Annotated in this window: 56 protein-coding genes; 23 read left to right on the top strand and 33 right to left on the bottom strand. The window is 62.4% G+C overall.

Annotated elements, in window-relative coordinates:
• Nucleotides 1-299: 299 nt before the first annotated feature.
• From NKJ18_RS04570 to NKJ18_RS04580, 3 genes are all read left to right on the top strand, one after another.
• A complete protein-coding gene (locus tag NKJ18_RS04570) occupies nt 300-2,117 on the top strand; it encodes a CHAT domain-containing protein (protein ID WP_352757885.1) in 1,818 nt (605 codons plus the stop codon).
• 444 nt (nt 2,118-2,561) lie between these two features.
• Nucleotides 2,562-3,329, top strand: coding sequence for an NAD kinase (locus NKJ18_RS04575; RefSeq protein ID WP_023681482.1), 768 nt, complete (start codon nt 2,562-2,564; stop codon nt 3,327-3,329).
• A gap of 192 nt (nt 3,330-3,521) precedes the next feature.
• A complete protein-coding gene (locus NKJ18_RS04580; RefSeq protein ID WP_031198453.1) occupies nt 3,522-5,138 on the top strand; it encodes a DEAD/DEAH box helicase in 1,617 nt (538 codons plus the stop codon).
• Nucleotides 5,139-5,180: 42 nt separating this feature from the next.
• Here NKJ18_RS04580 and NKJ18_RS04585 read toward each other — a convergent pair whose 3' ends face one another.
• The 5 genes from NKJ18_RS04585 to NKJ18_RS04605 all read right to left on the bottom strand — a co-directional run bounded on the left by NKJ18_RS04585 (nt 5,181) and on the right by NKJ18_RS04605 (nt 9,177).
• Nucleotides 5,181-5,852 carry a WbqC family protein gene (locus NKJ18_RS04585; RefSeq protein ID WP_023738921.1) on the bottom strand — a complete coding sequence of 224 codons (672 nt, stop codon included), beginning with the start codon at nt 5,850-5,852 and terminating at the stop codon, nt 5,181-5,183.
• Nucleotides 5,849-6,790 (bottom strand): hypothetical protein, encoded by a 942-nt coding sequence (locus NKJ18_RS04590; protein WP_352757886.1) that lies wholly within the window; start codon nt 6,788-6,790, stop codon nt 5,849-5,851. Before NKJ18_RS04590 ends, NKJ18_RS04585 begins: the two co-directional genes overlap by 4 nt.
• 11 nt (nt 6,791-6,801) lie before the next feature.
• Nucleotides 6,802-7,755, bottom strand: a complete 954-nt coding sequence (locus NKJ18_RS04595; RefSeq protein WP_023738923.1) for a hypothetical protein — start codon at nt 7,753-7,755, stop codon at nt 6,802-6,804.
• Nucleotides 7,755-8,423, bottom strand: a complete 669-nt coding sequence (locus tag NKJ18_RS04600; protein WP_023738924.1) for an acetyltransferase — start codon at nt 8,421-8,423, stop codon at nt 7,755-7,757. The genes NKJ18_RS04595 and NKJ18_RS04600 overlap by 1 nt, the downstream gene beginning before the upstream one ends.
• Before the next feature lie 64 nt (nt 8,424-8,487).
• Nucleotides 8,488-9,177 (bottom strand): class I SAM-dependent methyltransferase, encoded by a 690-nt coding sequence (locus NKJ18_RS04605; RefSeq protein ID WP_352757887.1) that lies wholly within the window; start codon nt 9,175-9,177, stop codon nt 8,488-8,490.
• Between the two features lie 79 nt (nt 9,178-9,256).
• Between NKJ18_RS04605 and NKJ18_RS04610 the strand changes: the two genes are divergently transcribed.
• Nucleotides 9,257-10,903: a B12-binding domain-containing radical SAM protein gene (locus tag NKJ18_RS04610; protein WP_352757888.1), complete on the top strand. Its 1,647-nt coding sequence runs from the start codon at nt 9,257-9,259 to the stop codon at nt 10,901-10,903.
• Nucleotides 10,900-12,030 carry a DegT/DnrJ/EryC1/StrS family aminotransferase gene (locus NKJ18_RS04615; protein ID WP_352757889.1) on the top strand — a complete coding sequence of 377 codons (1,131 nt, stop codon included), beginning with the start codon at nt 10,900-10,902 and terminating at the stop codon, nt 12,028-12,030. Before NKJ18_RS04610 ends, NKJ18_RS04615 begins: the two co-directional genes overlap by 4 nt.
• Nucleotides 12,031-12,257: 227 nt before the next feature.
• Here the strand turns inward: NKJ18_RS04615 and NKJ18_RS04620 are convergent, their stop codons facing one another.
• From NKJ18_RS04620 to NKJ18_RS04635, 4 genes are all read right to left on the bottom strand, one after another.
• Entirely contained in the window at nt 12,258-12,866 is a 609-nt protein-coding gene (locus NKJ18_RS04620; RefSeq protein WP_023708481.1) for a hypothetical protein, read from the bottom strand.
• Nucleotides 12,867-13,102: 236 nt separating this feature from the next.
• Nucleotides 13,103-13,753 (bottom strand): YiaD family glycine zipper/OmpA-like lipoprotein, encoded by a 651-nt coding sequence (locus NKJ18_RS04625; RefSeq protein ID WP_023667470.1) that lies wholly within the window; start codon nt 13,751-13,753, stop codon nt 13,103-13,105.
• A gap of 150 nt (nt 13,754-13,903) precedes the next feature.
• On the bottom strand, nt 13,904-14,272 hold the full coding sequence (locus tag NKJ18_RS04630) for a GFA family protein (RefSeq protein ID WP_023667471.1): 369 nt from the start codon (nt 14,270-14,272) through the stop codon (nt 13,904-13,906).
• A 147-nt stretch (nt 14,273-14,419) separates the two neighbouring features.
• Entirely contained in the window at nt 14,420-15,310 is an 891-nt protein-coding gene (locus NKJ18_RS04635; protein ID WP_352757890.1) for a LysR family transcriptional regulator, read from the bottom strand.
• 103 nt (nt 15,311-15,413) lie between these two features.
• On the opposite strand from NKJ18_RS04635, the gene NKJ18_RS04640 reads away from it, so the two are divergent.
• On the top strand, nt 15,414-16,283 hold the full coding sequence (locus NKJ18_RS04640) for an NmrA/HSCARG family protein (RefSeq protein WP_352757891.1): 870 nt from the start codon (nt 15,414-15,416) through the stop codon (nt 16,281-16,283).
• 54 nt (nt 16,284-16,337) lie between these two features.
• On the opposite strand, the gene NKJ18_RS04645 is transcribed toward NKJ18_RS04640, so the two are convergent.
• The 5 genes from NKJ18_RS04645 to NKJ18_RS04665 form a co-directional block, all read right to left on the bottom strand.
• The gene (locus NKJ18_RS04645; protein ID WP_023691228.1) at nt 16,338-16,727 is read right to left on the bottom strand and encodes a hypothetical protein; all 390 of its coding nucleotides are present in this window, start codon (nt 16,725-16,727) and stop codon (nt 16,338-16,340) included.
• Between the two features lie 287 nt (nt 16,728-17,014).
• Nucleotides 17,015-17,434, bottom strand: coding sequence for a GFA family protein (locus NKJ18_RS04650; RefSeq protein ID WP_023691227.1), 420 nt, complete (start codon nt 17,432-17,434; stop codon nt 17,015-17,017).
• A gap of 119 nt (nt 17,435-17,553) precedes the next feature.
• Nucleotides 17,554-18,685 (bottom strand): peptide chain release factor 2 gene (prfB, locus tag NKJ18_RS04655; RefSeq protein ID WP_155922402.1). Its coding sequence is split into 2 segments (ribosomal slippage): nt 17,554-18,618 and nt 18,620-18,685, totalling 1,131 coding nucleotides; the frame shifts between segments, so codons are not numbered across the junction.
• Nucleotides 18,686-18,815: 130 nt separating this feature from the next.
• On the bottom strand, nt 18,816-21,272 hold the full coding sequence (locus NKJ18_RS04660; RefSeq protein ID WP_023805260.1) for a penicillin-binding protein 1A: 2,457 nt from the start codon (nt 21,270-21,272) through the stop codon (nt 18,816-18,818).
• A gap of 213 nt (nt 21,273-21,485) precedes the next feature.
• Nucleotides 21,486-22,745 (bottom strand): N-acetylmuramoyl-L-alanine amidase, encoded by a 1,260-nt coding sequence (locus NKJ18_RS04665; protein WP_352757892.1) that lies wholly within the window; start codon nt 22,743-22,745, stop codon nt 21,486-21,488.
• 647 nt (nt 22,746-23,392) lie between these two features.
• On the opposite strand from NKJ18_RS04665, the gene NKJ18_RS04670 reads away from it, so the two are divergent.
• Complete coding sequence (locus NKJ18_RS04670; RefSeq protein ID WP_023691224.1) at nt 23,393-26,311, top strand: ribonuclease E/G; 2,919 nt, start codon at nt 23,393-23,395, stop codon at nt 26,309-26,311.
• 93 nt (nt 26,312-26,404) lie between these two features.
• On the opposite strand, the gene NKJ18_RS04675 is transcribed toward NKJ18_RS04670, so the two are convergent.
• A complete protein-coding gene (locus tag NKJ18_RS04675; protein ID WP_023691223.1) occupies nt 26,405-27,334 on the bottom strand; it encodes a glutaminase in 930 nt (309 codons plus the stop codon).
• The gene (locus NKJ18_RS04680) at nt 27,321-28,493 is read right to left on the bottom strand and encodes a pyridoxal phosphate-dependent aminotransferase (protein WP_352757893.1); all 1,173 of its coding nucleotides are present in this window, start codon (nt 28,491-28,493) and stop codon (nt 27,321-27,323) included. The genes NKJ18_RS04675 and NKJ18_RS04680 overlap by 14 nt, the downstream gene beginning before the upstream one ends.
• A gap of 176 nt (nt 28,494-28,669) precedes the next feature.
• Between NKJ18_RS04680 and NKJ18_RS04685 the strand changes: the two genes are divergently transcribed.
• The 6 genes from NKJ18_RS04685 (at nt 28,670) to aat (ending at nt 33,995) form a co-directional block, all read left to right on the top strand.
• On the top strand, nt 28,670-30,058 hold the full coding sequence (locus NKJ18_RS04685) for a M48 family metalloprotease (RefSeq protein ID WP_031249067.1): 1,389 nt from the start codon (nt 28,670-28,672) through the stop codon (nt 30,056-30,058).
• 58 nt (nt 30,059-30,116) lie between these two features.
• The gene (locus tag NKJ18_RS04690) at nt 30,117-30,920 is read left to right on the top strand and encodes a DsbA family protein (RefSeq protein ID WP_023667484.1); all 804 of its coding nucleotides are present in this window, start codon (nt 30,117-30,119) and stop codon (nt 30,918-30,920) included.
• Nucleotides 30,921-31,070: 150 nt separating this feature from the next.
• Complete coding sequence (gene aroQ, locus NKJ18_RS04695; protein ID WP_023667485.1) at nt 31,071-31,505, top strand: type II 3-dehydroquinate dehydratase; 435 nt, start codon at nt 31,071-31,073, stop codon at nt 31,503-31,505.
• A gap of 26 nt (nt 31,506-31,531) precedes the next feature.
• Entirely contained in the window at nt 31,532-31,996 is a 465-nt protein-coding gene (accB, locus tag NKJ18_RS04700; protein ID WP_023681496.1) for an acetyl-CoA carboxylase biotin carboxyl carrier protein, read from the top strand.
• A gap of 10 nt (nt 31,997-32,006) precedes the next feature.
• Nucleotides 32,007-33,350 (top strand): acetyl-CoA carboxylase biotin carboxylase subunit, encoded by a 1,344-nt coding sequence (gene accC, locus NKJ18_RS04705; protein WP_352757895.1) that lies wholly within the window; start codon nt 32,007-32,009, stop codon nt 33,348-33,350.
• Nucleotides 33,351-33,377: 27 nt separating this feature from the next.
• Entirely contained in the window at nt 33,378-33,995 is a 618-nt protein-coding gene (gene aat / locus NKJ18_RS04710) for a leucyl/phenylalanyl-tRNA--protein transferase (RefSeq protein ID WP_023681498.1), read from the top strand.
• 42 nt (nt 33,996-34,037) lie between these two features.
• Here the strand turns inward: aat and NKJ18_RS04715 are convergent, their stop codons facing one another.
• The 3 genes from NKJ18_RS04715 to NKJ18_RS04725 form a co-directional block, all read right to left on the bottom strand.
• A complete protein-coding gene (locus NKJ18_RS04715) occupies nt 34,038-34,421 on the bottom strand; it encodes a hypothetical protein (protein WP_023667489.1) in 384 nt (127 codons plus the stop codon).
• Between the two features lie 75 nt (nt 34,422-34,496).
• A complete protein-coding gene (locus NKJ18_RS04720; RefSeq protein WP_023828633.1) occupies nt 34,497-35,048 on the bottom strand; it encodes a DUF2155 domain-containing protein in 552 nt (183 codons plus the stop codon).
• A 115-nt stretch (nt 35,049-35,163) separates the two neighbouring features.
• Entirely contained in the window at nt 35,164-35,562 is a 399-nt protein-coding gene (locus NKJ18_RS04725; RefSeq protein ID WP_023667491.1) for an NADH:ubiquinone oxidoreductase subunit NDUFA12, read from the bottom strand.
• A 326-nt stretch (nt 35,563-35,888) separates the two neighbouring features.
• Here NKJ18_RS04725 and panB point away from each other — a divergent pair, with 326 nt between their 5' ends.
• From panB to NKJ18_RS04745, 4 genes are all read left to right on the top strand, one after another.
• On the top strand, nt 35,889-36,719 hold the full coding sequence (panB, locus tag NKJ18_RS04730; protein WP_023828634.1) for a 3-methyl-2-oxobutanoate hydroxymethyltransferase: 831 nt from the start codon (nt 35,889-35,891) through the stop codon (nt 36,717-36,719).
• A gap of 11 nt (nt 36,720-36,730) precedes the next feature.
• A complete protein-coding gene (gene panC / locus NKJ18_RS04735) occupies nt 36,731-37,588 on the top strand; it encodes a pantoate--beta-alanine ligase (protein WP_023828635.1) in 858 nt (285 codons plus the stop codon).
• A 224-nt stretch (nt 37,589-37,812) separates the two neighbouring features.
• Nucleotides 37,813-38,973 (top strand): helix-turn-helix transcriptional regulator, encoded by a 1,161-nt coding sequence (locus tag NKJ18_RS04740; RefSeq protein ID WP_352757896.1) that lies wholly within the window; start codon nt 37,813-37,815, stop codon nt 38,971-38,973.
• 183 nt (nt 38,974-39,156) lie between these two features.
• Nucleotides 39,157-40,557 (top strand): ArnT family glycosyltransferase, encoded by a 1,401-nt coding sequence (locus tag NKJ18_RS04745; RefSeq protein WP_050588894.1) that lies wholly within the window; start codon nt 39,157-39,159, stop codon nt 40,555-40,557.
• 16 nt (nt 40,558-40,573) lie between these two features.
• On the opposite strand, the gene NKJ18_RS04750 is transcribed toward NKJ18_RS04745, so the two are convergent.
• The 4 genes from NKJ18_RS04750 to NKJ18_RS04765 all read right to left on the bottom strand — a co-directional run bounded on the left by NKJ18_RS04750 (nt 40,574) and on the right by NKJ18_RS04765 (nt 44,106).
• Nucleotides 40,574-41,062, bottom strand: a complete 489-nt coding sequence (locus tag NKJ18_RS04750; RefSeq protein WP_023738941.1) for a GNAT family N-acetyltransferase — start codon at nt 41,060-41,062, stop codon at nt 40,574-40,576.
• 4 nt (nt 41,063-41,066) lie between these two features.
• A complete protein-coding gene (gene gatB / locus NKJ18_RS04755) occupies nt 41,067-42,566 on the bottom strand; it encodes an Asp-tRNA(Asn)/Glu-tRNA(Gln) amidotransferase subunit GatB (protein WP_023688375.1) in 1,500 nt (499 codons plus the stop codon).
• A 202-nt stretch (nt 42,567-42,768) separates the two neighbouring features.
• Complete coding sequence (locus tag NKJ18_RS04760) at nt 42,769-43,200, bottom strand: CBS domain-containing protein (protein WP_023667498.1); 432 nt, start codon at nt 43,198-43,200, stop codon at nt 42,769-42,771.
• Nucleotides 43,201-43,338: 138 nt separating this feature from the next.
• Nucleotides 43,339-44,106 (bottom strand): rhomboid family intramembrane serine protease, encoded by a 768-nt coding sequence (locus NKJ18_RS04765; RefSeq protein ID WP_352757897.1) that lies wholly within the window; start codon nt 44,104-44,106, stop codon nt 43,339-43,341.
• 42 nt (nt 44,107-44,148) lie between these two features.
• Between NKJ18_RS04765 and NKJ18_RS04770 the strand changes: the two genes are divergently transcribed.
• From NKJ18_RS04770 to NKJ18_RS04785, 4 genes are all read left to right on the top strand, one after another.
• The gene (locus NKJ18_RS04770) at nt 44,149-44,388 is read left to right on the top strand and encodes a hypothetical protein (RefSeq protein WP_155927147.1); all 240 of its coding nucleotides are present in this window, start codon (nt 44,149-44,151) and stop codon (nt 44,386-44,388) included.
• Nucleotides 44,389-44,506: 118 nt separating this feature from the next.
• Nucleotides 44,507-45,145, top strand: a complete 639-nt coding sequence (locus NKJ18_RS04775) for a PAS domain-containing protein (protein ID WP_023681508.1) — start codon at nt 44,507-44,509, stop codon at nt 45,143-45,145.
• Nucleotides 45,146-45,269: 124 nt separating this feature from the next.
• A complete protein-coding gene (locus tag NKJ18_RS04780; RefSeq protein ID WP_023667501.1) occupies nt 45,270-45,887 on the top strand; it encodes a PilZ domain-containing protein in 618 nt (205 codons plus the stop codon).
• Nucleotides 45,888-46,175: 288 nt separating this feature from the next.
• Complete coding sequence (locus NKJ18_RS04785; RefSeq protein WP_023681509.1) at nt 46,176-46,784, top strand: transglutaminase-like cysteine peptidase; 609 nt, start codon at nt 46,176-46,178, stop codon at nt 46,782-46,784.
• A gap of 243 nt (nt 46,785-47,027) precedes the next feature.
• Here NKJ18_RS04785 and NKJ18_RS04790 read toward each other — a convergent pair whose 3' ends face one another.
• Nucleotides 47,028-47,555, bottom strand: coding sequence for a gamma carbonic anhydrase family protein (locus NKJ18_RS04790; RefSeq protein WP_023681510.1), 528 nt, complete (start codon nt 47,553-47,555; stop codon nt 47,028-47,030).
• 85 nt (nt 47,556-47,640) lie between these two features.
• Nucleotides 47,641-48,009, bottom strand: a complete 369-nt coding sequence (locus NKJ18_RS04795; protein WP_023681511.1) for a DUF6949 family protein — start codon at nt 48,007-48,009, stop codon at nt 47,641-47,643.
• A gap of 110 nt (nt 48,010-48,119) precedes the next feature.
• Between NKJ18_RS04795 and NKJ18_RS04800 the strand changes: the two genes are divergently transcribed.
• A complete protein-coding gene (locus NKJ18_RS04800; RefSeq protein WP_023805266.1) occupies nt 48,120-48,845 on the top strand; it encodes a hypothetical protein in 726 nt (241 codons plus the stop codon).
• A gap of 288 nt (nt 48,846-49,133) precedes the next feature.
• Here NKJ18_RS04800 and NKJ18_RS04805 read toward each other — a convergent pair whose 3' ends face one another.
• Together NKJ18_RS04805 and cysE are read right to left on the bottom strand one after the other, a co-directional pair.
• Entirely contained in the window at nt 49,134-49,337 is a 204-nt protein-coding gene (locus NKJ18_RS04805; RefSeq protein WP_006200852.1) for a DUF3126 family protein, read from the bottom strand.
• Between the two features lie 256 nt (nt 49,338-49,593).
• On the bottom strand, nt 49,594-50,442 hold the full coding sequence (gene cysE, locus NKJ18_RS04810) for a serine O-acetyltransferase (protein WP_023667506.1): 849 nt from the start codon (nt 50,440-50,442) through the stop codon (nt 49,594-49,596).
• 133 nt (nt 50,443-50,575) lie between these two features.
• Here cysE and NKJ18_RS04815 point away from each other — a divergent pair, with 133 nt between their 5' ends.
• Nucleotides 50,576-51,190 (top strand): HD domain-containing protein, encoded by a 615-nt coding sequence (locus NKJ18_RS04815; protein WP_023681513.1) that lies wholly within the window; start codon nt 50,576-50,578, stop codon nt 51,188-51,190.
• Here NKJ18_RS04815 and NKJ18_RS04820 read toward each other — a convergent pair.
• The 6 genes from NKJ18_RS04820 to NKJ18_RS04845 form a co-directional block, all read right to left on the bottom strand.
• Complete coding sequence (locus NKJ18_RS04820) at nt 51,187-51,687, bottom strand: GNAT family N-acetyltransferase (RefSeq protein WP_352757898.1); 501 nt, start codon at nt 51,685-51,687, stop codon at nt 51,187-51,189. The genes NKJ18_RS04815 and NKJ18_RS04820 overlap by 4 nt on opposite strands.
• A 39-nt stretch (nt 51,688-51,726) precedes the next feature.
• Nucleotides 51,727-52,041: a hypothetical protein gene (locus tag NKJ18_RS04825; RefSeq protein ID WP_023667509.1), complete on the bottom strand. Its 315-nt coding sequence runs from the start codon at nt 52,039-52,041 to the stop codon at nt 51,727-51,729.
• 70 nt (nt 52,042-52,111) lie between these two features.
• Entirely contained in the window at nt 52,112-52,483 is a 372-nt protein-coding gene (locus NKJ18_RS04830) for a hypothetical protein (protein WP_023695388.1), read from the bottom strand.
• A 57-nt stretch (nt 52,484-52,540) separates the two neighbouring features.
• Nucleotides 52,541-53,308, bottom strand: coding sequence for an alpha/beta fold hydrolase (locus NKJ18_RS04835; RefSeq protein WP_352757899.1), 768 nt, complete (start codon nt 53,306-53,308; stop codon nt 52,541-52,543).
• A gap of 10 nt (nt 53,309-53,318) precedes the next feature.
• A complete protein-coding gene (locus NKJ18_RS04840; RefSeq protein ID WP_352757900.1) occupies nt 53,319-53,891 on the bottom strand; it encodes a DUF192 domain-containing protein in 573 nt (190 codons plus the stop codon).
• A gap of 113 nt (nt 53,892-54,004) precedes the next feature.
• Complete coding sequence (locus NKJ18_RS04845) at nt 54,005-54,601, bottom strand: cold-shock protein (protein WP_352757901.1); 597 nt, start codon at nt 54,599-54,601, stop codon at nt 54,005-54,007.
• Nucleotides 54,602-54,900 lie beyond the last annotated feature (299 nt).

Genomic DNA, 54,900 nt, shown 5'->3' on the forward strand with positions numbered 1-54,900 from the left:
CAAAGCCTTGGATCCTTGCACACTTCCTCATCGCGCTTGTGACCGAACCCCTCTCGCAGGAGTTGGGTGTCTCTCCCCCTTGAGCGACGGGCGCCCGCTGCTGTGGCGCGCAACCCGCCAGATCGTCGCCTCTCTGATCGCGACCATCTTTACTCAACCTTCCTTGGCGGCCCTGCGCCAAAATCTCCATGCCTTGCGATATCGCTGGCGCGAACCACCACGAAAGCGCAAATTTCAGTCCATGCCAAAGCTATCTTAGCGCCTATGCCGATAAGGCAGGGATCCCCCCTGAGGACGGCATGACATCGGCCCCGCCACCCGCGACCGGCGCCGAAAGTCCGCCGGAGGCGCAGGCGCCACCGACACCAGCGCCGCCGCCCATCGACCAGGCGCAAAGCCCTCCTTCCGGCGGCGCCCTTCCACAACCCGAGACGGGCGCTGTCGAGGTGGTGCGCCATCCAACCATCGATGCGCCGGATGAGATTGTCGCCGGCGAGACGGTGACCGTTTCGATCGCCCTTACCGAAGAGCAATTCACGCCCGAAGTGAAGGTGAAGGCAGCGCCGGGCTCGTCGGTGACGGAAGATGGCGCCCTGGCCATGGCGATGCCGGCGGGAACCGAGCAATGGCCGATCGATATCGATCTGTTCGCCTCCGGCTTCGATCTCGCTGACGGCGGCAAATGGAGCCGACGGACGACGCTCTACCGCCAGGGCGACAGCGACTTCGTCCGCTTCGACGTCAAGGCGCGGCCGATCGCCAAGGACAGCAAGCCGGCCCAGTTCATCGCGCGCATCTACAGCGCCGGGAGGTTCCTGGGATCGGCATCGCGGTCGGTTATCATTCGCCGCACCGCGCCTGTCGAGGCAGCCGCTCTGAGCGCCACAGCCGAACGCTCCGCAGCACCTGCCATGCTGATGCTGGCCGCAGCGGCGCCGCAGCCGGCGGTAACTGGCAATGTGACGCTCGGCGGCGCAGCCGGCGATGACGTCCCCGATCTCGACGTGACCATCCTCTATGACGATCCGAGCGGGCTGGGTTCGGGGCAGATCATCATCCATTCGCCGCATCTGGCCGGTCCGGTGACCGATACGTTCTCGACGCCACCTGAGATGGCGGCATGGCTGGACTCCGAATACCGCCGCCTGCTGCAGCTCGGATTGAGCCTGCGCGGCGCCGTTTCGCTGCAGCAGCCTGCCGCAAGCAGCGATACGGGGGCGCAAAAGCGCTTTGTCACGCTCGCCGCCGAAGGTTTTGGCGATGCGCTCTACCGCGACTATGTGCCGAAACCGTTCAAGGACGTGTTCTGGTCGCTGCGCGGCAAAGGCGAACTCCATTCGATCCAGATCACCTCGAACAGCCCGACGCTGCCCTGGGAATTGATCCGCCCGCGCAGCGCCGACGGCGCCGTCGCCGACGGTTTTCTCGGCATGGGCTACCGGCTGGCGCGCTGGGCTCCGCGCAGCAGTGCCTCACAGGTCGACAACCCGCTCGACCGCATGACCTTCACCGGCGTCGCGGCCGTCGCGCCCTCCTATCTCGACAAGCGCTCGCTGCGCTTTCAGCAGGACGAGATCGCGGCGCTGAGCAAGCTTTACGGCTACCGCCGCTTCGATGGCGATTTCACCTCTTTCGAGAAACTGGTCGGTGAAGTCTCGACCGGTTTCATTCATTTCTCCGGTCATGGCGAGGTCAACCAGCCGAGCAGTGGCCGGCCGGTCTTTGCCATCGATCTCGTCGACCAGTCGCTCGACCCCGATACATGGGCCGCGCTGGTCGCGGCCGCGCATGGCAAGGGCAATCCGTTCTACTTTTTCAACGCCTGCGACACCGGCCGTTCGCAGATGCTCGGCGGCTTCGTGCAGGGCTGGGGTCCGGCGGTGCTGGCGGGCGGCGCTTCCGGCTTCATCGGCGGCATGTGGCCACTGACCGACCGCGCGGCAGCGGCCTTCTCGACCGATTTCTATGGCGGCATCAGCACGCGGATCAAGGACGGGCCGGTCTATCTGGCCGAGATCCTGCAGGATGTCCGCAGAGAATTCTACCGGACCGGCGATCCGACCTATCTCGCCTACACATTCTACGGCAACGCCAATCTGAGGATTGTCGGGCAGTAGGCGACGGATCGTCGTTGGCGGATTGGCTTCGCCTACAATGCGTTTTGCGGGCATGGCACGCCGGCGCCGCCGCAGCGTGAGGCCATCGGCCTGGAGCTCATGTCTTCGGACTGCCGCACAAGCTCCGCAAAGAGAAGGGCGAAACTTCCCATCACAAGGAAGACGATAATCAGGCGTGTCACCGGCAATAGACAGGTCTCGACTGGCTAGCCCCCCAGCCACCCATCCTCTGTCGGCTAACATGATCGATCAGGCTTTACGAGTGCTTAAGCTCGCACTTAACCATCAAATTCGCCGTTCCGGCGACATGAAGCGCGAGCCGCCGATTTCGTTTCGCCGCGGCCGCAACTGGCCCGGACGATGCCTCCCTTTGCAGATGCGCTTGCCCATGCTACCCCACGCAACCGCCGCCGACCGCCATCGGCCGACCGCCATCGGAATGTCATGAGCAAAGCCAATCTCGCCTTCGTCTCCTCCGACACTGCCGATGCCAAGGCGGCGATGGAGAGCCTGTCGGCCCGCTATGGCCAGGCATCCTTCGACGACGCCCAGGTGGTGGTGGCACTGGGTGGCGACGGCTTCCTGCTGCAGACCTTGCGCGACACGATGAGCACGGGAAAGAAGGTCTACGGCATGAACCGTGGCACCATCGGCTTCCTGATGAACGAGTACCGCGTCGGGGGCCTCACCGAGCGCATCGCGGCCGCCGTCGCCGAAACGATCCGCCCGCTGGAAATGCTGGCGTTGACGCATGAGGGCGAGACGGTTTCGGCACTCGCCATCAACGAGGTGGCGCTGTGGCGTCAGTCCTACCAGACGGCAAAGATCCGCATCACCGTCGACGAGCAGGTCCGCATCGAGGAACTGAACTGCGACGGCGTGATGATCGCGACGCCGGCCGGCTCCACCGCGTACAATCTTTCGGCGCACGGGCCGATCCTGCCGCTGGATGCGCCGTTGCTCGCGCTGACCCCGGTCAGCCCGTTCCGGCCGCGCCGTTGGCGGGGTGCCTTGTTGTCAAACAAGGCGACCGTACGCTTCGATATTCTGGAGTCGGAAAAGCGCCCGGTGAACACCGCCGCCGACCACACCGAGGTCAAGGCGGTGGCTTCCGTAACGGTCCGCGAATCGCCGACTGCGACGGCAACGCTGCTGTTTGATCCCAACCATTCGTGGAACGAACGCATTCTCGCCGAGCAGTTTCGCTATTGAGCCGGCGCAAAGAGTGACTACCTAATTAAGCATCGCGATTAAGCTTACGTTTTCACAATCGTGCCAATCCCGCCCGTTTCTGTTGACAAATCGCGGGCTTGCGCCTAATCGCAATACCAATCTTGCAGGCACGCTGTGCTTGCCGCGACGGATGCCGTTGCGCTTCCCCGAACCAGCCAAAGACAGCAACTCTTGTCCTCAGACACCACGACCGCTCTAGAAGCGTTGACCTTTTCAGACCTCGGCCTGTCGCCCAAGGTCCTTTCCGCAGTCACCGATGCGGGCTACACCGTGCCGACGCCGATCCAGGCTGGCGCCATCCCGCATGCCTTGCTCGGCAAGGATATTCTGGGCATAGCACAGACCGGCACCGGCAAGACGGCTTCCTTCGTGCTGCCGATGCTGACCCGCCTCGAAAAAGGCAGGGCCCGTGCCCGCATGCCGCGCACGCTGATCCTCGAGCCGACGCGCGAGCTCGCCGCGCAGGTCGAAGAGAATTTCATCAGATACGGCAAGAACCACAAGCTCAACATCGCGCTGCTGATCGGCGGCGTCTCCTTCGACGAGCAGGACAAGAAGCTGGAGCGCGGCGCCGACGTGCTGATCGCCACGCCCGGCCGTCTGCTCGATCACCGCGAGCGCGGCAAGCTGTTGCTCAACGGCGTCGAGATCCTCGTCATCGACGAGGCCGACCGCATGCTGGACATGGGCTTCATCCCCGACATCGAGCGCATCTGCGAGATGATCCCGTTCACCAGGCAGACGCTGTTCTTCTCAGCGACCATGCCGCCGGAGATCACCAAGCTCACCGAGAAGTTCCTGCATGCGCCGGTGCGCGTCGAGGTTTCCAAGGCGGCATCCGCTGCCACCAACATCATCCAGCGCCTGGTCAAGTCCGGCTCCAAGCCGTGGGACAAGCGCGAGACGCTTCGCAATCTGATAAAGGCCGAAGACGCCGAGCTGAAGAACGCTATCATTTTCTGCAACCGCAAGGTCGAGGTCGCGGAGCTGTTCCGCTCGCTGCTGAAGTATGATTTCGACGCCGGCGCCCTGCATGGCGACATGGACCAGCGCGCCCGCATGCAGATGCTGGCCAATTTCCGCGATGGCAAATTGCGCTATCTCGTGGCGTCCGACGTCGCCGCGCGCGGCCTCGACATTCCCGACGTCAGCCACGTCTTCAACTACGACGTGCCGATCCACGCCGAAGACTATGTCCACCGCATCGGCCGCACCGGCCGCGCCGGACGCTCGGGCAAATCCTTCACCATCGCCACCAAGTCCGACACCAAATACATCGACGCCATCGAGCGGCTGATCGGCAACAAGATCGAGTGGCATGACGGCGACCTGTCGACCGTGGTCGCCAGCGAAGGCGGCGAGGACGAAGCGCCCCGCCGTGGCCGTGGCGCTCCGCGCCGCGCCGGCCGCAAGGACGAGGACCGCAAGGCCCATGATCGCAAGGAGGGTGGCGAGCGCAAGCCGCGCGAACGCCATGCCAAGCGCAGCGACGACGCGCCAGCGGCAGATGCCGCGCGCGAGGAACAGCCGGTGGTAGCCGAGGCCGCGGTCGCCGACATCGGCGAACGGCATCAGCGCAAGGAAGCGATTCGCTCCGAAAACAGCGACCGCAAGGTCTCCGATCGCAACAACGAGAACCGTGCCCCGGAACGCGGCGACACAAGGCCGCAGCGCGCCAGCGGCAACAGCCGCCCTGCCCGCGGCAACAACCGCGGTGAAGACAATGACGGCACCGTCGGCTTCGGCGACGACATGCCGGCCTTCATGAAGATCGTCGCCAAGGTCTGATCGTCGCAGTCCTAAAATAGCTGCCAAGTGATCGGCAATTGCTCACGGCCCCCATTGGCACGTGTTTCGAACATCGTCGCGAAGGTCGGCGAGGTTATTGCCAAAAAAGGCAGGCAGGATGTGGGGGAACCTCCCTGCGTAGGGCACGAGAAACTGCAGATCGATGCCCGCCTGCTGGAAGTTCTCGGTGGCATAAAGGTGGCGCCCACCGGCAGCGTTGATGTAGCGCTGTCCGCCGAGCGCTCGAACGATGCCGATAATGCGCGCTTGCCCTCGCAAGGCGGGATCAACGCCGAGGCTGGAACTGCGCAAGATGTTTGCTTTGAGTTCGAGCGCGTCGGCGACGAGCCGAAGACCGTTCTCGAGAAAGCTTGTCACGTCGCCAAGCGACCCGGTCAGATGGCGGCTGATCCGCTCCGCGGCCGGCGTTGTCGCCTGGCCCGGCAGGCCGAAAGCGGCCAGGCGCTTGTCCAGAGCGGTTCGGGCGCCGTCCGCCCAGCGCAGATGCTTTATCTGTGTATTGAACGGCATAGGCGCGAGCGGCAATGTCAGCCAGCGGCCCGGTGTCATTTCGCAACGATGCACCCGTCCCCGGCGCGGGAACTGGACATCGTCGAAAACAACGAAGACGTCGCTCGCAGCCATCAGGCGAAAATAGCCCGCATGCGGGAAGAAATATGGCTGCATGACAGCAATGGTGAGCTTGCCCGTCACTGCGTCTTGCCTTCGCCATAGAAGCAATGAGGCAAGCTTCGAACGTGCTGCTGGAACGCTTGAAGGACCGGCGATGCGAACGACTTGCCACAGAAGGCGTCGAATTCGTCGCGGTTGCACAGGAAGCTGTGGCGATCGAACTGCTCGCGGCGAAGATAATGCAGCACCCGGATATCCGCCGGGTCGCGCAGCCCGTGCGCCAGCATCTCGTCGGAGTTTGGACAATTGTATTCCGGCCCGAGAGGCAACGCATCGGCCCCGACCGTCAGGATGGCCAGCGACAGCGCGATCTGGCCGGAAAAGAAGATCGAGGGCTGATCCTTCAAATAATCCAGTACGCGCGCGGTAAGCGGGCGGATCAGTGGCTGAATGGCGCTGAAAGCGCTTTTGTTGAAGACGACGAAGCCATAGTTGATGTAGACGGGGCACCCGCCGAAGGCGCCATCCGACGACTCGGAATATCGCCAGTTGAGAGGCGTATCTGCAAAGCCGAGCGTCTCAAGAAGCCGACGCCATGCAGCGTTGTTTTCCGAGCCATCTCTCGAAAATGGCGAGAAATGCGCCGGTAGGCCGGCAACACTCGGCCGATCAGCGTCGCGCATGCGTTGCAAAAGCTCGTCGATCGGCCGCATCAGGCAGGCGTCGGCATCGGCGAGGATGATGACATCGCCGCGCGGCGCCTCGGCATAGCGGTCAAAGCCCGAGGAGAAACCCCGGTCGCTGATAGCACGCGGCACGGGGCGCCACGTTACCGGGAAGGCCGAGGACCAGGTGTTGGCGGCATGGAGTTCGTCGATGTCGGCATGCCCGCCAACAGAGACCACAATGGGGGCGGCCGCATAGACGCCGCCGAGCTTGGCCAACGACAAAGCTGCCAGCTTGACGTTTGAGAAAAATTCCGGCTCCGGCAGGATCGGGATGCGAAATTCGAAAGTCATGCCGGTCCCCGTCATGTCAAATCGCGAGTCGCCCAGCCGATGCCGGCCTCGCCGAACCCGTTGCCGTTGTAGAACATCACTTCACCGGAAGCGCGTCGCATGACGCAACAATAGGCCTGCATCCAACTGTCGAAGTCGCCGGCCGCCGGCGGATTGCTGAAGATCACAGGCTCCGCCTCGCCAGCCATGCCATCCCGGACATCTATCAGGCGGGAAAAAAGGCGGTAGGCTTCATTGCCACCATCGCGAAAGTCCCGCCCGCGGCGGCTGTACCACAGCCGTATACCGCCAGCCTCATGCGTGACCCAGGGACGCGTCTGGCTGTTCCCGTCCCCAAGGTCGTCACCTAGGACCGGGACCGAGCCTGTTTCCCACAGAATTCCGTCTGGCGAAACACAGCTGCGGAGCACATAGTCAGGCTCCCGGACACCTCTGGTCTCCACCCAACCGGTGCCGCTCGCATACCACATGCGATAGCCGCCCTTGATCGCACCAACGAAGGGCGTTGACACGAAATAGGGATCTGCCGGACCGATACTGCGGACCGGCCCCGCAAATGCTCTCTCGAAATTCAGCCCATCATCGCTGGTGGCGAGCCCGATGGCGATCTGAAAGCTGACATCGCTACGTGGGTAGATGCCCGAATAATACAGATGCACGCGCCCACCGATCATCACCGCGCAGGAGGGCCCCAGCCCCGAGCAATCGAAAGTGCCTGGCAGGCCCGGCTCCATGATCGGGTCGAAATACTCACCCAACACACGCATGCCGTCTTGCGGGTCGACATCAACGGCCAGGATGGATGACCGGTTGGCGCTATTGCGCCCGGCGAAATAGATGCGCCAAAGCCGAGGCGAAAGGGCGAGGACCGTCGGAACCTGCGCGTAGCTGCCCCACCACCCGTGCCCCGCCTTTATGGGCACCAGCAACCCCTGCCGGGTCCATTTCCTCTGACGGCCAGGCATCAGCGGAACTTCATCGACTTGATACGGGCGCTGGAATAGGGCTTCGGAAAGTCCGAGGGATGACGCACTACACTGTTGGCGGGCACATCGCGCCGGATCATGCAACGGGACTCGATATAGCTTCCGGCACCGATCGTGATGCCGTTGTCGATGCCGACCTGGCCGCCGATCAGGCTGCACGTGCCGATATGGACACCGCTCGCCAGCCCCACCTGCGACGAGACGAAGCAGAAATCCTCGACGATGGAGTGATGACCGACATGGCTACCGCTCCACATCATGATGCCTTCGCCGAGGCGGACAAACGGCTGCAGCGTGCAATTCTCGAGAATGAAGCAGTTTTCACCAACCGTGTCCGCCATATTGTGCGTAGAGGGGTGGATGAAGCGCGTGAAGCTGTACCCGCGCGCCCGGCCCTGCTTATGCCGATCACGGCGGAACTCGTTGAGGTTCTGGTAGCTGAGCGGACCAAGCAGCTTGACGGTTTCAGGCGGGAATCGGTCCTCAAGCTTTTCCCAGGCGACCACGGGAAGACCTTTGAACTCGGTTTGTGTGAGGAAGTCTTCGTCGACAGTAAAACCGACGACGCGATCCTCTCCGAACCTGTCGAGGTAGGCCCACGCGACCTCGGCGATCTGGCCCATCCCAAAAATAACCACGTCCGCCATGCCGCCCCCGCGCCTATGCCCATTATATTCTTGACCCGCAAGCCGGAAATCCGCGGATCGTCGGCTACGCGGCAGCCTTGTAGACGTAAACCGTGTACTCGTAGAGCCCGTAGTCGGCGCGAATGAGGTGATGACGCGACAATTGACCGACGACGAAGTGGCTTATCCGATCATAAGGCACGTGAAAAAGGTCCTCGCGTTCCCAGTCGACGTGCTTCGACATCAGGTTGAAGGCCATTCCCTTGCGGGCATGCGGGAACACCCTTGCGATCAACCGGGTCATGGTGTCGAACATCGTCTCGTAGGCGACGCCACAACGCTCCGTGAAGACCCCGTTCATGATGATGTAGTCGGCCTCGGGCACAACCACCTCATTCTGCATCACGTCCATACAGTCAAAGGTCACGCCGGGATATTTGCGCCGGCACAGGTCAATGAACCGTGCGGACAGATCGAGCCCCCGATATCGCAGTTTGCGATCGTCGGATTGGCGCAAATAGTCGAGGAAATGGCCGGCGCCGCAGCCGAAGTCCAGCACATCGACCCGGTCGCGCTCAAGCATCGCCTCGGCCATTATGCGGTAACGTGTCGCTGCCCCCCCGGCATCCGGCCAGTCGACTCCCTGGGGCGTATCGCCATGACGTGCAAGACACGCCTCGTAGTGGGCGACCAGCGCGTCGTATGGACCACTGTCGGGCAATTGGAATACCTCGTCTAATTGGCAATAGAAGGCGTCGGCTGGATTGTATATCACTCTATAATCTGCGCGAAACATCATGTCACTGAATCGCTCACTCACAGGCTTATACTCGATGCACACTTCGAATATGCCTTTGCCGCGCAAGCTTCGGGTTTGCCTCATCAATCCGCGGTTCCGCCCTTCCGTCTGGAGCCGGGACGAGGTGCTTCCCGTTCTGCCTGGCCAAAAAGGCAGCTGGATCGTGACAGGTTCCCTGCCCGCCCTTGCGGCGCTTGCTCCGGATCATTGTGATGTCGTCCTGCTCGATGAGAATGTCGAGGACCTGGATTTCGAGCGGCTCGGTGCCTTCGACATCGTCGGCGTGACCGGCATGATCGTGCAGCGCGACCGCATGTTTGAAATCCTCGAGAGACTGCGCGATCTACCGATTACCGTCGCCGCGGGCGGTCCCTATGTCTCGGTGTCGGAGGCGGAGTTTGTCGACCGCTGCGACGTGCGCTTCATCGGCGAAGCCGAGGAAACGTGGCCTCGCTTCCTGACGGCTTTCGCTCGCGGAGAGCCTGTCCAGAAGCGCTACGAGCAGGACTTGAAAACCGATATGGAGACCGTCCCCACGCCTCGATATGACCTGCTGAAATCTGGAAGCTACGTGGTAGCGTCTCTACAGTTCTCGCGAGGATGCCCGTTCCTTTGTGAATTCTGCGACATCATTACCATCTTCGGTCGCCGGCCACGCCTGAAGTCGCCGGCGCAAATGATTCGCGAGTTCGATGCGATCGTGAAGGCGGGCTTCCGTACCTGTTTTCTGGTCGACGACAATTTCATCGGTAACAAGGTCAAGGCCAAGGAACTCCTGAGAGGCCTGATCGATTGGCAAAAGGTAAACGGCTATCCATTGGCCTTTTCGACAGAAGCCAGCATCAATCTGGGTGACGACGCGGAAATGCTCGATCTGATGCGTCTGGCCAATTTCCGCCAAGTCTTTGTCGGCATCGAGTCGCCCCGCGCCAAGTCGCTGATGGAAACGAGGAAGATCCAGAACGTTCGTGGCGACAGCATGATCGACAAATTGCAGCGCATCCGCGACAGCGGGCTGGTGATTCAAGCGGGTTTCATCGTCGGTTTCGATAGCGACGATGAGGCGATCTTCGATGAGCAGTTCGAGTTCATTCAGCAAATCGGTATCGCGCAAGCATCTGTGGCAATCTTGTGCCCGATCCCCACGACGCCGCTCTATGGGCGGCTGAAGATGGAGGGTCGGCTGGACCTCAGCGACCCCTATGTCAGCTTCCGCCCGAAGAAGATGACGCGCGAAGCGCTGAGGGCCGGCTATGACAGGTTGGTGCAGCGCCTTTACGAGCCGGACGCCTACTTCAGCCGCCTTGTGGATGGCTATTTCGGATCGCCAGGCTTTCGCAAGAGCCGGGCGACGCTTGCAACCCTGATCGGCCGGAAGCGTTCCGGCGTGACCCGGATTGCGGAATTGGCCGGTGCCATCCTGATGGCTGCCCGACTCTTCAGAGCTTTGCTTGCCAAGCGCAGCGCGATGTCGCTGGGCGGCGCCTATGTCAGGCATTGGCGCCGCAACCGGCGTCTCTGCGGCCGCGAGGCGATACCATTCGCCAGTTTCGTGCTGCTTTGCGCCGATCACTGGCATTTTTACACCATCTCGCGGACCAGCAGTAAGATCGAGATCGGGACCAGCCGGCCCGAAACCTTGCGGCCCATACCCGCAAATGAAGGCCTCTATCTGGACAAGACCGCAGGCGGTAGAGCTTGAACGCCGACGGATTGTGGGATGCCGATCCCGGCCCAGCGCCCGATGTTCCCGTGTCGCGCCCGCGACTGCCGGCAGGCGACAGCATCCTTCCCTATCTGCACGAGATCGATGCAACTCGCTGGTACAGCAACAACGGTCCGTTGAACCGGCGTTTCCAGGAAGCTCTCAAGACTCGGACCGCTGCAGGCCATGTCGTATGTGGCGCAAACGCAACGCTGGGGTTGGCGCTCGCATTGATGGCGCAGAAACCGGCGAAGGGAAGTCTCTGCATGATGCCGTCCTGGACCTTCGCGGCCAGCGCGCACGCGGCGGTCCTCGCAGGGCTCGTTCCATGGCTGGTCGACGTAGACCTGGACAGCCAGCAACTGTTGCCCGAGAGCGCGGCAGAACTCCTCCGCCAGGCTCCCGGCGGCGTCGGAGCGGTCATGCCGGTCATGCCGTTCGGCCGCCCGATTGGTGTCGCGAACTGGGATCGGTTCAAGAGCGATACCGGTCTTGCCGTGGTAATTGACGCAGCCGCAGCCTTCGACACCTTGACGCCATCGCGGGTTCCGGCAGTCGTCAGCCTGCATGCCACCAAGGCACTCGGCATCGGCGAAGGTTGTTTTATCGCGTCAGACGACGGCTCTCTGATCGAGGAAATCGCGGAGGGTGCCAACTTTGGTTTTTCAAATTCGCGCGAGGCGGTCAGACCGGCCCTGAACGGCAAGCTCAGCGAGTATGGTGCGGCCGTCGGCCTGGCCGCACTTGAGCTGTGGCCACATACGCGTGCCGCCTACAAGCGCGTTGCCACAAGCTATAGCCGCTCGCTGGGGTCGATTTCCGAGCTGAGCTTGCCGGAGGGGTTCGGTGAAAAATGGATATCCTCCACCGTCACCATTGGCCTGCGGCCTGGTTCGATGGACCGGGCGCTCACGGCGCTGGCGAAAGGAGGGGTTGGTGTGCGCCGGTGGTGGGGTGGCGGTCTGCATCGGCACGCAGCCTTCGAACATTTTCCCAGGCTGCCGCTACAGACCACTGACATACTGGTAGCGACTCAACTGGGGCTACCCTGTTGGACCGATCTTGCGGATGAAACAATCTCCCGCATCTGCTCGATCCTCAGCGAAGTGGCTGCTGCGGGCTGAGCCGAATGTCTGGTCGACTCTTAAGGCAAAACGGCCCCTTAGCGCCCAGCGCGATGCTGGCGCGTGCGCAATTTTGCCGCCATTGTCGGCTTCCGCGACGACATCATGCGGGCAGCCTTCATGCGCGCCGGCCCTCATGCCGATCGTCGTCCGAGCCTGATCCCGAGCGCTCTCAAATGCAGCCGGCCAGCTTGCACCCTTGGCAAGCTTCTATCCTGGCCCGTCCGTCACATCGGGCCGGGCATCATCTTGGTCGGTTTTTCCAGCATCGGAAACTCTGCCTTGCTGCATTTCACGTTCGGGTTGGTCGGACTGAACATGCCGTTCGGATTGTCTCTGAACAGCCAGGCATGAAGGTCGTAGTGGACGAACTCCCTCGGAATGAGCGGATAGTGCCCTTCCATCGGTCCCATGAAGGTCTGGCCAAATAGTTTTGGAGGTTCCTTGGTGTCTGGCGTCAGGGGCACCAGCCATTCCACGCCAACCAATTTCAAGCCTTTCTTGGTCGGCTCGTAGATCAGCACATTGGGGCGCATCGGATCGAGTTTCTGACCGACACTCGGGACGTTGACGAAATGGATGCCCATAGCGCCCTTCGGATAGTCCATTGCGCCCTCGATCCTGTCCCCGCTGTAATAGACGCACCCGACAGTCGACAGATAAAGGTCGCGGACGGCGACCGTGTAGTCTTCATATTTGGCGAGCGATTCCTTCAAAGCTTCGATGTCGGCTTTGTTGGCGTCCTCGGCTCGAGCCGTGGCCGCTGCGCACCAAGCGGAGACCAGACCTGTCAAAATGAGGACGCCGCAACGCCCAAGACGAGCTGTTCTTGTCATGCATTCCTCCCAGATTTCCTATCTGGCCGTGCAGGACCGGGGCCGACTAAGTGACTGCGCGGCCGTTTGTATCGCCCCATCCCCTCTGGAACCGCACCAATGCTAATCCCTTCCAAGGCCTCCGGAAAGGAATTATTAGAAATCTCTAATGCGTTAGACCTTTTGACGGACCACAGGAGCCCAAAAAGAAAGCGGCCCCTTGCGGGGGCCGCCTTCGCATTTCGATGCCGAACAATTCAGGTCAGCGGCGAAAGCTGGATCTCGACGCGCCGGTTCTGCGCACGGCCGGCCGCCGTTCCGTTGGACGCGATCGGACGGGTCTTGCCGAATCCGGTGACGGCGAAGCGGCGCGAATCGACACCTTGGCCTGAGAGATAGTTGGCGACCGCCAATGCGCGGCGCTGCGACAGATCGAAATTGTGTTCGTCGCCGCCGGTCGAATCGGTATGGCCGAACACGTCGACCGTGGTCTGCTTGAACTTCTTCAGCACCAGCGCAACCGAGTTCAGCACCTGGTAGAAGCCGGGCTTCACCGCATCCTGGTCGACGTTGAAAGTAATGTCGGACGGCATGTTGAGGATGATCTGGTCGCCGGTGCGGGTGACGCTGACGCCGGTGCCTTCGAGCTGGCGGCGCAGTTCAGCCTCGTTCTGGTCCATGGTCGCGCCGATGGCGCCGCCGGCCAGCGCGCCGATACCGGCACCGATCAGCGCGTTCCGGCGGTCATTGCCGCCGGCAAGCAGGCCGAGGCCCGCGCCCGCCAGGGCGCCAAGGCCGGCGCCGGCTGCGGTGTTCGAAACCTTCTGCTCCCCGGTGTACGGATCGGTCGTGGTGCAGGCACTCACCAGCACAGCCGTCGCAACGGCGACGAGCACAGTCTTTTTCATAAGGATCGTCCCTCTCCAAAGCGCGGCCTTTGCGGCTCGCGCATATAAGCCCTTCTCCGGTCTTGTAACATGAAATGCGGCGAAAAACCGAGCGGCGAAAGCGGCTTTTCCCCGCTCGCGCACACTTCTGCTTCGGCGGTTGGCGCTGGCCTACCAGAGGTTCTTGCCGTCAATGACGACCACCTCGACCTTATCGAGGTCGAAATCGTCGAACAGCCGCGAATTGACTGAGATCTTGGGATTGTCGAAGTCCGGTTTTCCGGTCGACCAGTCCGGCGTTTCGGTGAAGGTGCCGCAGCCGCAAATGGCGCAAAACCCGTGTTTGACGGTCTTCGATCCCCATTGATAGAAGGAGACGTTTTCCGGCGAGCTGGTGAGCTTGAATTGCGACGGAACGTAGTAAGCCCACAGCGAACCGCGCTTGGAGCAGAACGAGCAGGTGCATTGTGTTACCGTCTCGGGCGCCTGCGAGACCTCGAACGTCGTCGCCTTGCAATGACAGCTGGCCTTGATGGTCATGAAAAGCTTTCCTCTCCGTTGCCCGCCACCCATGCGGCAAGGCACCATAAAGGAAGGCTCCTGACAACTGTCTGTCAGCAGGCTCCGGTCGATCGAGCCGAGCGGCGCTCTGGCCGAAGCGGACCCGTCGTCACCTCCCAATCGTCGTCACCTGCCGATATAGGCGGCCAGTTCGTCCGGCGTCCCGTTTGGGAAAGCCTGTTTCAGAAAATCCAGGAACGCCGACACTCGCGCGCTGAGCAGCCGTCGGGAGGGGTAGAGCGTCCATAGAGAAATTTCGGGGCCGTCGATATCCCCCCAATTCACCAGTGTGCCGTCAGCCAGGTCGTGGGCCACCAACGAAATGGGAAGCCGTCCTGCGCCGATTCCGGCTCGCACCGCATCGCGGACCATGATGAGTGTCGACAAGGCGAGGACCGGCTCGATTCTAAGTGTTGCCCGGCCACCTGGTGTCTTCACCTGCCATGTTTGCCGCTCGCCTGTCCCGCGCGCAACGCCAGGAGCGGCGAGCCCATCGGTCGGGCGAGGAAGGTCCGGGCTCGCGACGACGACCAGGCGGTCGCGGAGAAACGCCCGTCCGACCAGGCTTTCATCGGGATCCGGATTGACCCGGATTACCAGATCGTAGCCTTCCTCGATCGTGTCGACATGCCGGTCTTCGGTGGTCACTTCAAGCCTCACCTCAGGATACCTCAGGGCAAATCCCGCAGCGATCCTCCCCATTGCAGTCTGCGAAAAATGCAAAGGCGCGCTGATCCGCAATCTGCCCTTGGGTCTCTGACCGCCCGAGGCAATCGCCGATGCCGTCTCGTCCAGCTCGGCAAGCAACGCCCCCGTCCGCTCGAAGAGCGCCCGTCCTTCTTCGGTCAGCTTCAGGTTACGCGCACCCCGTTCGAACAGACGCAGATCGAGACTGCTTTCCAATTCGCCAACGCGCCGGGACAACGTTGCCTTGGGCCGGCCGGTGGACCTTGCCGCTTTGCCGAAGCCGCCATGGCGAGCCACGAGGTTAAAATCGGCAAGGGCTAAAAGATCCATGACTGTCCCACCAGTGAGACGACGTGTCTAAAATTGCCGTCTACTGGGCTCTTTGTGAGCCACACATATTGGGACTGTCAAGCAACCCAACAGGAGAAATTCCATGACCATTCTCGTTACCGGCGCCACCGGCAATATCGGCCGCCAAGTCGTCGAACAGCTCGCCAAGCGCGGCGCCGATGTGCGTGCTCTCGTGCGCGATCCGTCGAAAGCCAGTTTTCCGGCAGGCGTATCCGTCGTGCAAGGCGACTTTCTCGATGTCGATTCGCTGCGCAAAGCCATGTCTGGCGTTTCCACGCTGTTTCTCTTGAACGCCGTGGTGCCGGACGAATTCACCCAGGCTTTGATCGCCTTGAACGTCGCCCGATCGGCCGGCATCGAGCGGATCGTCTATCTCTCGGTGATCCACGCTGACGTCTATGTGAACGTGCCGCATTTCGCGGGTAAGTTCGGCGTCGAGCGAATGATCGAGCAGATGGACGTCAAAGCTACGATCTTGCGCCCGGCCTACTTCATCCAGAACGATCTGACGGTCGAAGACGTCATCACCGGCTACGGCACCTACCCAATGCCGATCGGCCCCAAGGGCCTCGCCATGATCGACGCCCGCGATATCGCCGAGATCGCCGCCCTTGAGCTGCTGCGTCGCGAACGGTCGAAGGAGCCGCTTGCGTTCGAGCGGATCAACCTCGTCGGTCCGCAGACACTGACCGGGACGGACATTGCCGCAATCTGGTCAGACGTACTCGCCCGCCCGATCAGCTACAGCGGCGACAATACCGAGGGTTTTGAGCAAAATCTCAAGCAGTTCCTGCCCGCCTGGATGGCCTACGACATGCGCCTGATGGGCGAGCGCTTCTTCACCGACGGGATGCTGCCCGAGGCCGGCGACGTCGAGCGCCTGACGGCACTTCTGGGTCGCCCACTGCGCCCGTATCGCGACTTCGCCTCAGCACTCGCTGCTTCCGTCTGACGCAAGCGCCTTCAGCACCAAGGCCGGCCTTCCGATGAGAACTGCCAACAGAACTCAGTAGGAACGCGGTGGCACGAACAGGCAGATCGTCTTGCCTGCGTCGAGGCCAGCCTGATGCGCGCACCAGTGGAAATCGCCGTCGGGTGAGTCCTTGACCCGCTTGTCGCTCATCGGAACGACCTCCCCCGTTCCGGCGATGACATAGCCCTCCGGCTTTTCCAGCACCTCGCCGGTATGGGTGGTGCGGCAGTCGTAGTTTGCACAGCAGGCGAAGGGATAACTCCAGCCTTGCGGCTTCGCCGCCGTGGGCTTGGCGTCATGGGCGAAGGCGGGTGCGGTCAGCACCGCCATCGCGATTGCAACGATCGGGGTGACGAACAAGGAAAACAGGAGTCGGCCAGCCGGTTGAACGGCTCTAGCCGATCGGAGAGTGGCAGCAGACATGGAAGCGTTCCTTTCACACGAGCATCAAGCGTTTCGCTTGCCCGTTCCCGGAACGTGTCTTCCCAGTGGCCGGATCGTCAGGTCGCAGATATGCCGCGTCCGGCCATAAATGCTTTTTCTCTTCCAGCCCTCGGATGCTGGGCTGATTCCTTGGCCGGCGCAAGAAGTTGCTGCGCGAGGCCGCACATCTACGCCGCTATCTGCAACCGCTGACGAGATCCAAGGCCAGGCTCAAATCCCGGCAGACGGGCAACGAAACAACGGGATTGGCCGTATGTGGTTCCAGCCTATACGTCGCCTGGACCGGCGATCACATGCCCTTCATATTGCGGCAAGTCGTCGGCGATGGTGAACCATGGCGCTTTGGAGCCGACGAAGATGTGCGCGGTCGGCCGGATCGTCGGATCGTCGACCAGCGTGCCCATGGCGACATGGACATAGGCGCCGTCGCGGACCAGCGAATACAGCAACGAGCCGCAGCGGCTGCAATGCGCATCGTGGCCGCTGTCATCGCCGAAATGGATGAGCCCGTGATGCCCTTCGGCAAGGGCAAGTTTCTCGCGCTCGATGCCGGCGAAGGGCTTGAAGGCGGAACCTGTGGTGCGCCGGCAGTTCGAACAATGGCAGTTGGCGGCATAGACGAACTCGTCCGCCACTTCATACTGGACCGCGCCGCAAAAGCATTTGCCGGTGAGCCTGCGAGTCATGGTTCCTCCTTCGCTCCCCCGCCCAGGGATGTTCTTATTCAAGTCAGCTGAGTCGAAAGTGGCGGAAGCGCAGGAATCAGCCATTCGCAGGCCGGCCTCACCTGAATATGGACATATCCCTAGTCGAGGTCGGCCACGGCTTCACCGGCACCGCCCTCGATGCGCTGCGACAACGAAGCTTCCATGAAGTCGTCGAGGTCGCCGTCGAGCACGCTCGACGGGCTGGTGCTCTCGACGCCGGTGCGCAGGTCCTTCACCAACTGGTAGGGCTGCAGCACATAGGAACGGATCTGGTGACCCCAGCCGATGTCGCTCTTCGACGCTTCTGTGGCATTGGCCACCGCTTCGCGCTTCTTCAGCTCTTCCTCGTAAAGGCGCGAGCGCAGCATTTCCCAGGCCTTCGCCTTGTTCTTGTGCTGCGAGCGTTCGGCCTGGCAGGCAACCGCGATGCCGGTGGCGATATGGGTGATGCGAACCGCCGAGTCCGTGGTGTTGACGTGCTGGCCGCCCGAACCGGATGAGCGGTAGGTGTCGATGCGTACATCGGATTCCGAGACGTCGATCTCGATCCTGTCATCCACGACCGGGTAGACCCAGACGCTGGAGAAGGACGTGTGGCGGCGCGCATTGCTGTCATAGGGTGAAATGCGGACCAGGCGATGAACGCCCGACTCGGTCTTCAGCCAGCCATAGGCATTGTGGCCCTTGATCAGGAGCGTGGCGGACTTGATGCCGGCCTCTTCGCCGTCATGGACTTCCAGCACTTCGACCTTGAAACGGCGACGCTCGGCCCAGCGCGTGTACATGCGCAGAAGCATCGAGGCCCAGTCCTGGCTCTCGGTGCCGCCGGCGCCGGCATGGACTTCGAGATAGGTGTCGTTGGCGTCGGCCTCGCCCGACAGCAGCGTCTCGACCTGGCGGGCCTTGGCCTCGCCCTGCATCGAGCGGAGGGCTGCTTCCGCCTCGGCGATCACGCTCTGGTCGCCCTCTTCCTCACCCAGTTCGATCAGGCCGATATTGTCTTCCAGCGCCTGAGTCAGGCTTTTGACGCCGGCGATCCCGTCTTCGAGGCCCTGGCGCTCGCGCATCAGCTTTTGCGCTTCCAGCGGATCATTCCAGAGGCTGGAATCCTCGGCGCGCACGTTCAGGTATTCAAGCCGCTTTATAGCCTGATCCCAGTCAAAGATGCCTCCTCAGCAGGGTGATCGCCTGCCTGATCTCGTCGACAATATTCTGCGTTTCCGCGCGCATGGCTGGTTGTTCTGTCCTGTTTTTGAAGTGGCGCTTGGGTCGGCGCGATACATAGGCACGGCATTGCTGCCTGTAAAGCGAAATGGGCCGGCTCAACAAGCCAGCCCACTCGACGTAAAAAATCAGGTCGTCAGTAGAGTCCGCCGCCGGGTGCCTGGATGGCTTCCGTAGCCTGCGGCGATAGCGGTCCGCCGGCGCCGTTGGACCCGTCGGCGCCCATGCCGATCACCCAATAGCTGTCGGCTGGGCCGGTGCCGGGCTTGAAGGCTTCGATGATGGTGCCGGGATCGCCCGACGCGGCACGCATGCCGGTCTTGCGGTTGATCGCGACCAGGTTCATGCCTTCCGGCACCTTGAAGTCGACATTGGGCGTGCCGTCCAGCGCAACGCGCATGAAGTCCTTGAAGATAGGCGCCGCCAGACCACCGCCGGTGGCGCCATGGCCGAGACCGCGTGGCGTGTCGTAACCCATGTAGAGGCCGACGACGAGGTTCGGCGTATAGCCGATGAACCAGGCGTCTTTCTCGTCATTGGTCGTTCCGGTCTTGCCGGCGATGTGGCGGCCAAGCTCGGCGATGGTGGCGCCGGTGCCGCGCTGGACGACGCCTTCCATCATCGAGGTGATCTGGTAGGCGGTCATCGGATCGAGCACCTGCTCGGAATTGTCGACCAGTTCCGGTTCGGGCTGGTTGTTCCATTCGGGCGCATTGCAACCTTCGCAGCCGCGCTCGTCCTGCTTGAACACGGTCTTGCCGTAGCGGTCCTGGATGCGGTCGATGAGCGAGGGTTTGATCGACTTGCCGCCATTGGCCATGATCGAATAGGCCGACACCATGCGCATCACCGTCGTCTCGCCGGAACCCAGCGCCATCGGCAGATACGGCGCCAGATGGTCGTAGACGCCGAACCTCTCGGCATATTCCACCACCAGCTTCATGCCCATGTCGTTGGCGAGCCGCACCGTCATCAAATTCCGCGACTTTTCGATGCCGGAACGCAAGGTCGCGGGACCGGCCACCGTGCCGTCATAGTTCTTCGGCGTCCAGGTCGTAGTGCCGCTCTGGATGGTGATCGGTCCGTCCATGATCACCGAGGCCGGCGTATAGCCATTGTCGAGCGCGGCCGAATAGACGATCGGCTTGAAGGACGATCCCGGCTGGCGCATCGCCTGCGTGGCACGGTTGAACTCCGACTGCGCATAGGAGAAGCCGCCGACCATGGCCAGCACGCGGCCGGTATGTGGATCCATGGCGATCAGGCCGCCCTCCACTTCCGGCACCTGGCGCAGCGTGTAGGCGCCTTCCGACCCTTCGTTCTTCTGCACGAAGATGACGTCGCCGGGCTGCAGTACATCGGCCGGAGACTTGGCCTTGACCGTCTTGCCATCGACCACATGGCGCATGGCAAAGCTCATGTCTTCCTTGCTGACGGCGCCTTCGATGCGTTCCTTGACGATATCGCCCGAAATCTGCCGCGTCGGCTGCAGGCCGATGGAAAGGCCGGTCGCCGAGCTGTCGAGCACGACGGCAAGCGACCATTCCGGCACGTCTTCCAGCCCCTTGACGTTGCCCAGCGCTACGCCCCAGTCGCCGGAGGCATCGATATGCGTCACCGGTCCGCGATAGCCGCGCAGCGTGTCGTATTTGAGCAAGCCGTTCTGCATCGACTTGCGGGCGATGAGCTGGATCTTCGGATCGAGCGTCGTGCGCACCGAAAGGCCGCCCTCATAGAGCGCGTTCTCGCCATAGCGCGAGATGATCTGGCGGCGCACTTCCTCGGTGAAATATTCACCCGCAAACAGATAGGAGCCGTTACGACGCGGCGTCACGCCGAGCGGCTCGGCCTTGGCCTTGTCGCCTTCCTCGCGCGTCACGTAGCCGTTCTCGACCATCTGGTCGATGACCCAGTTGCGGCGCTCGATGGCGCGGTCGGCATGCTTGAAGGGATGGTAGTTGTTGGGCCCCTTCGGCAGCGACGCCAGATAGGCGGCTTCCGCGACCGTGAGTTCGTTGACCGACTTGTCGAAATAGGTCAGTGCCGCGCCCGCAACGCCATAGGCGCCGAAGCCGAAGAAGATTTCGTTGAGATAGAGCTCAAGGATGCGGTCCTTCGAATAAGCCTGCTCGATGCGGAAGGCCAGGATCATCTCCTTGATCTTGCGCTCGTAGGTCTGGTCCGAGGACAAGAGGAAGTTCTTCGCCACCTGCTGGGTGATGGTCGAGGCGCCGACCTGGCGCCTGCCCGAACCCAGATTCTGCAGGTTGACGTAGATGGCGCGGCCAAGCCCGGTGATGTCGATGCCGGGATGGTTGTAGAAATTCTTGTCCTCGGCCGACAGGAACGCCGCCTTGACCCGGTCCGGAACCGCCTGGATCGGCAGATAGAGCCGCCGTTCGCGCGCATATTCGGCCATCAGCGAGCCGTCGGAAGCATGGATGCGGGTCGTCACTGGCGGCTCGTACTTGGCCAGGACCTCATAGTCGGGCAGGTCTTTCGACAGATGGCTGATGTATATCGCCACGCCCGCGGCGACCATAAGCGCCAGCGTCGTGCCGATACCAAAGAAATAGCCGATAAGACGAATCATGCCCGCTCCAGTCCGAGGTCCGGGAATTTCCTAGACGAAGCCGCCTTTCGCGCAAGCCTTCGCAACTGTCCCGATCCGTGATGGAAAACCCATGTCGCCACCATGTGGGCAAAATACGGCAGTGCCCGGTTTCGGCATCCCCCACCTGAAATAAAAGCGCCTGGTGTTGTCGTCGTGCAACGCTGCCTCCGGTCGTGGGCGGCGGCGACCATCTCAGCCTCCGGTTCCCGTTCCCATCTTGGCGGAGGCAAACAGGGCGACGGCGTTGGTGATGCTCTGCGCCGCCTTGCCGCGCCAGTCGGCGTCGAGCAGTTGCGCTTCATCCTTGGCGTTGGAGAGATAGCCGAGTTCCACCAGCACCGACGGCACATCGGGCGCTTTCAGCACTTTGAAGCCGGCCGAACGCTGCGGATTATTGATCAGGCCGACGCTGGTGGACAACTGGCCGACCAGAGTGTGGGCAAAGCTCATCGAGAAATTATGCGTCTCGCGGCGGATCAGGTCGATCAGTATGTCGGTGACTTCCTTGTTGTCGTCCTTGATCACCATGCCGGCGAACTGGTCGGAGAGGTTTTCACGGTCGGCAAGCGCCTGCGCTTGCGGATCGGACGCCTTGTCGGAGACGGTATAGACGGTGGCGCCTCTGATACCCTTGACGCTGATCGTGTCGGCATGGATCGAGATCAAAAGGTCGGCCTCGTGCTGCCGGGCGATGCGCACGCGGTCATCGAGCCGCAGGAACTCGTCGGTATCGCGCGTCATGAACACGTCGTAGTTGGCGACGGCGGCGAGCTTGTCGCGCAATTCGGTGGCGAAGGCCAGCGTCACGTTCTTCTCGATGGTGCCGTTGAGGCCTTCGGCGCCACCGTCGATGCCGCCATGGCCGGGATCGATGACGATGGTGAAGCGATGCCCGGGATTGGAGATCGGCCCTGTGCCGACCCTGGAGCCCTTGTCGGTGGAGACGGTCGAGCCGGTGGTCAGCGCCTGGTTGGCAAGGGCTTCGTCGAACTCGCGGTCGGAGGCTGCCGACATGTCGATGGCGATGCGATAGCCTGCGCCGTCCTCGTTCTTGAGCACGTCGAGCTTGTCGACCGAGAACGGCCCCTTGCCGGTCAGGATCAGCCGCGATCCCTCGCCCTGATCGCCATAACGCACCGCCTTGACCAGGCCGCGGGCCTTGGCGTCCTTCGCGCCAATGGCGAATCGGGTGCGCGGCAGGTCCACGACCAGCCGGTTGGGGCCGCGCAGCAGGAACCATTTGATGTCGGGCTCGCGGTCGAAATCGATGACGATGCGCATCTTGGTAGCGTCGCCGGCCATCTTGTAGGCGGTGGCGCCGAGTGGCGCATCGGCGGCGCGTGAAACCGGCGCAAAAGCAAGGCAAAGCGCCAGCAGCAACAGCACACCGGCAGCGCGCAGGAAACGGCCTGCACGGCCATGGCCCTTGTCTGTGGTGCCCGCCAGTCCCATTTCTTGCAGTCGCTCCTGGTTTGGCGCCTTGCGCCCGCGTGGTTGGTCGAAATGCCGGTCAGGCCGCAGACTCGATTAACGATTGGTATCCAGAGAAGGTTAACCAAGCCTTTTCATTGAGGATTAAGGCCTGTGCTTCCGTTACGGCACTGCTTTTTGCCGGCATCCGAAATCGGGGTTGCCTTCCACCCCGTCAAATCATAAAAGCGATGGTGGATCACTGCAATCCTGGAACCGCTTCTCCCGCAGCTTCCTGCTACAGGTCAGATGAAAGGCGGCTCCTTTCGCTCCAGCGAAAAGGCTTCAGGTGATCGCGACGAATTTCGCAGGTGTGCGCCCGTGGCGGGGGAATCGCCTGCGTGAGGAAAACGGCCGGGTTTGTTCCCGTGCCGGCTCTGTATGAGCAAACAAGCTGGTCCGGTTCGTCCGGGCTTTGGTTCAAAAGGTTCTGCTGGTGACGATGGCTTCAAGCGCAATCATGGAAAGGTCCGCATCAAACCGCGCCATTGTGGCTGCGGGCGGCACCGCCATGGCGCTCAAGCGGCGTCCGGCGGACATTCAGACATCCGGCACCCACATCCCAGACACGCAGCAGCGGGCTTTGCCTCGCAAGCTGCGGCTGACGGCTGCCGGGAGGAAACGAAATAATGCCCAACAAAATGCTGATAGACGCCTCCCACCCGGAGGAAACACGCGTTGTTGTTATCCGCGGTAACCGTATTGAAGAATTCGACTTTGAATCTCAGGACAAGAAGCAGCTCAAAGGAAACATCTATCTCGCCCGCGTAACGCGTGTCGAACCTTCCCTCCAGGCAGCCTTTGTCGAATATGGCGGCAACCGTCACGGTTTCCTCGCCTTCAGTGAAATTCACCCCGACTATTACCAGATCCCGGTCGCCGATCGTCAGGCTTTGCTGCGCGCCGAAGCGCAGGAAGCCGAGGACGAGGAGAACGAGGACAATGACGGCGACGACCGCCAGAGTCGCGATCGCGGCCGGCGCGGCCGCCGGCGCGGCGGCAAGGGTCGTGAGCGCGGCGAACACAAGCGCGACGCCGGCGCCGATGATGAAAACGGCGAACATGGCGATGCCGGCAGCGATGCCGTCTCCGAAGCGCCTGCTTCCGAGCATGCCGCGGCCAATACCGCCGGGCATGACGATCATGCCGGGCATGGCGACAGCGAAGCCTCCGACGCCGAGACATCCGGGACCGAACCGTCGGAAGGCGGCCCGACATCGATCGCGGCAAGCGTCGAAGCGGATGTGATCTCCGAAGCTGTCCCTGCGGCGGAGCCGGGTGACGAAAGGTCGTCCAGCGAGGCAAGTGGCGAAGCCACCTCCGAGGACAATGATCGCGGCATGCTGGAAGAGGTGCAGTCCTCGCATCCGGACGACCACGAGATCGAATCCGTAGGCGCCGAGGATGCGCTGGAAGAGGTGCGCAGCCGCCGCAAGCCGGTGCGCCGCCAGTACAAGATTCAGGAAGTCATCAAGCGCCGGCAGATCCTGCTGGTGCAGGTGGTCAAGGAAGAGCGCGGCAACAAGGGCGCTGCACTCACCACCTATCTGTCGCTTGCCGGCCGCTATTCCGTGCTGATGCCCAACACCGCACGCGGCGGCGGCATTTCGCGCAAGATCACCAGTGCGGTCGACCGCAAGCGCCTCAAGGAGGTCGTTGCCGATCTCGAAGTGCCGCAGGGCATGGGCGTCATCCTGCGCACCGCCGGCGAAAGCCGCACCAAGGCGGAAATCAAGCGCGACTACGAATATCTGATGCGGCTTTGGGAAAACGTCCGCAACCTGACGCTGCAATCCACCGCCCCTGCCCTCGTCTATGAGGAAGGCAGCCTGATCAAGCGCTCGGTGCGCGACCTCTACAACAAGGATATCGACGAGATTCTTGTCTCCGGCGAGGAAGGCTATCGCGAGGCCAAGGATTTCATGCGCATGCTGATGCCGAGCCACGCCAAGGTGGTTCAGCCGTTCCGCGACACGACGCCGATCTTCGTGCGCAACGGCATCGAGGCGCAGCTCGACCGCATGCTGCAGCCGCAGGTGACGCTGAAGAGCGGCGGCTACATCATCATCAACCAGACCGAGGCGCTGGTCGCCATCGACGTCAATTCGGGCCGCTCCACCAAGGAGCACTCGATCGAGGACACCGCTCTCCACACCAACCTTGAAGCGGCGGAAGAAGTCGCCAGGCAATTGAGGCTGCGCGATCTCGCCGGCCTGATCGTCATCGACTTCATCGACATGGAGGAGAACCGCAACAACCGCTCCGTCGAGAAGCGGCTGAAGGATCACCTCAAGAACGACCGAGCCCGCATCCAGGTCGGCCGCATCTCGCATTTCGGCCTGATGGAGATGTCTCGCCAGCGCATCCGCGCCAGCGTGCTGGAATCGACCATGAAGCCCTGCCCGCATTGCGGCGGCACCGGCCATGTGCGCTCCGATTCGTCGGTGGCGCTGATGGTGGTGCGGGCGATCGAGGAATTCCTGCTCAAGGATTCGCGCAGCCACATCACGGTGCGGACCCCGGCGGCGACCGCTCTCTATGTGCTCAACCACAAGCGCGGCACGCTGGTGGAACTCGAAAGCCGCTTTGGCCTGACCATCACCGTCGAGGCCGATGATACGGTCGGTGTGCAGCACTACGCGATCTTCCGCGGCGCCATTGCCGAAAAGCCGGAAGGCTTTGTCGAAGCGCGAACCTTCCCGGCCTATGTCGAGCCGGAAGAGCCCGAGGACGAGATCGTCATCGAGGAGGAAGACGACGAGGTTGTGGTACAGGCAGAGCAGCCGCGTCAGGCGCAGCCGCAGTCGCAGCAGCAGCAGCCGAGATCGGCTGAGGACGGCGAAGGCCGCGATCGCAAGCGTCGCAAGCGCCGCAGGCGGCGCGGCGGCAAGGATCGCGAACGCGAACATGGCGATCGCGAGCATGGCGCCGAAGGTGCTTCGGTTTCGGCGGCAAGCGACGACTTTGCCGCTGAACCAGGCGATGACGATGCAACACAGCAAGACGAAGCCCAGGTTGGCGCCGTCGAAACGGTGGAAGCATCAGATGACGCCCAGGGCAAGAAGCGCCGTCGCGGCAAGCGCGGCGGCAAGCGCAATCGTCGCGAAGACGGCACGGAGACCGAAGCCGGCGAAACCGCCTCGGTGGCCGAGGCCGCTGAAGTCGGAACGGCCGCAAGCGAGCCCGTGGCAGCCGTAGCGGTTGAAGAAGCAGCGGCTCCCGCCGCGGCGAACGACGACGCTCCAGCCGAAAAGCCGAAGAAGAAGCGCGCTTCAAGGGCAAAGAAGGCTGTGGTGGAAGTCGCCGATGAGACGGCGGCCGAGGCTGCACCGGAAGCTGCCGTCGAAGCTGCCGCCCCCGCTGCGGCCGATGCCGCCACGGAAACGACCGTCGACGACGAGCCCGCCAAGGCTCGCCCGTCACGGCGCAAAGCCGTGGCCGCGGATACCTCCGCGGTGCCGGTGGTTTCCTCCAGCGTTGCCGACGAGGCAAAGGCCGAGGAAAAGCCGAAGCGCGCCGGCTGGTGGCAGCGGAAGGGCTTTTTCTAAGCTATTCAGCCGATTAAAATAGGTTCCTGACAAAAATCCCGCGCCGTTCAAACCACGGCGCGGGATTTTTGCATGCGCGAATGACGGAAGGCGTCAGGGGGCGAAAATCGACCAGTTCATCATCCTGGCCAGTTTTTCCAAGGCGATCGACCCCAGCTTGGAATTGCCGTTGGCGTTCAAGCCCGGCGACCATACGGCGAGCGAAGCAACACCCGGCACGATCCCCAATATGCCACCGCCGACGCCGCTTTTGCCGGGAATGCCGACACGGAAGGCGAAATCGCCGGAACCGTCATAGTGGCCGCAGGTCAGCATCATGGCGCCGATGCGCCGCGCCCGCTCGGCAGACACCACGGAGTGCCCGGTTGCCGGGTTTCTGCCGCCATTGGCGAGGAAGCGGCCGGCCAGCGCCAATTGCCGGCAGCTCATGGCGATGGCGCAATGGTGGAAGTACACGCCCAGCGCCAGCTCCGGTGCATGGTTGAGATTGCCGAAGGATTTCATGTAGTTGGCAAGCGCGAAGTTGCGATAGCCGGTGGCGCGTTCGGAAGCCGCGACCTCGCGGTCGATGATGATGGTTTCGTCATCGGCAAGGAACTGGATGAAGCGCAGGATTTCGCCGATCGCCTCGCGCGGCTGGTGGCCGGCAAGCAGTATGTCGGACACGACGATGGCGCCGGCATTGATGAACGGATTGCGCGGAATGCCGTTCTCATGCTCGAGTTGCACGATCGAGTTGAACGGATTGCCCGACGGCTCGCGTCCGACACGCTGCCACAGCGCGTCGCCGACATTGCCGAGCGCCAACGTAAGCGTAAACACCTTGGAGATGGACTGGATCGAAAACGCCTGGTCGGCGTCGCCGGCGACCAGCACGCGGCCGTCATTGGTCACGGCGGCAATGCCGAATTTCTTCGGATCGACCTTGCCGAGCTGCGGAATGTAGGTGGCGACGTCACCGCAATCGGTGCGCTCGGCCATCTCGGCGGCGACATCGGCCAGCGCTTGTTCAAGATCCGGCATGCTCGTCCCCGCTTTTCAGCCAGCGCTCGATGCGCGCCATCGCCTCGACCATGTCGTCATGGCTGCCGGCATAGGAAAAGCGCATCGTGCGGTGGCCCTGAAGTGGATCGAAATCGCGGCCGGGCGTCGCCGCCACATGCGCCCCGGCCAGCATCTTGCGCGCAAAGGCCATGCTGTCATTGGTATGCCGGGTAACATCGCAGAAAGCGTAGAAGGCGCCGTCCATCGGCGCCGCCAAGGGAAATCCGAGTTCCGGCAGGCGCCGCATCAACAGCTCGCGGTTCCAGGCGTAGCGCGCCTTTACCGCTTCCAGCTCTTGCGTCGCCCTGAAGGCTTCGATCGCCGCGATCTGCGACAGTTCCGGCGGCGAGATGTAGAGGCTCTGGGCGATGCGCTCGATCGGCCTCACCAGAGCTTCCGGCAGCACCATCCAGCCGATGCGCCATCCGGTCATGCAATAATATTTCGAGAAGGAATTGATCACCGTCACGCCTGAGCCATGGGCCAGCGCCGTGGTGTCGGGCGCGGCATAGGCCAGCCGGTGATAAATTTCGTCCGATATCACCGCGATGCCGAGTTCTTCGGCTGTCCTCACCAGTGCCGACAACTCGTCGACGGGAATGACCGCACCTGTCGGATTGGCCGGGCTGGCGAACAACACGCCCTTCAGCGGTTTTTCCCGGTGCGCCGATTTCAAATGTTCGGCATGAAGATAGGCGTCGCTGCCGAGCTCGATCTCGACGATCTGGATACCGAGCGCGGCCATGATGTTGCGGTAGGCCGGATAGCCGGGTGCTGCGATGGCGACGCGGTCGCCGGGATCGAACATCGCCAGGAATGCCAGATTGAAGGCGGCCGACGATCCCGTGGTCACGGCGATCCGGTTCGGCGCGACATCGATCCCGTAATGGTCGCCACAATGCGTCGCGATCGCCTTACGCAGATCCGCCAGACCGAGCGTGTCGGTATAGCCGATGCGTCCGATCTTCAGCGCATTTGCGGCTGCTTCCCTCACGCCCACGGGCGCCGGATCGGATGGCTGGCCGACGGCCATGGACATGACAGGCACGCCCGTCGCCTTCAGCCGGTTGGCTTCGGCCAGAATGTCCATGGCGTGAAACGGCTCGACTTCACCGCGGCGCGACAGCGAAACCACCATTTGACCTCAATCTTTCCGTCCGGCCCGCCGCTCGAAGCCATCAACCGGCGGCAGCGCCGCACAAATGCCCGATTGATGTGAGGATCACAAGTTCGCCTAGTTTCGGTGCCGTGACTTTTCATCGTTCGCGCGCTCGTTTACCAGTGGACCTCATGCAGAGCCGACCCAAATTAACGATGTCCAAATCTTCCATCAGGAAGACAGCGCGCGGCTTTGCGACGCTTTTGCTTGCCGCCGCCGTCGCTGTAACCGGCTCGGTGACGGCCTTCGCGCAGGCGGTGCCGGTCGTGCGCGATGCCGAGATCGAGGCGCTGGTGCGCGACTATGCGCGGCCGATCTTCAAGGCGGCCGGTCTTGCCAATGACGGTGTCGATATCGTTCTGGTCAACGATCAGAGCTTCAACGCCTTCGTCACCGGGCGCCGGCTGTTCATCAACACCGGCGCGCTGATGCAGGCAGAAACGCCCAACGAGATCATCGGCGTCATCGCCCATGAGGCCGGCCACATCGCAGGCGGCCATCAGCAGAAATTACGCGACCAGCTCGAGCGCGCCAAGACCATGGCCATCATCGCCACGCTGCTTGGCGCCGGCGCCATCGTTGCCGGCGCCACCACCAACAGCCGCGGCCTTGCCGGCGCCGGCATGGGCGTGGCCGCGGGCGGCGGCGAGATGGCGCAGCGCAGCATTCTTGCCTACCAGCGCACCGAAGAGTCGACCGCCGACCGCTCTGCCATCACCTATCTCAATGCCACCGGCCAGTCCGGCATGGGCATGCTGAAGACCTTCGCCCGCTTCCAGACCGCGCTGTCGCTGTCCGGCACGCAGGTCGATCCCTACCGCATCAGCCACCCGATGCCGCAGGAGCGCATCGCCAATCTCGAAGTGCTGGTCAAGCAGAGCCCCAATGTCGACAAGGTCGATCCGCCGGCACTGCAGCAGCGGCACGACATGATGCGCATCAAGATCGCCGCCTATATGGGCGGCCAGGCCGCGGCCACGCGGCTGATCCGCAAGGCCCCGGGCAGCCTCGCCTCGCGCTATGGCGAAGCGCAGATGGCCTATCTCTACGGCAATCTGGGCGCGGCGCTGACCAAGGCCAATGCACTGATCAAGGAACAGCCGAAGAACCCCTACTTCCAGGAAATGCGCGGCGACATACTGATGAAGGCCAACAAGCCCAAGGACGCCGCGGACGCCTATGCCAAGGCGGTCAGCCTCGATCCGGTGAGGTCGGGCCTGTTGCCCGTTTCTCTCGGCCAGGCGCTGATGGCCATCGGCACGCCCGATTCGCTGAAGAAGGCGGTGGTGCAGATCAACAACGGCCTCGGGCGCGACAAGGAAAACACGGTCGGATACCGCTATCTCGCCCAGGCCTATGGCGAGCTTGGCAACATTCCGGCGGCGGAACTCGCCACCGCCGAGGGCCATTTCTATTCCGGCGATTACACGAATGCGAAAATTTTCGCCATGCGCGCGCAAAAGGACTTGAAGCGTGGCGAACCCGGCTGGATTCGCGCGCAGGACATCATAAACTACAACCCTTCAGGCAAACTCAAGAAATGAACCTTCCGGTCGCCCGCGGCGACTAGGATAGACCGGAACCGGTAAAGAGGATGAGACGATGAACAAGGCAATATTGCTCGGCACGACGGGAGTGGCGGCTGCTCTTGCCATGCTCGCTTTCGGGTTCGTCGCCGGCAGTCCGCAGGTCGCCAAGGCCGGCACGGCGCAGACCGTGCAAACCGCCTCTGCCGACACCAAGATCGATCGCACTGAGGTCGAGGGCATTATCCGCGACTATCTCCTGAAGAACCCCGAAGTGCTGCTCGAAGTGCAGGAGGCGCTCGAGGCCAAGCAGAAGGAAGAGCAGCGCATAGCCAGCCTCGGCGTCATCGAGAAGGCCAAGTCCGAGATTTTCAACTCGACCTTCGACGGCGTCGTCGGCAATCCGAAGGGCAAGGTCACCATCGTCGAATTCTACGACTACAATTGCGGCTTCTGCAAACGCGCCATCGACGACATGCAGGCTCTGACAAAGGCCGATCCGGAACTGCGCTTCGTGCTCAAGGAATTCCCGATCCTCGGGCCGGATTCGCAAAAGGCCAGCGTCGTCTCGATGGCTTTCCACCTGATGCATCCGGAGAAATACGGCGAGTTCCACAACGCCCTGCTCGGCGGCCAGGGCCGCGCCACCGAGGCGGCGGCCATCAAGGTTGCGCTGTCGCTAGGCGCCGATGAGGCGAAATTGCGCGAGAAGATGAAGGATCCGACCATCACCGAGGCTTTCTCCAAGACCTTCGACCTCGCCAACAAGCTGGCCATCACCGGAACGCCTTCCTACGTGGTCGGCAATGAGGTGGTGTTCGGGGCGCTCGGCCAGGAAGTGCTGGCTGAAAAGATCGAGGCGGCGAAAGCCGCGCTCTGATCTTGCACGCGAGCCTATTTCTCACGGGCACATTTCCGCCTGTTGTGGACAGTGAAAGATCGCACTTGTGCTCTTTCCGCGGGCGGCTATGCCCATTATAGAAGGCCCTGCGCGCCGGCTTGAGGCCGGCGTCGGAAAAGGTCGGCATTTTTGAAAACGATTTTCGTCCTGAACGGCCCCAACCTGAACGCGCTCGGCAAGCGCGAGCCGGGCATCTATGGCGGCAAGACGCTTGCCGCGATCGCCGACGACTGCAAGCAGGCGGGCGCCGCGCTTGGCCTCGAGATTGATTTTCGCCAGTCGAACCATGAGGGCGACCTCGTCGACTGGATCCAGGAAGCCGGCGACAAGGCAGCCGGCATCGTCATCAATCCGGGTGCCTACAGCCACACCTCGATTGCCATTCACGACGCCATCCGCGCTGTCGCGCCGCTGCCCGTCGCCGAAGTTCACCTCTCCAACATCCACGCGCGGGAACCATTCCGCCACGTCTCCATGGTCGCGCCGGTCGCTGTCGGCATGATCTGCGGGTTCGGGCCGCTTGGCTACTCGCTGGCGCTGCAGGCGCTGGCGGCACGCCTATGACCGGCCCACAAACAGAAGGCTCGAAAATGTCGATAAAGAAGACCGGTGTTGACCAGCAACTGATCCGCGATCTGGCGGGCATACTGAACGACACCAATCTCACCGAGATCGAAGTCGAGCTCGGCGACCTGAAGGTGCGCGTATCGCGCCAGGCGCCGGCCGTCCACGCCATCGCCGCACCGCAGGCCGGTTATGCTCCGGCAGCGCAGCAGCCCGCGGCCGGCGCGGCTGCCGCACCAGCAGTGGCCGATCCGTCCAAGAACGCGGTCCCCTCGCCGATGGTCGGCACCGCCTATCTCGCGCCCTCGCCCGACGCCAAGGCCTTCATCGAAGTCGGCCAGAAGGTCAAGGAAGGCCAGACGCTGCTGATCATCGAAGCGATGAAGACGATGAACCAGATCCCTTCGCCGCGCGCCGGCACGGTGACGGCGATCCTGTTCGAGGACGGCCAGCCGGTCGAGTACGGCATGCCGCTCGTCGTGATCGAGTAGAGCGGGCCGGATGTTCCAGAAGATCCTCATCGCCAACCGCGGCGAAATCGCGCTTCGGGTGCTGCGCGCCTGCAAGGAACTCGGCATCCAGACCGTGGTCGTGCATTCGACCGCCGACGCTGACGCCATGCATGTCAGGCTCGCCGACGAAAGCGTGTGCATCGGTCCGCCGCCGTCGCGCGACAGCTATCTCAACATCCACCAGATCGTCGCAGCCTGCGAGATCACAGGCGCCGATGCCGTGCATCCGGGCTATGGCTTCCTGTCGGAAAACGCCAAGTTCGCCGACATTCTCGCCGCCCACAACATCACCTTCATCGGCCCGTCGGGCGACCACATCCGCATCATGGGCGACAAGATCGAGGCCAAGCGCACCGCAAAGCGGCTCGGCATTCCGGTTGTGCCGGGCTCCGACGGCGCCGTCACCGATCAAAAGGAAGCTAGGCGCGTTGCCGCCGAGATCGGCTATCCCGTGATCATCAAGGCATCGGCAGGCGGTGGCGGGCGCGGTATGAAGGTCGCCCTTACCGAGGCTGACCTTGAGATCGCCTTGCAGACAGCGAGCACGGAAGCGGGAGCCGCCTTCGGCGACGATGCCGTCTACATCGAGAAATACCTGGAAAAGCCGCGCCACATCGAGGTGCAGGTATTCGGCGACGGCGCCGGCCGCGGCGTGCATTTCGGCGAGCGCGACTGTTCGCTGCAACGCCGCCACCAGAAAGTCTGGGAAGAGGCGCCCTCGCCGGCCCTCAACGCCGAGGAGCGCGCCCGCATCGGCAATATCTGTGCCAAGGCCATCGCCGACCTCGGCTACTCCGGCGCAGGCACCATCGAATTCCTGTACGAGAATGGCGAGTTCTACTTCATCGAGATGAACACGCGGCTGCAGGTCGAGCATCCGGTAACGGAGGCGATCACCGGCATCGATCTCGTCCACGAACAGATCCGCGTCGCCTCCGGCGGCGGGCTTTCGGTGCGCCAGGAGGACATCAAGTTCAACGGCCACGCCATAGAATGCCGCATTAATGCCGAGGACCCGCGCACCTTCACGCCTTCGCCCGGCACGATTACGCATTTCCATACGCCTGGCGGTCTCGGCATCCGCGTCGATTCCGGTGTCTATTCCGGCTACAAGATCCCGCCCTATTATGACAGCCTGATCGGCAAGCTGATCGTGCACGGCCGCAACCGCGTCGAATGCATGATGCGGCTGCGCCGGGCGCTCGACGAGTTCGTCGTCGACGGCATCAAGACGACGCTGCCGCTGTTTCGCGACCTGGTCGGCAATGCCGATATCGCCAATGGCGACTACGACATCCACTGGCTGGAAAAGTATCTGGCCAAAGAGGAATAGCGCCCGACTTGCCGCTATGATGCCGCGATGACCCGTCCTTACGCTCCCGGCTATCGCATTCCGACCGACCTGTTGCTCAAGGCCTATGCCTCGGGCGTCTTCCCGATGGCCGAGAGCGCTTCCGACCCGGAAGTGTTCTGGGTGCGGCCGGAGACGCGCGGCATCATACCGCTCGATGGCTTCCACACGCCGAAGAGCTTGCGGAAGACAATTCGCAAGCACCCGTTCGACATCCGCTTCGATTTCGATTTCGAGGCGACGATCGACGGCTGCGCCGAAAAGCGCGAGGAGCGCCGCTCGACCTGGATCAACGCGCCGATCCGCGAAGCCTATATCGAACTGCACCGTCTGGGGCACTGCCATTCGGTCGAGGCATGGCGCGAGGAACGGCTGGTCGGCGGCCTCTATGGCGTCTCGCTCGGTCGCGTGTTCTTCGGCGAAAGCATGTTCGCCCGGGAAACCGACGCGTCCAAGACCTGCCTGTATCATCTGGTCGAGCGGCTGAAGGCGCGCGGCTTTGCCCTGCTCGACACGCAATTCACCACTGAGCATCTCAAACGCTTCGGCGCGGTCGACGTGCCGCGCGTCAAATACGAGAAGATGTTGGCCGACGCGCTGAAGGGCGAAGCCGTTTTTTATCCCTGATCGGAGACCGAGCGGCCGAGCCGGCTCGACCGGTGAAAGGGGTCAGCCCTTCGCGGTTTCCATCGGCGTCTGCGAATGGAACATCATCTTCCAGCCGTTGACACGGTGGACATAGCCAGTGCTGACCAGCGCCGCGTAGGGCTCGCCGTTTTCCCGTGTCGCATGAGCCTCATAGGTCAGCATGATAATGTCGCTGCCGGGCTCGATGATACCCTTGAGGTCGATCTGAAGGTCGCGCCAGCGGTTGGGCTTGGTCGCTGTCTTGGCCAGATCGGCATTGTCCATTGCCTGTGCCATCTCAGGAAATGCCACCAGGCATTCTGTGTCGACATTGGCGGCGTAGTAAGCTTCGTCGCCCGTCCAGAACCCCTTTTCGAGTTCGAGCAGGTCGTCTTTGCTGGCCGTGATCCGTTTGCTGTCCGACATCAGAATATCCTCCAAGCGCATAAATGCGTCATCGTCCATGGCCCAACGCATAGTTGCCACCACGGTTCCGGAGGATCAGTTGGTGTTGGTCGCGTCAGGTTCCGTGGGGTCTGGCTGTTCGGCGGCCGGAGCAGCGGCGGGCTTTGGCTTGGACGCGTCGACCTTGGGCGTCTCGGCACTGGCCGCGTCGGGCGGCGGCACATCCGACTTCTGCTTGCAGCCCTTTAGCCAGACGTCATAGACGGCGTGCTCGACGGCGTTTAGGCCGGGGCTCTCGGCGAACATCCAGCCGGTGAAGATGCGGCGGATCTTGCGGTCGAGCGTGATCTCGTCGACTTCGACGAAGGAATCGGTCTTCGGCTCTTCATTCTCCGGCCGCGAATAGCAGATGCGCGGCGTCACCTGCAAAGCGCCGAACTGCACGGTTTCGTCGATGTAGACATCGAAGGTGATGATACGGCCGGTGATCTTGTCGATGCCGGCAAATTCGGCGACCGGATTGGTGATGCGATCGGAGATTGCCGGTGCTGCCGCAGGCGCCTGCGCCGCGGCAAACGCTGTCGGGAACATGGCGACAGCGCCAATTGCCGCCAGTCCGGCCATCGATGTCAGGCTGAAAATGTTCATGCGGAGATACCGGTGGTTTGGGCCCGGGTGATTCTGTCACGCCCAAGGCTATTCGCCGTTGTCATATCAGCAAGCAGCTAAACGCCAATTGTGGCGACAAAGGACCGGCCGGCGGTCAAGAACCAGGCGTCCACGCATCGTAGTCGCCCGTCACCTGCGGACGGTGCTGATTGGTGAGCACGGAACCCTTCGGGCGATAAGCCGCCGGTGTTCCCGTCAGGTTCGGCTCGTGCGCCTTTTCCCATTCGCGCGGGCGATAGTCGTCGCTTGGCGGCGCCACATCGACGCGGTGATGCATCCAGCCGTGCCAGCCCGGAGGGATCGCCGACGCCTCCGAATAATTGGCGTAGATGACCCAGCGGCGGGTGCGGCCTTCCGAATCGACGCCGCCTTCGTAGTAGACGTTGCCGGCCCCATCCTGGCCGACCTTGTTGCCGTGGCGCCATGTGTGAAAACGGGTTCCCAGCGTCTGGCGGTTCCACCAGGTGAAAAACTGCAGAAGGAAAGTTTTCATTCAGATCCTCGCGGGGCGCACGGCGGTGCCTGCTTCCTGCTTATGGCGTCAGGACTCCGCGAAGGCAAGGGTTTTGCGGCGCCTGCGGCACTGACGGCATGCCGAAACGCTCGGTCATTGGCCGATCCATTTCGCACCTGCGAACCGACGCTTGCCAAGCCGGCTGCGTCTTCCTAAAGCTCTCATCGCCCGGCGCTGCCGCATGACCCCGAAAATCGAAATCGATTTTCGGAAAGGATCATGCGCAAACCCAAGTGCTACAGCGTCCTTTGCGCGTCCACGGGACGCGCGGCGCTGTAGTCAACGCCGGCTGCGGGAGGTGAGGAATGGCCTTAGCTGTCGCCAGGATCAGTGCGGAGACAATACGCGCCCGCAAGGGCGGCGTGCCGATCGTATGCCTTACCGCTTACACCTATCCCGTCGCCCGCCTGCTCGACGATCATGTCGACCTTCTCCTGGTCGGCGACAGCGTTGCCATGGTGCTGCATGGGCACAAGACCACGCTCGGCGCCTCGCTGGAGATGATGATCGCCCATGGCCAGGCCGTAATGCGCGGCTCGGCAAAGGCCTGCGTGGTGGTCGATATGCCGGCCGGCAGCTACGAGACTTCGGCCGCGCAAGCCCTTGCCTCGGCGCGCCGCATCTCTGAGGAAACCGGGTGCCAGGCGGTGAAGCTGGAAGGCGGCGTCGACGTCGCCCTCCAGATCGCCGCAATCGTCGCGGCCGGCATTCCAGTGATGGGCCATATCGGCTTGCAGCCGCAATCGGTGGAAAAGGACGGTGGCTACAAGATCAAGGGCCGCACCCCGGAGAATGTGGCCGCGCTCATGCGCGACGCCGACGCGGTCGCAAAGGCCGGCGCGTTTTCGCTGGTCATCGAAGGCACGGTCGAGACCGTTGCCGCCGACCTCACCCGGCACATTACCATTCCTACCATCGGCATCGGCGCCAGCCGCGATTGCGACGGCCAGATCCTGGTCATCGACGACATGGTCGGCCTGACGGTCGACCGGGTGCCGAAATTCGTCAAGGAATACTCCGATTTGCGCAGCGCGGTCGCCGATGCCGCGGCGCGTTATGCGGCGGAGGTGCGCAGCCGCACCTTCCCCGGGCCGGGCCACGTCTTTTCAGCCGCGAGCGACAAGGACAAGGCATGAACCGGCCCCCCATCCGCCAGCCGCTCGTCGTCGACACCGTGCCCGGCCTTCGCGCGCAGATCCGCGAATGGCGGCGCGAAGGCCTGAGCGTCGCCATGGTGCCGACCATGGGCGCTTTGCATGACGGCCATATCTCGCTGGTCGGGGCCGCGCTCGCAACGGCCGATCGCTGCGTCGTCTCGATCTTCGTCAACCCGGCCCAGTTCGCCCCCACTGAAGATCTCGACAAGTATCCGCGTCAGCTGGCCCGCGATCTCGACCGGCTGACCGAGGCCGGCGCACAGCTTGCCTTCACGCCTACGGTTTCCGAGATGTATCCGGCAGGCTTTGCGACGAAGATTTCGGTCGGCGGCCCGTCTTCTGGCCTGGAATCGGATTTCAGGCCGACCTTCTTCGAGGGCGTCGCCACGGTCGTGGCCAAGCTCTTTCTGCAAGCCCTGCCCGACTACGCCATCTTCGGCGAAAAAGACTACCAGCAGCTTTGCGTCGTCCGAAAGCTCTGCCGCGATCTCGACTTGCCGGTGGACATCGTCGGCGCGCCAACCGTGCGCGATGCGCATGGCCTGGCAATGTCGTCGCGCAACGCCTATCTCGACGCCGCCGAGCTCGACGTCGCGCGACAGCTCAATGTCATCTTGCGCCAGACGGCGGCAGCGCTCGCGGCCGGTGCCGATGAAAACGGCGTTACCGGTAAAGCCACTGCCGCGCTTCTCGAGGCAGGCTTCGACAGCGTCGACTACGTCGCCGCACGCGAGAGCCTGACGCTCACCTCGTGGCGGCGTGACGGCGATGGCCGCCTGCTTGCCGCAGCGTGGCTTGGCAGAACCAGGTTGATCGACAATGTGGAAGTTTCCTCATTTATTCCCTGAAAAATTCCAATTCCGTTCACTTTGATTTGTATCGCAGACCGGCCCGAGCGCTCTTAGACAACGGCTCATCAGGCACGTTCTGGCCAGCCCGTAAGCGCTCACAATACACCGAACGCCGCTGTGAGACGTTTCACAGACTTAACCAAGCCGGCTATGTTGTGTGCGACCCCACGCAGAGACAGTGTGTTACCTGCCACTACGCTGCAATACTTACGAGGCTCTACGTGTCTGTCCAAGCCAACGTATTCGGTCGCGCCCTGCCGCAGATCGTCGAAGCGATTTACGATTCGATTGCCGATGTCGGCCGTTGGCCATCGACGCTCGAATCAATCTGCAAATTGGCGCTCGGCCGGCTTGCCATGCTGGCGGTCGTCGATACGGCGAGAAACTCGGCCCGGTTTTCGACTTCCTGCGGCGATCCGGTCCTGCTTGAGCCGCTGCAGCGCGACTACGCCTGCGAGGTGCCCTTCTTCAAGGCGGTGCCGAAGATGGAAATCGACATGCCGTTCACCGTCGATAGCGTCTACGCCCTGCAAGGCCCCGACGCCCGCCAGAACTGGCTCGAAAGCCGCATCGTGCGCGAGTGGGTGGAACCCAACCGTCTCGACGATTTCTTCTGGGTAGCGCTGATGAAGCAGCCGGCGCGCACCGGCACGCTGATGGTGGTTACCGACAAGGACAGGCCCCAGATTTCAGCCAGGGATATCGACCTGATGTCCAGGCTGGCCCCCCATGTCCGGCGTGCGGTGACCATCGGCGACCTGTTCGAGGCCGAGCGGCGCAAGGCCGACATCTTTCGCTCGATCCTTGAGAGCCTCGACCATCCAGTGCTGATCGTCGCCGACGATATGCAGATCATTTTCGCCAATCCGGCAGCCGAAGCCCTGCTCACCGAAACCGCCTCAGTGTCCTCGGTGCGCGGCCAGCTGTCCTTCGCTTATGCCAACGCCAACACCGCCATCGGTCGCGCCGTCCAGCTCGGCACGCGCGACGAATTCGCGCTCGGACCGTCCGGCATCAACATTCCGCTGGTGAAGGCCATGTCTCCGGCGGTGGCGCATGTCATGCCTCTGGCGCGACGCGACATTTCGGCCCGCATGTCGCCGCGCGCCGCCGCGGCCATCTTCATTGCCGCCGCCGGCGCCGCATCAGTGCCGGCGCTGGAAGCGATCGCTGCGCTGTTCGGACTGACCGCAGCGGAAAAGCGTGTCGCCGGCCATGTCGCCGCCGGGCTGACACGGCGTGAAATCGCGGCTGCCAGCGGCGTCTCGGACGGCACCGTCAAATCACAGCTGGCAACCATCTTCGACAAGACCGCCACCGGCGACCAGCGAGAGCTGGAACTCCTGATGCGCGAATTGACGCCGCCGCTGCGCTCGGCCTGAAGCCATACTCGGAGCCAATCATCAAATTTTTCAACTATTTGCCGGTACGCAGGCGTAATCCACAATACCAAGCCGGCATCGTTGCAATTCGGCCAAAATCATGGTGCGGTTCTGCTCCGGTCCGGAGACGGTGCATCGTGCACGACCGGACGTGGAAAACCATTTCCTGGGCGGTCCCCGAACTTGATACCGACACGAATTGAACGGCTGCTGCCTTACCTCTTCCTGCTGGCCCTGCTTTGCATCGCGCTCGCTTTCCGTCCGCTACTGCCGGTCGACGAGACGCGTTATCTCAGCGTCGCCTGGGAGATGTATCTCGGTGGACATGTCTTCGTACCGACGATGAACTTTGCGCCCTATCTGCAGAAGCCGCCGCTGTTGTTCTGGCTCATCGATCTCGTCTGGAACATCTTCGGTGTGAGCCGCGCGGCGGCGATGCTCGTCATCTTCGCTGCCTCGTCGCTGGTCATCTGGCTGACGACACTTCTGGCCAAAACCCTGTTTCCCGAGCGCCCGGAAATCGCCAGTCGCATCCCCTGGCTGGTGGCCGGCAGCACCGTCTTTGTCATCTATTCGACCCTGATCCTGTTCGACATGCTTTTGACGGCCTGTGTGGTCGCCGCACTGCTGGCGTTGCTGGGCTTCGCCAGGACCGGCAACCGCTGGCAGGCGGTGCTGGCGGGTCTCTTCATCGGGCTCGGCGTGCTGGCCAAAGGCCCGGTCGTGCTCATTCACATCGGCGCGCCCGTCCTGCTCTATCCCCTCTGGCGTGACCGGCGAGCCGGCCTTGCCCCTTTGCAGTTCTTTGCCGGAGCCGGCCTGGCAATTCTCGCCGCCCTTGCCCCGGTCGCTATATGGCTGGCGCCCGCGACCATCCTGACCAAGGGCAGTTTCGTCTACGATCTCGTCTGGAACCAGTCGGCAGGTCGGGTTACCGGAAGCCTGCACAATTCGCATGGCCGGCCGTTTTACTTTTACCTGATGCTGTTGCCGCTCATGTTCGTGCCCTGGGCCTTTATCCCCCCGGTGTGGCGGCTGAGGCCGGTTGCCCGGATACGCAGCCTGATCGACACCAAATCCCCGGATCTGCGTGCCCTGCGCCTGCTGTCGTTCTCGTTCATTGCGGTGCTGCTGGTCTTCAGCGCCATATCCGGCAAGCAGCCGCACTATGTCGTGCCGGCACTACCGTTCGCGACCATTCTGCTGGGCTATTTCATGGCCGAGATTTCAGTCGCCAGGCTGAGGGCGACGGCCTTTGTCATGCTTGCCCTTTTCGCCATCGGCCACGCCGCCGCCTCGGCGACCGTGTTCAAACGCTACGATCTCACGCAGCTGGCGAGCTTCATCGACGAACGAAAGGACGCCGACTGGGCCGTCGCTTACGACTATCAGGGCGAGGTCGGTTTCCTTGGGCGAATAGAGAAGCCATTCGAGAACGCCGACAAGCCTGAGGAATGGCTCAAGTCTCACCCCGGCGGCTACGTCATCGAAAAGCAATCGAAAGATCCGGGCACATCCGAACAGATCGCCTTCCGGCAGCCGGTGGAACGCGGCTATCTGGTCGTGCTGAAAGGACAGCACTGAGCGTTTCGTCGGGCGCCTATCCCAGCGGTTTCTCGAAGATCAGCGCCGGCAACCCCGAACCGCCGCCGCAATCGGCGGTGCTGCCGACCGGCAAAAATCCCTTCGAACGGTAGAAGGCGATGGCCGGCACGTTGGCCTCTTCCACCTCGACGCGCAACCTGTTCGTCTCGGGAAAGCTGGCTTCGACCTCGTCCAGCAAGGCCTGGCCGATGCCTTGCCGCTGGCAGGCCGGCAGTACATAGAGCTGGTTCAGCAGCACGATCTTCGCATCCGTCGTTGCGGCGGCAAAAGCCATGCCGCCGATACGCTTGCCGTCATCGGCGACCAGGAATTCCGAGTTCGGCCTTGTCAGCCGCGCCTTGAGCGAGGCGATCGAATGCCAGTCGTCGGTAATTTCGATCACCCGCTGGGCGCCATAGATCGCGTCGTAGGTTGCGTGCCAGGTTTCGACCAGCAGCGCGCGGACAGCGGCAAGGTCACGTTCGCTGGCGGTGCGGACGAACATTGTTCTATTCGATACCGAGCTTGGCCTTGACCAGATCGTTGACCGCCTGCGGGTTGGCCTTGCCGCCGGTGGCTTTCATCACCTGGCCGACGAACCAGCCGGCCATGGTCGGCTTGGCGCGAGCCTGCTCGACCTTGTCGGGGTTGGCGGCGATCACCTCGTCGACCGCTTTCTCGATGGCGCCGGTGTCGGTGACCTGCTTCATGCCGCGGCTTTCGACCAACTGGCGCGGATCGCCGCCCTCGTTCCAGACGATCTCGAACAGATCCTTGGCGATCTTGCCGGAGATGGTGCCTTCCTTGATCAGGTCGATCACGGCACCGAGCTGCTCCGGTGTTACAGGAGCATTTTCAATGCCCTTGCCGGCCTTGTTAAGCTGGCCGAGCAGGTCATTGATGACCCAGTTGGCGGCAAGCTTGCCGTCGCGGCCCGAGGCCACCTGCTCGAAATAGTCGGCGATCGGCTTTTCCGACACCAGGATCGAGGCGTCGTATGTCGACAGGCCAAGTGAGGAGATCAGGCGCGCCTTCTTGTCGTCGGGCAGTTCCGGCAACTCCTTGGCCAGCGCGTCGACATAGGCCTGGTCGAACTCCAGCGGCAAAAGGTCGGGATCGGGGAAGTAGCGGTAGTCATGCGCCTCTTCCTTGCTGCGCATCGAGCGCGTCTCGCCTTTGACGGCGTCGAACAGCCTGGTTTCCTGGTCGATCTTGCCGCCATCCTCGAGGATGGCGATCTGGCGGCGCGCCTCGAACTCGATGGCCTGGCCGATGAAGCGGATCGAGTTGACGTTCTTGATCTCACAGCGCGTACCGAATTCGCCGCCGGGCTTGCGAACGGAGACGTTGACGTCGGCGCGCATCGAACCTTCGTCCATGTTGCCGTCGCAAGTGCCGAGATAGCGCACGATGGTGCGCAGCTTGGTGACATACGCCTTGGCCTCGTCGGCGGAGCGCATGTCGGGCTTGGAGACAATCTCCATCAGCGCCACGCCGGAGCGGTTGAGATCGACATAGGACATGGTGGGATGCTGATCGTGCATCGACTTGCCGGCGTCCTGCTCCAGGTGCAGGCGCTCGATGCCGATCTCGATATCCTCGAACTCGCCCTGCCGGTCGGGACCGACCGAAATGACGATCGTGCCTTCGCCAACGATCGGCTGCTTGAACTGCGATATCTGGTAGCCCTGCGGCAGGTCGGGATAGAAATAGTTTTTCCGGTCGAAAACCGACTTGTGGTTGATCTGCGCCTTCAATCCGAGGCCGGTGCGGATCGCCTGCTTGACGCATTCCTCATTGATGACCGGCAGCATGCCGGGCATGGCCGCGTCGACCAGGCTGACATTGGCGTTGGGCGCCGCGCCGAAAGTCGTCGACGCCCCGGAAAACAGCTTTGCTTCCGAGGTTACCTGCGCATGGACCTCGAGGCCGATGATGATCTCCCAATCGCCGGTAGCGCCGGGAATAAAACGTTTGGCATCGGGCGTGCGGGTATCGATAAGGGTCATGGTGGCCTGCGCTTTTGGCTCGCGAAAACTGCGATTTTCGCGAATTTGGGTATCGGTCTTCGCTAGTGCAAACCGCTTCGCGAGACAAGCGCCCAAAGCAGCGCAGAGCAGTGGGCTGGCCTTTTCAGCCCCTTTCGGCCGCTCGGCAACCGATAGAATGAACGCCGCCGGCCGGTATTCGGACGGCGGTTTCTTCGTCAGGTCAGGCCGTTGCGATATAGGCCCTGATTTCGTCGGCCTCGCGCTCGACATCCTCGATGCGGCGCTTGACCACGTCGCCGATCGACACGATCCCGTCGAGCAGCCCATCCTTTTCCACCGGCAGATGGCGGAAACGGCCTTTGGTCATGATCTCCATCACCTCGTTGACCGTGTGGTTCTCGTTGCAGATCTTCACTTTCGGCGTCATCGCCGAGCGTACCGTTATATCAAGTGCGGCAGCGCCTTCCCTGGCAACGACCCGCACGATGTCACGCTCGGAAAGGATGCCGACGATCTTGCGATCGCCGTTGGTGATGACCAGTGCACCGATCTTGTGGTCGGCCAGGATTCGAATGGCTTCGCTGAGCTTTACATTCGGCCCGAGCGTGAACACGTCATGGCCTTTTCTCTCGAGAATTGCCTTAACCGTCATGGCGTCCTCCTCCTCCTGCTTGGCTAGCCAGCTCCCGCCCTGACCGGCTTCACATAAGAGTGAACATCGTGCGCCGTGATCGGTTGCTTTTCAAGTGTGCCAGTGGGGTGTGCCAGTGGGGTGCGCCAATAGAGTGCGCTAGTGGGGGGGGCGCTGGTCGTCGGGGATCTCCCATTCAGGCGCCCGCCAGCGCCGGTCGAACCAGCGCAATCCGAAGAAGCCTGCGACGAGGCCGCCAATGTGCGCTTCCCAGGCGATCTGGCCGGGTTCTCCGAGCCCGAGACCGTAAAGGCCGGTGGCGAGATTGATGACCATCCAGGCGCCGAGAAAATTGACGACGCCGCGCATGCGCAAAACGACTGCGATCGGCAGCACGGGACCGGCAAAGGCCGCCCTGCCGGAGGAGCGGTCGGTACGGAACCCGAAGCGAGCCGCCGCACCCATCATGCCCGATATCGCCCCGGAAGCGCCGACCAGCGGTGCTTCGCCGTATGGATGGACCGCCCAGAACAGCACCACCGCGGCCAGCCCGGTGGCGGCGAAAAACAAGGCGAACCAGAACCAGCCGAGACGGTTGGCCAGCGGCGACCCGAAGGCGGCCAGCGCAACCATGTTGATGGCAATGTGGGCAACGCCACCATGCATGAAGGCATAGGTGAAAGGACGGGTGAAAAGGAACCAGTCGAAACCGTATTGGCCGGTGTAGAGGACCGGAATGAAGGCGCCGTCGGTGAGCAATGTTATCTGCTGCTCTTCGGTCAGCACATATTGCTGCAGCAGGAAGACGGCAACGCAGATGCCGATCACCGCCAGCACCGCCGGTGGCAGGTTGAACACCGGCTCGCGGCGCGGCGGCGGCGCCTCCGCGGTCTGTTCGGTCTCCAGGGGGCCGGCCGGTTCGCTCATATGCTCTGATCCAGGGATTTGCGTGTCGCGAGCATCTAGGCCATGCCCGGACAAATCACAAACTACGAATCACAAAGCGCGAATCACAAACCGCGAATCAAAAAGAAGCCGTCCAAGGTTTCCCTTGAACGGCTGGTCGAGCCCCCTGCTCCCCTAAAACTATTGACCGAAGTGCTGTTGGTCGTCGCGAAACGACCGCTTCTGGAGTGGTTTTGGTGTGCCATGGCAAGCCTGCGCGCGCAACGTAAACCACTTGTTAACCTTAACGCCCCCGACCCGTGAACAAGTCTTAACGACGCTGGCACGCATCCTGCTCCGGAACGCATGTAGGTCATCGGAGGGCGCCCTTTCTGTTCACCGATGGGACCATCAGACGGCAGAATGCGCGGAGTTTAATAGCATGAACCAGAACGGATCAATCGCGCTGTTCCATTATTGGAATCGCCTGCGTCATGGACGTCCTGCCCCAAAGCGTTCGGAAGTCGAACCGGCCGACATCAAGGCGCTTTTGGCCGACACCTTCATCCTGGAAAGGGATACGCGCGGCGAAGCGGTGTTCCGGCTCGCCGGCACCAGGCTTTGCGCCGGCTACGGCCGCGAGCTCAAGGGATTTTCGTTCCCCTCGCTTTGGCGTGACAAGGACCAGCGGCTGGTGTCGCGCCTCATTCATGGCGTTTTCGAGCAGAAATCCGTTGTGCTGATCACTTATGAGGGGTTCAGCCGCAGCGGCCGGTCCAACCACTTCGAACTGCTTGCGCTGCCGCTCGATGGCGGCGTCGAGAACCCGCGCTGCCTCGGCGTCATCAGCGCCGTGGAAAAGCCGTTCTGGCTGGGCGCCGACCCGATCACCGACGCGCTGATCGACGCCATCCGCGTCATCGCTCCCGACAAGGAACCGATGTTCCTGAAAAACCGTCCGGAAATATCCGTTCCTTCGCTGGCTCCCACCGAACTCGAAGCGGCGGAGACCATCTCGGCGCTCGGTCGGTCGCGCCGTATCCGCCACCTCGTCGTGTTCGACGGCGGGCGCGAGCAATAGTCTCCAAGCCGGCGCTAATCTTAACTATCGGCGACCCACTTTTCTCCTTTGTTAACCTGCTTGGCTGTAGTTTTGGCCGAGATTCCACGCACGACGCGGGAATGCCAACGGGGTGTAGGCAGTCATGAGGTCAGCGGCGGTCGAATACGCACCGTCCCGCGCCGAAAGGCGTAACTTTCAGCGCGTCCGGGTCAAGATCTACGGGCGCTTCATGCTGGAGGACCGCACCGAACACCCTTGCCAGGTCGTCGATATGTCACCGGGCAATGTCGCGTTGCGCACCGAGCGCGTCGGCATGCCGGGCGAAAAAATCATTGCCTATATCGATCATATCGGCCGCATCGAGGGCGTGGTGACGCGCACCTCGCAGGACGGCTTCGCCATGACCGTCATTGCCTCGGATCGCAAGAAGGACAAGCTTGCCGCGCAGTTGACCTGGCTCGCCAACAAGCATGAACTCGACCTGCCGGAAGACCGTCGCCACGAACGCGTGGCGCCGCGCAACCCGACAAGCGTGCTGCAGCTCACCGATGGGCGCCAGTATCAGTGCCGCATCATCGACCTGTCGCTATCGGGCGCGGCGGTCGAGATCGACGTCAAGCCGGCGCTCGGCATCCAGGTGATGCTAGGCACCATGCGTGGCCAGGTGGTGCGTCATTTCGAGGATGGCGTCGCCATCGAATTCGCCGTCATCCAACGCCCGGAAACGCTCGATTCCGAGTTCAACGCCCCGCGCGCCTGAACGATCGGCAACAGGCAGCAAAAACGAACCGGCCCTGCGCGGCCGGTTTTTTGTTGCCGGCGTTCCGCCTGCCTCTCCAGCTTGTAGCGGCACGCAGCAAATCCACGGCTCCACCCGGAAATCCGCGCCCCGACACCGCGGTTTTACGCCGAGACCTGAACGATTTTATTTTAAAATAGGTCAAATTTTACGCGTATTCTATTGAGCTTTTACTCAATGTCTACTTCGGGTTTTTGCGTCAAATAAATCCAACGCTGTCATTGTCTCCTCAAACGGGGAGACTGACCAATGGCGAAGATTTGGGGCAAGCTGTTGCTCTTGGCAATGGCGATGCAGCTTTCCGCTTGGGGAACGGCGCAAGCAGCAGGACCGGCCTACATGCACACTGGCGGCCGCACGACACAGCCGGTCGGTCACTACGAATTCTGCCAGAAGCTGCCGCAGGAGTGCGCTCAGCGCACGCCGAAGCAGGCACCGGTCGAACTGACCCGCAAGCTGTGGGCGGCGATCGTCGACGTCAACAATTCGGTCAACACCCGGATCGTGCCGCGCACCGATATGGAAATGTGGGGTAAGGAAGAGGTCTGGTCCTATCCCGACAGCGGCTTCGGCGACTGCGAGGACTATGCGCTGGAGAAGCGCCGCGAATTGATGGCGCTCGGCGTTCCCGCCGGCAATCTCTTGATGACCGTGGCGCGCCAACAAAATGGCGACGGCCACGCGGTGCTGACCGTGCGCACCAGCCTCGGCGAGTTCATCCTCGACAATCTGGAGTCCAAGGTGCTGTCCTGGACCGACACCGACTATACATACCTGAAGCGCCAGTCCGACCAGAATTCCGGCGTGTGGGTGACGATCAACGACGGCCGCGCCGACGCGGTTGCCAGCGTCCGCTAGGACGCCATCACAGAGGTCAAGCACATCGAATAATGCGACGTGCCTAACGAGAAAGCCCGGTCGAGTCCCCACCCTCCCCGTCCCCAACGACCGGGTTTTAAGGAGCCGGCCCCGTCCCCGGGCCGGCTCCACCATTTCAGACCATGATCCCGAGCCGAAGGACCGCGTCAGCGAAAGCGAGAAACGATTTTTGCTGCGCTGACCTGCCGTTCGGAAAAGATCAACGTCAAACATTAATAGAGTTCAGGCCTTCTTCAGCCCGGCCTTGAAGCGCTTGCCATTGGCGACATAGTGCGCGGCCGAGACGCGCAGCCTGGCAACCGCGGCATCGTCCAGCGTCCTGATCACCCGCGCGGGCGAGCCGACGATCAGGCAATTGTTAGGGAACTCCTTGCCCTCGGTGACCAGTGCGCCGGCGCCGACCAGCGAGTTCTTGCCGATCCTGGCGCCGTTGAGCACTATGGCGCCCATGCCGATCAGGCTGTTGTCGCCGATCGTGCAGCCATGCAGCAAGGCGCGGTGGCCGATCGTGCAGCCCTGCCCGATCGTCAGGGGAAAACCGGGATCGGTGTGCATCACCGTATGTTCCTGGACATTGCTGTCGGCGCCGATGACGATCGCCTCGTTGTCGCCGCGGATGACCACGCCAAACCAGAAGCCGGCATTGCGACCGACGCTGATGTCGCCGATCAACGTAGCGTCCGGCGCGATCCAGTTGCTGTCGGGATCCTCGAAACGGGGCGCTTTTCCGTCGATTGCATAGGTCGGCATTTGCAGTCTCCGATTCGTCGCAGGCCGGGACAAACCCTAGAACAATCCTAGGAAAACCGCGTAGCGGTTTCCCCCAGCAATTGCCTCAAGGCAAATACCGCGCCAGCGATTCCACCAAAAGCTGAAGCGCACCAGGAGAGCCAATGCCCCAGGAGGCAATGGCGATCAGCACGATGCCCAGCGTCAGCGCCCAGGCGATCACCGTGCAGCCGCAGGACATCAGCATCAGCGTCGAAATGCGGCCCTCGCGCCGCGCATCGAGCGCATCGTTGGCGAGCATGAACGGCCCGGCGCAAGCGGTCGTGGCCAGCGAGCGCAGGATGTACGCCGGCGACACATAAGGCTCGGCAAAGGCAAGCCGGCGGCCCGCCGCCAGTTCCATCACGGACCCAGCGAGCCCGCAGGCGGTGAGCCCGACGGCAAAAGCGAAGAGAACGGGTAGCAGCAGGCTCATCTTTACCTTCCGTTTACCATGAAATCGCACAGTCGCGTCCAGCGCAGCAAGAGCCATGCCGCGGCATGTGTGCCGCCTAGGGACAGAGGGCGGCCACTATGGGGATTGCGATGAAGCAGGCAGCGACCGCAGAAGAGTTCAACGTCGTCGATTCCGTGCTGATGAAGCGGGTGTTCTATGCTTTTGCCGCACTGGCGCTGCTGTCGCTGGCGATCAGCCTTGGCGGAAAATGGTTCGGCCGCTCGATCGCCATGGCCGGCTACACCGACGACATCACGGTCCACAGGGTAGTGATCGGCAACAATGTCATTGCCGTGCCGGCCAACGCCATCCGCTTCCTGCAGGCGCGGCGCGACGGCATCGCTTCGCGCCTCGACCTCTATCTGCGCTATCCCCAGATGGACGGCTACAGCGAAGCCGCCCGCGACGATTTCAACCACACGGGGGCCGCCAAAAACATCATCTTCCTGTCGTTTGAACCGCAGATGATGTCGCGCGACATGAGCGGCCGTTTCGCGCCGATCTATAGCGCGCTCATCAGCCAGCCCGGCGCGCCCGGCCCCGGCGGCACGACGATTTACGGTTTTACGGAAAAATCAGGCTATCTCAACGAGGTGCTCGCGGTCGCCGGCCGGGCCGGCAAGGACCCGTTCGTCGCCCGCTGCCTGAGCGGACCGAGCGCCGAGGAATCGCTGGCGCCCTGCGAGCGGGACATCCAGGTCGGCGACAGCCTCAGCCTGACCTACCGCTTTCCCCGGGAGTTGCTGGGCAACTGGCCGGCGCTTGACGCCGCTATCGTCGCCGAGGCCACGCGCGTCCTGAAGACCGGGCGCTAGCCTGCCTCTGTTCGGGCGAAGCGAAGCGGCGCAGAAATTTACGAACGTTGGCGGGACAGCACCCCCCTCTGTCCTGCCGGACATCTCCCCCGCAAGGGGGAGATTACGCCCCCATCACTGCTTTCGCCAATTATCGAGGTTGCAGAAGAAGAGCCGAGGAACTGCCGATCTCCCCCCTTGCGGGGGAGATGTCCGGCAGGACAGAGGGGGGTGGGAAGGATCGCCGAGGCTTGCTCTTCATCTCCCCACTTCGTTGGAGATAGGCAACTCCGATCCCCAGTTCCGCGATCAGGCCAGATCGATGTCGAGGATCGCCATCGAGAAATTATAGTCGCCGTCGTCCTCGTCCTTGAAGACGATGCCGAGGAACTCGTCGCCGACATAGACCTCGGCCGAATCTTCCTTGCGCGGCCGCGCCTTCACCTCGAGTTTGGGATTCTGGAAGACGCGCTTGAAATAGGCGTCCAGCTTTCTGATTTCGTCCGGCTTCAAAAGTCTTCTCCGATCGTCGGGCTTGCTCGTTGGAACGCGCTTCTGGCACGTCGACAATGGCGATGTAAAGGCAAGCCGGCTGGATAGAACGCGAACCCTGGGGCCGGATGATTTCAGGTCGAATCCAAATCCGCCTCTAAATCAAGGAGGTAGAGCATGATGTCGTCCGAAAACCGCCTCACACTTTTCGGCATCATGCTCCAGAGGCAATGGCGCCGGCAACCGGACTTCAGTCCGGCGCGCCGGGTGTTGCAAATCAGATGTCGAAGCTGACGACCTGATCCATCGACTGCGACGGCAAAAGCTGGTCCATCTGCCGCGAAGGCTGGTCGCAGCCGGTCTCGCCGACGACGCGGGCCGGTACGCCGGCAACCGTCTTGTTGTGCGGCACCGGCGACAGCACGACCGAGCCTGCCGCGATCTTCGAGCAATGGCCGATCTCGATATTGCCGAGAATCTTGGCGCCGGCGCCGATCAGCACGCCGTAACGGATCTTGGGGTGACGGTCGCCGCCGGCTTTGCCGGTGCCGCCCAGCGTCACGCCATGGAGGATCGACACATCGTCCTCGATCACCGCCGTCTCGCCCACGACGAGGCCGGTGGCGTGGTCGATGAAGATGCCCTTGCCGATGCGGGCGGCCGGGTTGATGTCGGTCTGGAACACCGAGGACGAGCGGCTCTGCAGATAGAGCGCGAAATCCTTGCGGCCCTGATTCCACAGCCAATGGGCCAGCCTGTGCGTCTGGATCGCATGGAAACCCTTGAAATAGAGCACCGGCATGATGAAGCGGTCGCAGGCCGGATCGCGGTCGTAATAGGCCTGGATGTCGACACGCACGATCGACGACCATTCCTTGTCGTCGGCCAGCATCGACTTGAACGTCTGGCGGATGAGGTCGGAGCCGATGTCCTGATGCGCGAGCCGCTCGGCGAGCCGATGGATGACAGCTTCCTCCAGGCTCTCCTGGTTGAGGATGGTCGAATAGAGGAACGCCGCCAGAAGCGGGTCGCGGTTGACCGCTTCCATCGCCTCGTCGCGGACCGAACGCCAGATCGGATCGACCGGCTGGACCATTGTGGGGCGGGAAATGCTGATGCTGTTCATCGACGTCTTGTCCTGCGTCCTGGCCGCTTGCCTATTCTCCGGCGGCACATATAAGCCAGATCATAGCACGATTGAACTCAATTTTCCTTAGTGCTCGGTGAAATGGATTTGGTTCACGGAAATTCAAGCCGCCATGGAAAACGAACCCTTGATCGACGCTCCGCTGAAACGCGCGCTCTCCGCGCTCTATCAAGCTCCGGATCGCCACTATCACAACCTCGCCCATATCGAGGCGTTGCTGGCGCTGGCGGACGAATATCGAGCATCGCTGCATGATTCCGGCGCCGTCGAAGCCGCAATCTGGTTCCATGACGCCATCTATGACAGCCGCGCCAAGGACAACGAGGCCAGGAGTGCGGCACTTGCGCAGGACAAACTTGCCGCCCGCACCGATCCGGAGCGCCTCGGCCGCATAGCGGCGATGATCGTCGCCACCGCCACGCATGAACTGCCCAGCCTTCAACCACGGTGCCTTGCCGATGAGAACGCCCTCCGCGACGCAGCGCTTTTCCTCGACATGGACCTGGCGATACTGGGTGCGTCAGCCGACGCTTTCGACGCCTATGAACAAGCGGTCCGCCGCGAATATGGCTGGGTCGAGGAGCCGATGTGGCGCGCCGGCCGCGGCGCGATTCTCAAGACTTTCCTCGCGCGCCAGCATATTTTTCACACGCAGGAATTCCGCCAGAGGTTCGAGCCCCAGGCCAGGCAAAACCTGGCGCGGTCTCTAGAAACGCTCAAATCCTAATCCGGAAATGTCTCCATGCGCTGCGCATAGGCTTTGAACCCGGCGCGCCTGTAGACCGATTGCGCAGCCGGATGGTCGTATGTGTCGGTATGAAGCCAGACCCTTTGCGGCGCGTGCGACCAGATGGCGCGAAGCGCCTGGTCGAGCAGGAACGGCCCAAGCCTGCGACCCTGGAAGACGGGGACCAGCCCGAAATGGGTTAGCTCGACCTCAGGCTGGCCGACGCCGTTGAATTCGCACAGACCAGCCGCTTCGCCCTCGACGCGCAGCACATGGATATATGTCGAGGGCAGCGCCAGCAGGCGCTCGAGCTCTTCCGCCGGCATGCGCAGCCGCTGGTCCCACTGCACCGGCTCGCCGACAGCGCGGTAGAGGCTGAGATAGGCGGCCACATCAAGTGTTTCACGCGCCACCGTGGCGCCCGATAGCGGGCAGTCGAAAGCCGGCGCCGAATTCGGTTCGCGCATGTCCATATAGGTGACGAGAAGGTCAACCAAAGCGGCACCGCCTCCGGCTGCAAGCCAGACGAAGATCGATCACCTGAAGGCGCCAACGGACTTGGTGGCCGCCCAAACAAAGAACAGGCCGATCACCAACGACAGCCCGTTGAGGATGATACCGACGATGCCGAGGACACGATTGTCGTTTGAACGTCCCAGTGCCATCAAGCCAAAAACCACGCCGGTGATGTGCGCCAGCGGCGCCGCAACGAGAAACACCAGCAGAAAAACCCCGCCGAGGACGTTTTGAGCGGCCAGCGACGCCTCGCCTGGCATCAACGCCAGCGTGACCACCGCCGCAAAATCCATTGCGAACGCCAGCAGGGCCAGGATCACCGAGCGTTTGCCCAAGCTGCTCCGCCCCGCCACGCCGGGCATTGCTATCGTGCTTCTTCCCCATCCGGCCATTACTCGTCCCCGATCAGGTGAAAGCGCCGATCGTCGATGCCATTGCCACAAGCAGCAGGAAGCCAACCGCCAGGGAGCCGCCGTTGAGCAGGATGCCGACGACCCCAAGCACGCGGCTATCGTTCGAACGCACCAGCGCCATCAGCCCGAAAATCAATCCGGCAATATGCGCCAACGGCCCTGCCAGCAGGAAAACCGCCATGAAGAAAGCCGTGGCGATGTTCTGGGCACGCTCGGATGCGTGGGCCGGCAGCGCCACCATTGTGGTCAGCGCTATCACACCGGCACCGAAGGCGAGCAGCGCCAGGATGACGGAACGCTTGCCGAACATGCTTGTCACGACGGCGCCCGGCAGAGCGTCGGCGCTTCTTCCCCATTGAGCCATTGTTTGCCACCCCTCGCCGGCCGCCCAATCCATTTCGCCCGAAAAATCGCTTACCGGTTAAAGCGGATTTTCGGCATAAAACTCCAAAACCCGCTGCTTGAAGGTCTTGTCGCCCACAGCCAGCATATGGTCGCGGCCGTCTATGTGAAACACCTTGGCGTTCGGCATCAGCGCGGCGAGCTCGTCGGGCGAGCCGCCGATATCGTCTGTCGTCCCGACCGCAATCAGCGTCGGTTGGGCGATGCGCGTCATGTCGTGTCCGCTGAGCAGTTCGCGCGACGTGGCGATGCAGGCGGCCAGCGCGCGGCGGTCGCTGCGCGTCTGATCGGCAAAGGCGCGAAACGAGCGGCCGCGCGGATGGCTGGTGCCGGCCGGATCGTCGGCCAGCAGCGCCTCGGCGATCGGGTCCCAGTCGCCGACGCCGTCGACCATGCCGATGCCGAGCCCGCCGAAGACCAGCGTCGCCACCTTGCCGGGATCCGACAGCGCCAGGAACGCCGCGATGCGCGCGCCCATCGAATAGCCCATGACATGCGCGCGGCCGATGCCGAGATGGTCGAGCAGGGCCGCCGCGTCCGAAGCCATTTTGGCCGGGGTGTAGTCGGCCTCGTCATAGCTTTTCGACGACGAGCCGTGGCCGCGATTGTCGAAGGCGATGGCGCGATAGCCGGCATCGTTCAGCGTCTTGAACCAGCCGGGCGATACCCAGTTGACATAGTGGCTGGAGGCAAAGCCGTGGATCATCAGCACCGGATCGCCCGCCCCCGACGCCGGCCGGCGGTCGAGGAAGGCGAAGTCGAACCCGTCATGGGAGAAGAATTGCATCGGGAGCGGCTCAGCCGGCGCCGGGCGTGGGCGCGTTGCCCTTGTCCGATGGCGGCATGCCGGGGCCGGACACCGTGCCGACGGCCGGATGGCGCAGCAGATCGCCATAGTCGATGCCGTTTTTGGCGGCGGTGCCGGCCTTGAACTCCAGCACGAAGCGCACTGGCACACCCGGCGAGATGACTGCATCGGACAATGGAGTGCCGTGCTTGACGGCCCGGACCTTGCCGTCCTGTCCAACAAAGATCAGGTCGAGCGGCATCGGCGTGTTGTGCATCCAGAAGCCGACCTGCTTCTGCATCTCGAAGACGAACAGCATGCCATGATTGTCGGCCATATCCTGGCGATACATCAGGCCGGCCTCGCGTTCCGAGTCGGTGTCGGCGACTTCGATGGAAAAGGATTTATTGCCCCCTTTCGTCGCCACGACCAAGGGTGTCGGATCGACGGGAAGGATCATCGCCTGACCGCCGGCGATCGTCTGCTGGGATGCGGTCGGCTGCCCGGAATAGAAGTAAGCGCCTGCGGCTACCGCAACGATGACGCAGAGCGCGCCCGCTGTCAGCCAGTTCCTGTACGCCATTGGAAATCCTCGACCAAAGACCATGATCCCTAAAAGTGGTCTCAGGTATTCGGATAAGATCGTGGTGAAACCAAGAAAAACGCCGTCCTGACTTCCTCAGGAAGGCTCGCGTCCTAATGCGCGACCGGCAAGGTGCCCATATCAGGGTGAATCTCGGCAGCCATGAGGCCCTTGTCACCGCGTCCGAAACGCACCAACACGACCTGTCCGGGCCTGAGCTCGGTGATGCCATAGCGGCGCAGCGTCTCCATATGGACGAAGATATCCTCGGTGCCCTCGCCGCGCGTCAGAAAGCCGAAGCCCTTGGTGCGGTTGAACCACTTAACCAGCGCCCGCTCGAGCCCGCTTTCCGGCGTCACCGCCACATGGGTGCGCTGTTCCTGCATCTCGGCCGGATGGACCGCGGTGGCGGTGTCCATGGACAGCACCCGGAAAGCCTGCAAACCACGGTCGCCATGCTTGACAAGGCACACGACACGCGCGCCCTCCAATGCCGTCTGAAAACCGTCCTTTCGAAGGCAGGTGACATGGAGGAGGATGTCGCCCGAGGAACCGTCATCGGGTAGTATGAAACCGTAGCCCTTGGCCACGTCGAACCATTTGATGGCGCCGGCGATTTCGACAAGGTCGGCGCTATCGCCGCCACTGTCACTCTTCAGGGCGTCGTCAAGGTTCTCATCCCGCCTCGTGAAAGAGGCCTTATCCCCCATAAGAACGCCCCCTTTTTTTCAAGAAAACCGCAAGTGATTCTTGACATTAGATTAACACCGCCGCTTCCGGGGTGTGCAAGACCTGCCGTGCCTTTTTTCACGGTTGAATACAGGAATAGCTGACTTGTTGTTTGCCGGCGTCGCTGCCGGCTGCAATGGCGATCCGTCAAGGCCGTCAACCGGTCGGCAATTTGCATCGGATTTTGCCGAAATCGGCAACCACTTGTGGTCGGACGCTTTTGTCAGAGCAACCTGATTTTCCAAAAACCGGTGATCACTTTTCCAGTCCGATGCTCGTT

This window comes from Mesorhizobium sp. M0217, assembly GCF_040321955.1.
Classification (GTDB): domain Bacteria; phylum Pseudomonadota; class Alphaproteobacteria; order Rhizobiales; family Rhizobiaceae; genus Mesorhizobium.

What these genes read in the sequence shown, in the direction of transcription:
- NKJ18_RS04570 (WP_352757885.1), top strand. Translation starts at nt 300, where the DNA reads ATGACATCGGCCCCGCCACCCGCGACCGGCGCCGAAAGTCCGCCGGAG.
- NKJ18_RS04575 (WP_023681482.1), top strand. Translation starts at nt 2,562, where the DNA reads ATGAGCAAAGCCAATCTCGCCTTCGTCTCCTCCGACACTGCCGATGCC.
- NKJ18_RS04590 (WP_352757886.1), bottom strand. Translation starts at nt 6,790, where the DNA reads ATGACTTTCGAATTTCGCATCCCGATCCTGCCGGAGCCGGAATTTTTC.
- NKJ18_RS04595 (WP_023738923.1), bottom strand. Translation starts at nt 7,755, where the DNA reads ATGCCTGGCCGTCAGAGGAAATGGACCCGGCAGGGGTTGCTGGTGCCC.
- NKJ18_RS04600 (WP_023738924.1), bottom strand. Translation starts at nt 8,423, where the DNA reads ATGGCGGACGTGGTTATTTTTGGGATGGGCCAGATCGCCGAGGTCGCG.
- NKJ18_RS04620 (WP_023708481.1), bottom strand. Translation starts at nt 12,866, where the DNA reads ATGACAAGAACAGCTCGTCTTGGGCGTTGCGGCGTCCTCATTTTGACA.
- NKJ18_RS04625 (WP_023667470.1), bottom strand. Translation starts at nt 13,753, where the DNA reads ATGAAAAAGACTGTGCTCGTCGCCGTTGCGACGGCTGTGCTGGTGAGT.
- NKJ18_RS04630 (WP_023667471.1), bottom strand. Translation starts at nt 14,272, where the DNA reads ATGACCATCAAGGCCAGCTGTCATTGCAAGGCGACGACGTTCGAGGTC.
- NKJ18_RS04635 (WP_352757890.1), bottom strand. Translation starts at nt 15,310, where the DNA reads ATGGATCTTTTAGCCCTTGCCGATTTTAACCTCGTGGCTCGCCATGGC.
- NKJ18_RS04640 (WP_352757891.1), top strand. Translation starts at nt 15,414, where the DNA reads ATGACCATTCTCGTTACCGGCGCCACCGGCAATATCGGCCGCCAAGTC.
- NKJ18_RS04645 (WP_023691228.1), bottom strand. Translation starts at nt 16,727, where the DNA reads ATGTCTGCTGCCACTCTCCGATCGGCTAGAGCCGTTCAACCGGCTGGC.
- NKJ18_RS04650 (WP_023691227.1), bottom strand. Translation starts at nt 17,434, where the DNA reads ATGACTCGCAGGCTCACCGGCAAATGCTTTTGCGGCGCGGTCCAGTAT.
- NKJ18_RS04660 (WP_023805260.1), bottom strand. Translation starts at nt 21,272, where the DNA reads ATGATTCGTCTTATCGGCTATTTCTTTGGTATCGGCACGACGCTGGCG.
- NKJ18_RS04665 (WP_352757892.1), bottom strand. Translation starts at nt 22,745, where the DNA reads ATGGGACTGGCGGGCACCACAGACAAGGGCCATGGCCGTGCAGGCCGT.
- NKJ18_RS04670 (WP_023691224.1), top strand. Translation starts at nt 23,393, where the DNA reads ATGCCCAACAAAATGCTGATAGACGCCTCCCACCCGGAGGAAACACGC.
- NKJ18_RS04675 (WP_023691223.1), bottom strand. Translation starts at nt 27,334, where the DNA reads ATGCCGGATCTTGAACAAGCGCTGGCCGATGTCGCCGCCGAGATGGCC.
- NKJ18_RS04680 (WP_352757893.1), bottom strand. Translation starts at nt 28,493, where the DNA reads ATGGTGGTTTCGCTGTCGCGCCGCGGTGAAGTCGAGCCGTTTCACGCC.
- NKJ18_RS04685 (WP_031249067.1), top strand. Translation starts at nt 28,670, where the DNA reads ATGTCCAAATCTTCCATCAGGAAGACAGCGCGCGGCTTTGCGACGCTT.
- NKJ18_RS04690 (WP_023667484.1), top strand. Translation starts at nt 30,117, where the DNA reads ATGAACAAGGCAATATTGCTCGGCACGACGGGAGTGGCGGCTGCTCTT.
- accB (WP_023681496.1), top strand. Translation starts at nt 31,532, where the DNA reads ATGTCGATAAAGAAGACCGGTGTTGACCAGCAACTGATCCGCGATCTG.
- accC (WP_352757895.1), top strand. Translation starts at nt 32,007, where the DNA reads ATGTTCCAGAAGATCCTCATCGCCAACCGCGGCGAAATCGCGCTTCGG.
- aat (WP_023681498.1), top strand. Translation starts at nt 33,378, where the DNA reads ATGACCCGTCCTTACGCTCCCGGCTATCGCATTCCGACCGACCTGTTG.
- NKJ18_RS04715 (WP_023667489.1), bottom strand. Translation starts at nt 34,421, where the DNA reads ATGTCGGACAGCAAACGGATCACGGCCAGCAAAGACGACCTGCTCGAA.
- NKJ18_RS04720 (WP_023828633.1), bottom strand. Translation starts at nt 35,048, where the DNA reads ATGAACATTTTCAGCCTGACATCGATGGCCGGACTGGCGGCAATTGGC.
- NKJ18_RS04725 (WP_023667491.1), bottom strand. Translation starts at nt 35,562, where the DNA reads ATGAAAACTTTCCTTCTGCAGTTTTTCACCTGGTGGAACCGCCAGACG.
- panB (WP_023828634.1), top strand. Translation starts at nt 35,889, where the DNA reads ATGGCCTTAGCTGTCGCCAGGATCAGTGCGGAGACAATACGCGCCCGC.
- NKJ18_RS04750 (WP_023738941.1), bottom strand. Translation starts at nt 41,062, where the DNA reads ATGTTCGTCCGCACCGCCAGCGAACGTGACCTTGCCGCTGTCCGCGCG.
- gatB (WP_023688375.1), bottom strand. Translation starts at nt 42,566, where the DNA reads ATGACCCTTATCGATACCCGCACGCCCGATGCCAAACGTTTTATTCCC.
- NKJ18_RS04760 (WP_023667498.1), bottom strand. Translation starts at nt 43,200, where the DNA reads ATGACGGTTAAGGCAATTCTCGAGAGAAAAGGCCATGACGTGTTCACG.
- NKJ18_RS04765 (WP_352757897.1), bottom strand. Translation starts at nt 44,106, where the DNA reads ATGAGCGAACCGGCCGGCCCCCTGGAGACCGAACAGACCGCGGAGGCG.
- NKJ18_RS04770 (WP_155927147.1), top strand. Translation starts at nt 44,149, where the DNA reads ATGCCCGGACAAATCACAAACTACGAATCACAAAGCGCGAATCACAAA.
- NKJ18_RS04775 (WP_023681508.1), top strand. Translation starts at nt 44,507, where the DNA reads ATGAACCAGAACGGATCAATCGCGCTGTTCCATTATTGGAATCGCCTG.
- NKJ18_RS04780 (WP_023667501.1), top strand. Translation starts at nt 45,270, where the DNA reads ATGAGGTCAGCGGCGGTCGAATACGCACCGTCCCGCGCCGAAAGGCGT.
- NKJ18_RS04785 (WP_023681509.1), top strand. Translation starts at nt 46,176, where the DNA reads ATGGCGAAGATTTGGGGCAAGCTGTTGCTCTTGGCAATGGCGATGCAG.
- NKJ18_RS04790 (WP_023681510.1), bottom strand. Translation starts at nt 47,555, where the DNA reads ATGCCGACCTATGCAATCGACGGAAAAGCGCCCCGTTTCGAGGATCCC.
- NKJ18_RS04795 (WP_023681511.1), bottom strand. Translation starts at nt 48,009, where the DNA reads ATGAGCCTGCTGCTACCCGTTCTCTTCGCTTTTGCCGTCGGGCTCACC.
- NKJ18_RS04800 (WP_023805266.1), top strand. Translation starts at nt 48,120, where the DNA reads ATGAAGCAGGCAGCGACCGCAGAAGAGTTCAACGTCGTCGATTCCGTG.
- cysE (WP_023667506.1), bottom strand. Translation starts at nt 50,442, where the DNA reads ATGAACAGCATCAGCATTTCCCGCCCCACAATGGTCCAGCCGGTCGAT.
- NKJ18_RS04815 (WP_023681513.1), top strand. Translation starts at nt 50,576, where the DNA reads ATGGAAAACGAACCCTTGATCGACGCTCCGCTGAAACGCGCGCTCTCC.
- NKJ18_RS04830 (WP_023695388.1), bottom strand. Translation starts at nt 52,483, where the DNA reads ATGGCTCAATGGGGAAGAAGCGCCGACGCTCTGCCGGGCGCCGTCGTG.
- NKJ18_RS04835 (WP_352757899.1), bottom strand. Translation starts at nt 53,308, where the DNA reads ATGCAATTCTTCTCCCATGACGGGTTCGACTTCGCCTTCCTCGACCGC.
- NKJ18_RS04840 (WP_352757900.1), bottom strand. Translation starts at nt 53,891, where the DNA reads ATGGCGTACAGGAACTGGCTGACAGCGGGCGCGCTCTGCGTCATCGTT.
- NKJ18_RS04845 (WP_352757901.1), bottom strand. Translation starts at nt 54,601, where the DNA reads ATGGGGGATAAGGCCTCTTTCACGAGGCGGGATGAGAACCTTGACGAC.